Origin of the sequence: Paenibacillus sp. FSL K6-1318, assembly GCF_037976905.1 — a bacterium.
GTDB classification, from domain to species: Bacteria; Bacillota; Bacilli; order Paenibacillales; family Paenibacillaceae; genus Paenibacillus; species Paenibacillus amylolyticus_A.
The window spans coordinates 950,858-1,008,528 of sequence record NZ_CP150270.1; the positions used below are offsets into that span (position 1 = coordinate 950,858).

General features: G+C 47.1%; 44 protein-coding genes, 3 rRNA genes, 1 pseudogene and 2 riboswitches (1 of these 50 cut by a window edge). Of the genes and pseudogenes, 35 read left to right on the plus strand and 13 right to left on the minus strand.

From position 1 onward, the window contains the following. The 3 genes from NYE45_RS04210 to NYE45_RS04220 form a co-directional block, all read left to right on the plus strand. On the plus strand, positions 1-3,314 hold the 3' portion of the coding sequence (locus tag NYE45_RS04210; protein WP_340015736.1) for an amino acid adenylation domain-containing protein. It extends 703 nt beyond the left edge of the window; 3,314 of the gene's 4,017 nt are visible here — the last part of the coding sequence; its start codon lies beyond the left edge, outside the window; it ends in the stop codon at positions 3,312-3,314. Continuing rightward, positions 3,311-4,597, plus strand: coding sequence for a diaminobutyrate--2-oxoglutarate transaminase (gene ectB, locus NYE45_RS04215; protein WP_340015737.1), 1,287 nt, complete (start codon positions 3,311-3,313; stop codon positions 4,595-4,597). The genes NYE45_RS04210 and ectB overlap by 4 nt, the downstream gene beginning before the upstream one ends. Positions 4,598-4,721: 124 nt before the next feature. Next, positions 4,722-6,065, plus strand: a complete 1,344-nt coding sequence (locus tag NYE45_RS04220; RefSeq protein ID WP_340015738.1) for an MFS transporter — start codon at positions 4,722-4,724, stop codon at positions 6,063-6,065. Between the two features lie 198 nt (positions 6,066-6,263). Here NYE45_RS04220 and NYE45_RS04225 read toward each other — a convergent pair whose 3' ends face one another. Both NYE45_RS04225 and NYE45_RS04230 read right to left on the minus strand, forming a co-directional pair. Then, positions 6,264-8,504, minus strand: a complete 2,241-nt coding sequence (locus NYE45_RS04225; RefSeq protein WP_340015739.1) for an S-layer homology domain-containing protein — start codon at positions 8,502-8,504, stop codon at positions 6,264-6,266. A gap of 242 nt (positions 8,505-8,746) precedes the next feature. Beyond that, entirely contained in the window at positions 8,747-9,349 is a 603-nt protein-coding gene (locus NYE45_RS04230; RefSeq protein WP_340015740.1) for a hypothetical protein, read from the minus strand. A 305-nt stretch (positions 9,350-9,654) separates the two neighbouring features. On the opposite strand from NYE45_RS04230, the gene NYE45_RS04235 reads away from it, so the two are divergent. Genes NYE45_RS04235 through NYE45_RS04245 form a run of 3 tightly spaced genes read left to right on the plus strand, consistent with a single transcriptional unit; the run spans position 9,655 to position 11,043 of the window. After that, positions 9,655-10,125 carry a GyrI-like domain-containing protein gene (locus tag NYE45_RS04235; protein WP_340015741.1) on the plus strand — a complete coding sequence of 157 codons (471 nt, stop codon included), beginning with the start codon at positions 9,655-9,657 and terminating at the stop codon, positions 10,123-10,125. A 31-nt stretch (positions 10,126-10,156) separates the two neighbouring features. After that, a complete protein-coding gene (locus tag NYE45_RS04240) occupies positions 10,157-10,606 on the plus strand; it encodes a hypothetical protein (protein ID WP_340015742.1) in 450 nt (149 codons plus the stop codon). Further along, a complete protein-coding gene (locus NYE45_RS04245) occupies positions 10,603-11,043 on the plus strand; it encodes a hypothetical protein (RefSeq protein ID WP_340015743.1) in 441 nt (146 codons plus the stop codon). Before NYE45_RS04240 ends, NYE45_RS04245 begins: the two co-directional genes overlap by 4 nt. A 116-nt stretch (positions 11,044-11,159) precedes the next feature. Here NYE45_RS04245 and NYE45_RS04250 read toward each other — a convergent pair whose 3' ends face one another. Then, positions 11,160-11,564, minus strand: a complete 405-nt coding sequence (locus NYE45_RS04250; RefSeq protein ID WP_062836321.1) for a CBS domain-containing protein — start codon at positions 11,562-11,564, stop codon at positions 11,160-11,162. A gap of 177 nt (positions 11,565-11,741) precedes the next feature. Here NYE45_RS04250 and NYE45_RS04255 point away from each other — a divergent pair, with 177 nt between their 5' ends. Beyond that, positions 11,742-13,829: a penicillin-binding transpeptidase domain-containing protein gene (locus tag NYE45_RS04255; RefSeq protein WP_340015744.1), complete on the plus strand. Its 2,088-nt coding sequence runs from the start codon at positions 11,742-11,744 to the stop codon at positions 13,827-13,829. 112 nt (positions 13,830-13,941) lie between these two features. Here the strand turns inward: NYE45_RS04255 and NYE45_RS04260 are convergent, their stop codons facing one another. Further along, positions 13,942-14,697 (minus strand): class I SAM-dependent methyltransferase, encoded by a 756-nt coding sequence (locus NYE45_RS04260; protein WP_340015745.1) that lies wholly within the window; start codon positions 14,695-14,697, stop codon positions 13,942-13,944. A gap of 278 nt (positions 14,698-14,975) precedes the next feature. Between NYE45_RS04260 and NYE45_RS04265 the strand changes: the two genes are divergently transcribed. The 14 genes from NYE45_RS04265 (at position 14,976) to NYE45_RS04330 (ending at position 30,223) form a co-directional block, all read left to right on the plus strand. Then, entirely contained in the window at positions 14,976-15,392 is a 417-nt protein-coding gene (locus NYE45_RS04265) for a VOC family protein (RefSeq protein ID WP_340015746.1), read from the plus strand. Between the two features lie 288 nt (positions 15,393-15,680). Continuing rightward, entirely contained in the window at positions 15,681-16,796 is a 1,116-nt protein-coding gene (locus NYE45_RS04270) for a hypothetical protein (RefSeq protein ID WP_340015747.1), read from the plus strand. Between the two features lie 11 nt (positions 16,797-16,807). Continuing rightward, positions 16,808-17,956, plus strand: a complete 1,149-nt coding sequence (locus NYE45_RS04275) for a trypsin-like peptidase domain-containing protein (protein ID WP_340015748.1) — start codon at positions 16,808-16,810, stop codon at positions 17,954-17,956. Between the two features lie 119 nt (positions 17,957-18,075). Continuing rightward, positions 18,076-18,675 carry a TetR family transcriptional regulator C-terminal domain-containing protein gene (locus tag NYE45_RS04280; RefSeq protein ID WP_340017300.1) on the plus strand — a complete coding sequence of 200 codons (600 nt, stop codon included), beginning with the start codon at positions 18,076-18,078 and terminating at the stop codon, positions 18,673-18,675. A 32-nt stretch (positions 18,676-18,707) separates the two neighbouring features. Next, positions 18,708-19,928 carry an MFS transporter gene (locus NYE45_RS04285; RefSeq protein ID WP_062836327.1) on the plus strand — a complete coding sequence of 407 codons (1,221 nt, stop codon included), beginning with the start codon at positions 18,708-18,710 and terminating at the stop codon, positions 19,926-19,928. A gap of 137 nt (positions 19,929-20,065) precedes the next feature. Then, entirely contained in the window at positions 20,066-20,233 is a 168-nt protein-coding gene (locus NYE45_RS04290; protein WP_076333364.1) for a DUF3934 family protein, read from the plus strand. A gap of 163 nt (positions 20,234-20,396) precedes the next feature. Beyond that, a complete protein-coding gene (locus tag NYE45_RS04295) occupies positions 20,397-20,828 on the plus strand; it encodes a MarR family transcriptional regulator (RefSeq protein ID WP_062836328.1) in 432 nt (143 codons plus the stop codon). 80 nt (positions 20,829-20,908) lie between these two features. Next, a complete protein-coding gene (locus NYE45_RS04300) occupies positions 20,909-22,084 on the plus strand; it encodes an ABC transporter permease (protein ID WP_340015749.1) in 1,176 nt (391 codons plus the stop codon). 654 nt (positions 22,085-22,738) lie between these two features. After that, positions 22,739-24,291: ribosomal RNA gene (locus NYE45_RS04305) — 16S ribosomal RNA — on the plus strand. Positions 24,292-24,733: 442 nt separating this feature from the next. Next, positions 24,734-27,660: ribosomal RNA gene (locus NYE45_RS04310) — 23S ribosomal RNA — on the plus strand. A gap of 184 nt (positions 27,661-27,844) precedes the next feature. After that, a 5S ribosomal RNA gene (gene rrf / locus NYE45_RS04315) occupies positions 27,845-27,961 on the plus strand. Together the 16S, 23S and 5S rRNA genes form the textbook arrangement of a ribosomal RNA operon. 184 nt (positions 27,962-28,145) lie before the next feature. Beyond that, a complete protein-coding gene (locus tag NYE45_RS04320; protein WP_340015750.1) occupies positions 28,146-28,769 on the plus strand; it encodes a deoxynucleoside kinase in 624 nt (207 codons plus the stop codon). Then, positions 28,766-29,422, plus strand: a complete 657-nt coding sequence (locus NYE45_RS04325) for a deoxynucleoside kinase (protein ID WP_340015751.1) — start codon at positions 28,766-28,768, stop codon at positions 29,420-29,422. The genes NYE45_RS04320 and NYE45_RS04325 overlap by 4 nt, the downstream gene beginning before the upstream one ends. A 318-nt stretch (positions 29,423-29,740) precedes the next feature. Continuing rightward, positions 29,741-30,223: a hypothetical protein gene (locus tag NYE45_RS04330; RefSeq protein ID WP_340015752.1), complete on the plus strand. Its 483-nt coding sequence runs from the start codon at positions 29,741-29,743 to the stop codon at positions 30,221-30,223. A gap of 564 nt (positions 30,224-30,787) precedes the next feature. Here the strand turns inward: NYE45_RS04330 and NYE45_RS04335 are convergent. The 7 genes from NYE45_RS04335 to NYE45_RS04365 form a co-directional block, all read right to left on the minus strand. Beyond that, positions 30,788-31,531: a MerR family transcriptional regulator gene (locus NYE45_RS04335; protein WP_340015753.1), complete on the minus strand. Its 744-nt coding sequence runs from the start codon at positions 31,529-31,531 to the stop codon at positions 30,788-30,790. 347 nt (positions 31,532-31,878) lie between these two features. Next, positions 31,879-32,544: a thiamine phosphate synthase gene (thiE, locus tag NYE45_RS04340; RefSeq protein ID WP_340015754.1), complete on the minus strand. Its 666-nt coding sequence runs from the start codon at positions 32,542-32,544 to the stop codon at positions 31,879-31,881. After that, the gene (gene thiD, locus NYE45_RS04345) at positions 32,544-33,356 is read right to left on the minus strand and encodes a bifunctional hydroxymethylpyrimidine kinase/phosphomethylpyrimidine kinase (protein WP_249913847.1); all 813 of its coding nucleotides are present in this window, start codon (positions 33,354-33,356) and stop codon (positions 32,544-32,546) included. Before thiD ends, thiE begins: the two co-directional genes overlap by 1 nt. Next, on the minus strand, positions 33,353-34,165 hold the full coding sequence (gene thiM, locus NYE45_RS04350; protein WP_340015755.1) for a hydroxyethylthiazole kinase: 813 nt from the start codon (positions 34,163-34,165) through the stop codon (positions 33,353-33,355). Before thiM ends, thiD begins: the two co-directional genes overlap by 4 nt. 572 nt (positions 34,166-34,737) lie before the next feature. Next, entirely contained in the window at positions 34,738-35,811 is a 1,074-nt protein-coding gene (locus NYE45_RS04355) for an ABC transporter substrate-binding protein (protein ID WP_340015756.1), read from the minus strand. 42 nt (positions 35,812-35,853) lie between these two features. Next, a complete protein-coding gene (locus NYE45_RS04360; RefSeq protein ID WP_340015757.1) occupies positions 35,854-36,678 on the minus strand; it encodes an ABC transporter permease in 825 nt (274 codons plus the stop codon). Further along, positions 36,665-37,432 carry an ABC transporter ATP-binding protein gene (locus tag NYE45_RS04365; RefSeq protein ID WP_340015758.1) on the minus strand — a complete coding sequence of 256 codons (768 nt, stop codon included), beginning with the start codon at positions 37,430-37,432 and terminating at the stop codon, positions 36,665-36,667. The genes NYE45_RS04360 and NYE45_RS04365 overlap by 14 nt, the downstream gene beginning before the upstream one ends. A 158-nt stretch (positions 37,433-37,590) precedes the next feature. Then, a riboswitch (TPP riboswitch) is annotated at positions 37,591-37,693 on the minus strand. Positions 37,694-37,959: 266 nt separating this feature from the next. On the opposite strand from NYE45_RS04365, the pseudogene NYE45_RS04370 reads away from it, so the two are divergent. From NYE45_RS04370 to NYE45_RS04430, 13 genes and pseudogenes are all read left to right on the plus strand, one after another. Then, a pseudogene (locus NYE45_RS04370) lies at positions 37,960-38,178 on the plus strand (arabinose transporter permease); the annotation flags it as partial. 140 nt (positions 38,179-38,318) lie between these two features. Next, entirely contained in the window at positions 38,319-39,194 is an 876-nt protein-coding gene (locus tag NYE45_RS04375) for a radical SAM/SPASM domain-containing protein (protein ID WP_264935381.1), read from the plus strand. A 327-nt stretch (positions 39,195-39,521) separates the two neighbouring features. Next, positions 39,522-40,190: a pectate lyase gene (locus NYE45_RS04380; RefSeq protein WP_340015759.1), complete on the plus strand. Its 669-nt coding sequence runs from the start codon at positions 39,522-39,524 to the stop codon at positions 40,188-40,190. A gap of 44 nt (positions 40,191-40,234) precedes the next feature. Continuing rightward, positions 40,235-40,343: riboswitch (TPP riboswitch) on the plus strand. 231 nt (positions 40,344-40,574) lie between these two features. Next, positions 40,575-41,168, plus strand: a complete 594-nt coding sequence (locus tag NYE45_RS04385) for an ECF transporter S component (protein WP_340015760.1) — start codon at positions 40,575-40,577, stop codon at positions 41,166-41,168. After that, complete coding sequence (locus tag NYE45_RS04390; protein WP_340015761.1) at positions 41,169-42,740, plus strand: ABC transporter ATP-binding protein; 1,572 nt, start codon at positions 41,169-41,171, stop codon at positions 42,738-42,740. Further along, entirely contained in the window at positions 42,715-43,509 is a 795-nt protein-coding gene (locus tag NYE45_RS04395) for an energy-coupling factor transporter transmembrane component T (RefSeq protein ID WP_340015762.1), read from the plus strand. Before NYE45_RS04390 ends, NYE45_RS04395 begins: the two co-directional genes overlap by 26 nt. Before the next feature lie 148 nt (positions 43,510-43,657). Beyond that, positions 43,658-45,913, plus strand: a complete 2,256-nt coding sequence (locus tag NYE45_RS04400) for a PQQ-binding-like beta-propeller repeat protein (protein WP_340015763.1) — start codon at positions 43,658-43,660, stop codon at positions 45,911-45,913. A gap of 130 nt (positions 45,914-46,043) precedes the next feature. Then, complete coding sequence (locus tag NYE45_RS04405; protein WP_340015764.1) at positions 46,044-46,853, plus strand: ATP-binding cassette domain-containing protein; 810 nt, start codon at positions 46,044-46,046, stop codon at positions 46,851-46,853. Then, entirely contained in the window at positions 46,850-47,521 is a 672-nt protein-coding gene (locus NYE45_RS04410) for a methionine ABC transporter permease (RefSeq protein WP_340015765.1), read from the plus strand. Before NYE45_RS04405 ends, NYE45_RS04410 begins: the two co-directional genes overlap by 4 nt. A gap of 46 nt (positions 47,522-47,567) precedes the next feature. Further along, positions 47,568-48,425, plus strand: coding sequence for a MetQ/NlpA family ABC transporter substrate-binding protein (locus NYE45_RS04415; RefSeq protein ID WP_340015766.1), 858 nt, complete (start codon positions 47,568-47,570; stop codon positions 48,423-48,425). Between the two features lie 378 nt (positions 48,426-48,803). Then, positions 48,804-50,762 carry a methyl-accepting chemotaxis protein gene (locus NYE45_RS04420; protein WP_340017301.1) on the plus strand — a complete coding sequence of 653 codons (1,959 nt, stop codon included), beginning with the start codon at positions 48,804-48,806 and terminating at the stop codon, positions 50,760-50,762. Between the two features lie 77 nt (positions 50,763-50,839). Next, positions 50,840-51,145, plus strand: a complete 306-nt coding sequence (locus NYE45_RS04425) for a PAS domain-containing protein (RefSeq protein ID WP_062837529.1) — start codon at positions 50,840-50,842, stop codon at positions 51,143-51,145. Positions 51,146-51,338: 193 nt separating this feature from the next. Beyond that, a complete protein-coding gene (locus NYE45_RS04430; protein WP_340015767.1) occupies positions 51,339-54,563 on the plus strand; it encodes a response regulator in 3,225 nt (1,074 codons plus the stop codon). Positions 54,564-54,588: 25 nt separating this feature from the next. Here the strand turns inward: NYE45_RS04430 and NYE45_RS04435 are convergent, their stop codons facing one another. Then, entirely contained in the window at positions 54,589-55,263 is a 675-nt protein-coding gene (locus NYE45_RS04435; RefSeq protein ID WP_340015768.1) for a response regulator transcription factor, read from the minus strand. Positions 55,264-55,432: 169 nt separating this feature from the next. Next, positions 55,433-56,278, minus strand: a complete 846-nt coding sequence (locus NYE45_RS04440; protein ID WP_340017302.1) for a helix-turn-helix transcriptional regulator — start codon at positions 56,276-56,278, stop codon at positions 55,433-55,435. A 138-nt stretch (positions 56,279-56,416) separates the two neighbouring features. On the opposite strand from NYE45_RS04440, the gene fabF reads away from it, so the two are divergent. Further along, positions 56,417-57,655, plus strand: coding sequence for a beta-ketoacyl-ACP synthase II (fabF, locus tag NYE45_RS04445; protein ID WP_340015769.1), 1,239 nt, complete (start codon positions 56,417-56,419; stop codon positions 57,653-57,655). Positions 57,656-57,671: the final 16 nt, after the last annotated feature.

Consider the following 57,671-nt stretch of genomic DNA (forward strand, 5'->3'; position numbering starts at 1 on the left):
AACACTCCTATACGCTCAATTTGCCATATGACCATGAGCGTCCACAGAAACGGAGTGAAGAGGGGATATCCGTATACTTCACGATTCCGGCACCTCTTACCAGCAGATTAAGAGAAATTTCGGAGATGCATCATTCCACCCTATTTATGGTGATGTACACCTGTTTTGCGATTTTGTTACGTAAGTATTCAGGTGAAACGGATCTGATGATCGGTACGCCTGTCTCCAATCGGCCACAGTCCGATCTGGAGAAGATTGTTGGTTTCTTTGTCAATACACTCGTACTGCGAAGTCGTATTGATGATCAGCAATCATTTCTTGAACACCTTGATGCTTCCAAAAATACGATTCTTGATGCATTCGATCATCAGGATGTACCCATCGATCTATTGTTCGATGATCTGATTCAATCCAGAACCACAGGATATTCGCCGTTGTTTCAGGTTATGTTCAGTCTGGCGAAGGCAAATCAGATCGAACAGAATGATCAACAGGCCGTGTTCAAGGAAATCAAGCTGAAGCAGAACAACACATCCAAATTCGATATGTCCCTGGACTTGACGGAAGATATGGATGTGATTAAGGGGACGTTTGAATGTAGTCGGGATCTGTTCCACGTGAGTACGATTGAACGCTGGGCTAATAATTTTATAGCGCTGCTTGAGCATATTGTGGACCATCCAGGGAAGCCAATTGCAGGGGTTGGAGCCGTTAGTGATGAAGAACGACAGAAGGTTCTATATGAATGGAACGATACCGTAATGGATTACCCTGATCATATCTGTGTACAACATCTGTTTGAAGCATCTGTAACCCGAGCCCCGGATCAAGTGGCTGTGGTGTATGGGGGAGAACAATTATCTTATCGGGATCTGGACCGTCAAGCGAATCAATTGGCTCATCTTCTGATCGAAATGGGAATTGGGCCTGACAAGGCGGTAGCCATAGGCATAGAACGTTCGCTGCATTTGCCCATTGCCCTTCTTGCCGTGTTAAAAGCGGGAGGAGCTATCGTGCCTCTGGATCTGGATGCACCTGTGGAGCGAAATCGTCACATGTTAACAGATTCGGGAGCGTGCATCTGTCTCATCAATACAAATACGTTGCCGATCCCGGATGATGTTGCCGTTCTGATCGACGTATCTCAACCTGAAATGTATATGGACAAGCCAATAACAGTTCCCTCGACACCAGTGGGGCCTGATCATCTGGTAGCTATTTATTATACGTCAGGCACTACAGGTAAACCCAAAGGGGTATCTGTGAGACATCAGGGATGGGTGAACCGTATTTGCTGGATGCAGCACCAATTCAAGCTGGAATCCCATGAAACGGTACTTCAGAAAACAACTCTGACCTTTGATGATGTCGGTCTTGAATATTTCTGGACATGGATGGCAGGGGCAAGGGTTGCACTGCTGGAACCAGGATTTCATCGTGATCCGTATGCGATCATTCAAGCTTTGAAGCAATATGAAGTGGCCATCGTCTTTTTTGTTCCGAGCATGTTGAAGATGATTTTGGAGCGAATTGGTGTGGCGGATCTGGAGAAGTTAGCGTCATTACGGGATGTATTCTCCAGTGGAGAGGCATTGAAACCCGAGATGGTTGCAGCGTTCCACAACCATCTTCCCGAGCGTAATTTGCATAACAGTTACGGGGTAACCGAAGTTTCCATTGATTCGACCATTCATATGAATGTGCAGTTGGAAGTTCAGCGCGCTCGAAGAAATATATCCATTGGTCGGCCAATCGGGAACAATTTCATCTACGTTCTAGACCAAATGCAGAATCCGGTGCCCATCGGGGTTCATGGTCATTTGTATATTGGTGGGGTTGGTCTGGCGAGAGGCTACTATGGAGATCCCGTAAAGACCGAACAGGCTTTCTTTGAGAACCCGTTTACGGAAGGACGGATGTACAGGACGGGTGACATTGCTTATTATGACGCCACTGGCAAGTTATACATTGTCGGACGAATAGATAATCAATTGAAGATTAGAGGCATGCGTGTAGAATTGGGGGAAATCACCGATGTAATCTCCAGACACGCTGATATTAAGGAGTGTGCGATGCTGGCTGAGAGATGGGGAGATGATGAAGAACTGTCACTGAGTGCTTACATTCAACTGGCTCCATCCTCTGAGATTCTCAGTACGGATCTTCGCAACTTCTGCCGAACCCTGCTGCCGAGTCACATGATCCCCTCACGCTTCATTACGATTGAACGTGTTCCTCTAAACAGTAATGGCAAGTTGGACAAGGCAGCGCTGAAGGACCTGGACCGTGGTACATTGAACGATTATATCGCTACTCCACAGGATGAGCTGGAAGAAAAGGTCATGCAGATTTTCATGGATATCCTTGGCGTGGATACCATCCATCTTCATGAAAGCTTTTTCGATCAGGGTGGACATTCCATCAAAGCCGTCCGTCTAATGGATGTTCTGAACAGAACATTCCAGACCGAGCTATCCGTGATCACTTTGTTTGATTACTCCACCGTGACCGAGATTGCACATATCATTCGGGAGGGCAACCTGCCCCAAAATCAATCGTTTGTTGTGTTAAAAGAGGACGGTCGTACAGATGAAACTCCACTGTTCCTTATTCCGACGGGTGGTGGCAACCTGATCAATTATTATGAGTTGGTTAGTCAACTGGAAGGTTTGAATATATACGGATTTGTACCAAAAGGATATGAAAATGACGAAGAACCGCTCTATACCGTCCAGGAACTGGCCCAGTATTATTACGGCATTCTTACACAATTGAATCCGATAGGCCCGTACCGATTGCTGGGTTGGTCCTTTGGTGGCAATGTGGCCTTTGAGATGGCACGGATCATCGAAAATGCAGGACAGCAGCTGGAGTGGCTGATTATTCTGGATGCACCTGCCCGAAGCCATGAACGGGATGTTCGTCCCATAAACAAGATGGAGGTTCTTGCCGAATTAGCACACAACAATGGGTATGAGTTCAAGCATAATGCAGACTATGAGGACCAGTTAAAAGAAGCCATGAATCATTTCCCTGTTGAAAACACGACTAGACATTTCAAAGTGCGCCTGGCCAACGAAGTGGCCTTTGATAACTACTATTCAACAGAGCCGATTCAGTCCGACATCCATCTGTTGTACGCAACCGCTCAGGATGAACAAACTCCAGTTACGTTAACGGATGCACAGGTTTGGCACGCCAAGACGACAGGCACATGCACTTCAACGCCTATTCCAGGGCATCATGAGAATCTGATCAACTACAATCATGCTGTGAATGTTGCCCAATATGTGAATCGAATGGTGAAGGGATGAATCAGATGACTTTTGAAACGATGGAATCCAATGTGAGAAGTTATTGCAGACATTTCCCGGCCGTATTTGATAAAGCCAAAGATGATCAACTCTATACCGTGGATGGTCGTCCGTATATCGATTTTTTCGCAGGTGCTGGTGCGCTTAACTATGGACATAACAATGAGTATATCAAAAACGAAATCATGGCCTACATTGAATCGGACCGAATTATGCATGGGCTCGATATGTACACGCAGGCGAAGCTTGATTTTATTGAATATTTCTCTGAATCGGTGCTGAAGAAAAAAGGGATGGAATACAAGCTTCAATTCTGCGGCCCTACCGGAACCAATGCGGTAGAAGCTGCGTTGAAGCTGGCTCGCAAATATACGGGGCGTACGGGAGTATTTTCTTTCATGGGCGGTTATCATGGCATGTCCTTGGGAAGTCTGGCCGTGACCAGTAATCGGGACAGCCGACAGGGGGCAGGCAGAGCATTGGATGGTGTAACCTTTATTCCATATCCAAATGAGCATAATCATTTTTTTGATAGTGCTGCCTACATCGAATATATATTGGAAGATACCCACTCCGGTATTGAGAAGCCGGCTGCCATTATACTGGAGACTGTACAGGCAGAGGGTGGCATCTATGTTGCGGAGACTTCGTGGTTGAAGAAAATCAGGGTCATCTGTGATCGATACGATATTTTGTTAATATGCGATGATGTGCAGGTGGGATGCGGCAGAACGGGGCCGTTCTTCTCCTACGAGCGAGCAGAGATAATTCCCGATCTGGTCGTTCTCTCCAAATCCATTAGCGGGTATGGATTGCCGATGTCCTTGTTATTGATGAAGCCCCATCTCGATATCTGGAATCCGGGCGAACATAATGGAACCTTTCGTGGGAATCAGCTGGCCTTTATCGCCGCCAAGGCAGCATTGGAATACAGGGAACAGGTGTCTCTGGAGGAGCAGGTGTATGCGAAAGAAACGATGTTGAAGCAGGTATGGAATGAGGAAATATTGGAGCATTACCCTAACATTGATATTAGGGGGATTGGTCTGATCTGGGGGCTGGATTTCTCCAAATTCGAACCGGATATTGCGGCAAAAGTGCAGAAGGCTTGCTATGAGCGTGGACTTATTGTAGAGCGAGTAGGCAGGCATGATAGCGTGGTTAAGGTCATGCCTCCATTGAACATCTCCAATCACAATCTGCAAAAAGGAATCGACATCCTGAAGGAGAGCATTGCTTCGGTGTTGACGTTGAAAGAGGAGAAGGTTGTACAAAAGATCTAACTTTCTAATCCATAAATTGATTGAAACAAGCGGAGCAGGAATGACTTCGCTTGTCTTCATTCTTAATAGCCGGATGAAAATGATGTTGAATGAGATACAGGTTCGACGTAGGCGGAGGTGAGCCATGGAGATTTTCAAAAACAAGAACTTCAGTTTGATGTTTTTTGGCAGAATCTTGACCAATATTGGGGATAGCTTATATGCAGTATCCGCCATGTGGCTGGTCTACAATCTGGGAGGATCATCATTTTATACAGGACTCGCGGGTTTTTTGTCCATTTTGCCGAAAATTATTCAACTGCTATCTGGACCGATGATAGATCGGCTTCCGATTCGGGGGATTCTGGTATACAGTCAGTTAATTCAGGCCTTATTGTTATTAATTGTGCCGATTGCAGCGTACTATGATTTTCTGAGCGTAGGCTTGGTATTGGTGATCACCCCTATACTGAATATCTGTAATACTTGGGTGTATCCGGTTCAGATGTCAGCTCTGCCAAGAGTATTGGAGAAGCACCAACTCACGCAGGGCAATTCCCTGTTCTCCATTGCTTATCAGGGTATCGATGTGGCATGTAATGCCATATCCGGGATACTGATTGTTGCGCTGGGCGCGGTGTCTTTGTATTTTTGGAATGCCATCGGCTTCTTCATAGGTGCGTTATTATTCTCCCAATTGCGGATTGCTCCTTATCTCATGGAATCGAAAATGAAGAAGGAACAGGATACATACGATGAGACTATTGAACCGGTGAACGGGAGTACTCCGTCAGGGATACGTTTGTTTTTTAGAAATTACACGGATGATTTAGTGAGTGGAATCAGGCTGCTTACACGGACGGCATTGGCCAAATTGCTCTTTGGCATTATGGTGATCAATGCGGCGGGAGGAGCGACATTTAGTGTGCTTCCCATATACAGTGATGAGATCGGTGGAGCTGATATCTACGGGTTGATGCTGATGGCACAGGCGCTCGGAAGTGTCATTGGCGCAACATGTGCACCGTATCTCAGACTGGAAAATGTACGTTTGGGTATGTTGTATTCTGTGGCATACATCATATCAGGGATCGCCTGGATCGGTTGTATATTTACCCCATGGAGCTGGTTGAGCATTCTGGTATACGGACTGGCCTGGGTTCCTGGCGGAGCCGTTAACGTTATCATCAATACCGTTGTTCAGAAGGGGGTGCCACAGCAATATTTGGGTTTGGTGTTCTCCGCAACGATGGCGTTAAGTGGTATAGCCATGCCGATCGGCAGTCTGATCGGTGGTACGTTGGGAGTCTGGCTACACAGTTCTACAGTTATCACCTTATGTGGAATTACCGTTGTTCTGGTAGGTGTATACTGGATGCTTGATCGCGTATCCCGCAACCTGCCCAAGACGGAGCAACTGGATGAAGGATATTTCAATTTCACACCACGTGGCGGCAAGGCTCGCTCGAATACCGAAGTGGGGGCTTAACGCTGACATAGCATAATGAGACCGTCGTTCAACTCTAAATTTCATATGTGAAAAAATTAAAAAAGGCACCTCCAGAAGGGTATGAGGATAACGATTGGTTATCCCGTACCTGTTCCGTGAGGTGCCCTATTCAGGTTCATTCATGTTAAACCATGTTAAACGTTACCTGAGCATTGGCGCATTGCAGGTGAATTGTTGTTACTCCGTATAATCACTTATCGCTGTACGCCCCGCCTCCACACTGATCCAATAGGAATAATCTTCGCGCACGTCCACATAGAGGTTAAGTTCCTTCGCATCAAGGTTACTTACCGTGAGTTTAAAATTCCCATAGGCATCTGTTGTAACCTGCTGCGTCTGGATGTGCTCTACAGCAGGCGAAGGACCATGGATTTTGATCGGCATCGTCTGGTTAGCATACGCGGGGAACGTACCTTGAAGGACCAGCGTGTGATCGGCAGAATATACTGCTTTCATGGTCTGATCCGGAAGTCCGCCGTTCTTTTCGTTCTCGGTAGCTTCAGTAGCATTCCTCGGTCTGCCCCATAGTTCGAAGCCTTTTTCCTTCAGGTTCTGGAGAAAAACAACGGCCTCTGCCCGGGTCAAGGATTCTTGTCCCGCATAACCTTGCACCGTAGCTGCCGTTTTGCCGGAAGAGTAGCCCATGTTCAGCAGATACCGGATGGCATCTTCATCCCGAGTATAATTCTTACCGCCAAGACCAGCCACGATCACAGCTACTTCTGTCCGGTTCATGGCATGATTGCGAAGCTTCGGATTCTGCTTGCTGGCATCCAGATTCAGATTCAATGCGGAAGCATAGGTATAGTAACGATCACTCCAGATGTTTCCTTTGGTGGCTTGTCCCTCCACAGCATCGATGCTCTGAATGACATGGGAGTTCGCATACAGCTTGAATAACATCGAGAGGAATTCGGCCTCACTTACCCGATTGTTGGGTTTGAACGTTCCATCCTCGTATCCACTGACCATCTCCTGTTGAACGGCCCATTGAATGGCATCTTTCGCCCAATGTGTGCGGATATCACTTAATTGGGGGACTCCCGTTACCGTAACAGAGACAACTGCTTCTTTTCCTTCAAAACGAATCCGGATTTTGGCTTTACCAGCCTGAAGACCGAGTATTTTGCCATCCTTGATGGCAATGCGATCCGACGTCGTCGTGAAGGAAACATTAGACTGTGGAACATAGGATGTTCCGTTATCATTCACGGCAGTGATCGAAGGCAGATCAATCTGTTCTCCTGTTCGAACGTTCAGGTTTTGTTGTCCTGGCGTTATACGGGTAAGAGTGGCATCTTGAACACCGTCAACATGGAAGAAACGCGTGGAGTATGTGATTTCCGCTGCTGTACCGTTCTTCTTTTGCAGACCTGTAATTCGAATGTTGAACGTATCGCCGTTCTTTAACATTTGCACATCATCGGGACGGAAGATAATGGCGTAGCCATATCCATATCCACCTGTCTCTACATTGAAATAGGCTTGATTAAACCATTGTTTATCCGCAGGGTCCACGTTGTAATAACCAGTTGGAAAGCCACTGTTCTGATTGTTGGCATTAAAGGTCCACGTACGTTGATCGGAAGTTCGAGTCATCTCGACCTGTACCTCAGACAGTGATGGCTCCGCGAATACATTAGTATTCAATTGAACAGACCAGGCCTGTGTACTGCCAAAGGCTTCGATTGGAAAAGCGCCCTGATTTGGAAACAGACTGTAGTTAAAAGGGGCTGCCCCAGTTCTGCTCTTGTCGAATACCTGCATGGCACTATAGTACTGATCATATGTCTTGCCTGCTTCACTACGAGTGGCGAGCCCAAATCCGATTCGTTGCAGTTGTGGACTCAAAATCCAGCGCCGGTGACCCAATCGATCAATATTGGAGGCATCGGAATCGTTCATGTAGGCCTGGATACTTTTTGTCAGGACGTTACTCTTGGCACTGCTGGTAAGGTACAGATTGGAGCTGCTGGCAGACTTTGAACCTGTGTCAAAGAAATCCTTTGGCATATCTCCCGGCTGCTCTGGATAATGGGACAGGTATCCACCCGTGGAGACCACAACAGCCCCATGCTGGGCTTGACGATTCAATGTCGAATCAAGGACAAGATCTCCCTGAAGACCTGTGATAAAACGATAAAAGTTGGCTGCGTTCAGCCCCTGCTCCAGATAGGCGTCACTTACCACACCAGCAGAGTAGGGAGCACTTGTCGAAGGTATCTCTTTATACAAGGGAGATGCATCATTGCCATTCATCCACTGATTCCACTTCTGAACAATTTCCTGCTGACTTCGCTCTGGCAGCAAACTGTCGATCTGTTCTGCATGCGCCGCTTGAGCACCCCATAACAGAAACAGCAGGCCTGCCAAGGGCAGAGTGAACAGCGAATGCATTTTATTTTTTCGGTAAACCATCTTTCCAACCCCTCTCAATTCTGAACGTACGAAGAACATATGCCTGTACAACATCATGGTATATTCATCGACATTACAGCTGATTTTGCTTAGAGGCAGGTATGGGAGCTTAAGGTCGAACATGTGAAGGAGTGGGAGGGAGATGAGTAGAACTGGTGGTTTAATTGTAGAAAAAAAAGAACACAGGCTGCCCCCGCCGATTCGGGACAGCTTGTGCTCTTTCTACATATGTATCTACTCTGTTAGTCGAGATTCAGGTCGAAATCAGGCTCACACATATAATCTAATGGGTACAGATCATCTCGGGCCGAGATTAATGCACGGAAATGCAGATCTCTGATATCGTGCGCTGCCACATCTCCATCGGAGCGATTGGAGACAAGTTCAGCTACCACAAAAACATCTTCCGCACGATTACATTTAAAAAGAACATTATTCGGATGAATGACTTCCTCCAGGTAACTGTAAGTCATCACGTGAAATGCTTGTCCACGCCAGGTTGTCTTAATCACTTTATAGGACTGTGTGCGAACCAGATCCAGATAACGTTCCAGCTGGAACGTATGCTCGAATTGCGTAATATAACCTTTTTTGTCCACATCAATCGTAAACTCAACATCATAGCTCACATGCATTTCATCTTTATAAGTTCCGTTCATGACCTTCATGGCGTCAAAGTGTGATCCGAATTCCGGATCTTCCACATAGGGAATGGTAACAAGTTCAGGATCAACATGATCTGTAATTTGGCTGGTACTGGAAGGTGGGGTGTAATACTTTGATGGCTGAAGATCAATCGATCCAATCATGCTTCCTGGGAAACCGGGGCTGCAAGATATTCGCATAGTCATCTCCTTTAAATTTAATCAGTAGTTAGACGAACGACTAGGGAGAAAGTTGCTCCAGAATTAGGAAATGGAGGACAGGATGAACCTGTATACTCTATCTCCCAGTATCGAGCAAGAATAAGTGATAGGTAAGTTTTCTTTTCATATGAACATGAATACTGGGGCTATTTCCAATCTACCTACTCTTTTGATACAGTAACTGTAGGACATATCGGAGATACATATCAATTATGAGACAATGTTTTCATGAATGGGTAATGGAGAACCATGCCCCGTATCGCTCTCGGAAAGGAGTCTATCTAATGAATGTGAATGAACATGTGATCGAACAGCAGTCCCTTACCTTTGTGGGCATTAAACGAACGTTCTCTTGTGTGGATGGAGAGAATTTAAGAGAAATTCCAAAGATGTGGCAAGATGCATTGGCAGATGGAATTGAGGAACGTTTAAACGGGTTCAATAACGGAGCCATTCCTGGTTTGGTGGGAATCTGTGTAGATCAGCGAGAGCTGCAGGACAATCAAATGGAGTACTGGATTGCTACCTCTCACTCAGGTGAAGTGCCTGAAGGTTTGTTTTCGATCGAACTTCCCGCGTCCCATTGGGTTGTATTTGAAGCAGATGAACTAGAGCCGGAAGCGATACAACGGTTGTGGCACCATATTATGACAGAGTGGTTTCCTTCCACTTCATATCAGCATGCAGGCATTCCGGAACTTGAAGTATATAAAGGTCACGGCACACCTCCCCAAGTCTGGATACCTGTAAAATAACTGTGAGCAAAATTGAAATAGGAGGGCTACGATGTTATCCAATAAAGTTATTGAACACTGCCAGGAGCAAGGCTGGTGGCATGAAGATATTCCAGCAGCATACGAAGAGGCATTGCGAAAGCTGGAGATTGATTTTCAATCGGATTTTGCACAATTTTATTTGCATGCAGAGGATGGACCTACTTTTTACAGCAGGCATCAGGAGTTGTATCAGATCTGCTGGTTTATGGAGAACACCGTATATATGGAAGACATGAATGTAGCCCAGCTCACATTGGGACTACCCGAGGCGTATATTCCACTGGACAGTTTCGAAGGTGAAGGTGGTTTCTTCTACAACCGTCAGACGGGGGCAGTGGTGCTGGTGGAACTGGGCCAATCCATTGAACGGTTTCTTAATGGCGAGAGTGAGCCTCAGTGGGCAGACTTCAATGCTTTTTTGGAGTGGTATTTCGTCCTGGAGGAGGAGACGGTGCAATGAAAGATCTAACACCGGAGCATGCCGAACTGGAGCGACAAATTGTTGAAACGGTAGAAGCCGGTAATGTGCTGGATGAAACGCAGCAGCATGAACAAGCCCTGATCTATTATGATCAGGCATGGGGCATGTTGCCCGAGCCGAAGATGGATTGGGAGATTGCAAGCTGGATCGCATCCTGCCACGCGAATGCACATATGGATCTAAAGCAATATGAACTGGCGAAGCCGTGGGCTGAGATATCATTGCAAACGCGGAGTACGGATAGAAGTACAAGTCCATTGATCGATCTCGGCATGATCTGCATGAGGCTTGAACAGCATGACGAGGCATATTCGTATCTGCATCAGGCGTATGAGTTCGGCAAAGAGCGCGCATTTCATGGAAGCTCAAGGGACGTGTTGATGTATTACAAAGAGGAGCGTGCTAAGCGTAATTAGCGTGATACCCCGCCATATCGTAAATAGAGAAGGGTACCCCGGTTGGCCAATGATTGACCACAGGAGTACCCTTTCGAGTTGAATATTCATTTATTACCGGGATGTTCTGCTTAAATCTAATCCGAAATGTTACGCGTATAATATTCAATAATATCCTTACGACGGATAATACCGAGGAAGACACGATCGACATCTACCACGGGCACAAAATTTTGGTCTGCTGCAAGTGTCAGCATATCCTCCATTTCAGCCTCAATGTATACACATTCATTATATACCCGATTGTTAATCTCATGGACCTGAACCTGATCCATCGTATCAAAAGTCAATCCGGGTGTATTTCGCATTTTCCATAACAAATCGCCTTCGGACAGGGTAGCAACATATTTTCCATCCTGGTCAATCACGGGAATGGCGGTGTAGTGCTGCGATTCCAGTTGCTCAATAGCATCTTTCATGGAAGCGGTAGACTTGATATAGGCCACTTCGGCTTTGGGGAGTAAAAAATAGCTGATTTCCATCATCGGGCTCCTTTTCAGCCTTTTGCATAGCAAAAAAGCTTTAGTATGTAATCTCACTCTTCTTATTTAAACATATTATGTGAGCTTTCGGCTATTTTTAATGATAAATTCGTCAGATTTGTTTCATTGTTTAAATGGCTCTGGAAATCTATAGTGTATATTAGAGGTGATGTAACCATGAAATCCAAACGTAAATTAATGTACGGACTGCTGCCCATCTTATTTGCAGGTGGAATCGGAATGTATCTATACATGCAGAATAACAAAGAAGCAGAGGCCAAACCCCAGACTACCGTGAATCAGTACATAGAGCATCTGCAGAAAAAAGAGTTTGACCAGCTGTATACGTTGATGACGCCTGCTTCGTTGCAAGACTCGGACATGAACAAGGAACAGTTTGTCGAAAAATACAATGCGATCTATTCGGGTATGGAAGTATCCACCGTCAAGGCGGAGGTTAAGCCAGTGGATGTTGCCGAAACGGCGACTGATGACGGTAAGACAGCTGTAGAGAAACAAAACCCGGATACGTATGAAGTGGACTATGACCTGCAACTGACAACCTTTTTGGGAGAAGTTAGTGAGACGCATACACTGAATCTGGTCCGGCAGGAGCTTGAGGACGGGAGTAAAACCTGGCAAATTAACTGGCAGCCTTCGCTGATTCTGACTGACATGATTAAGGGCAGTAAGGTACGCGTGAGGACGCTGTTCCCGGATCGTGGAAACATTGTGGATCGCGATGGTTTGCCGCTGGCTACCAAGGGTACGATGAACGAATGGGGCATTGTACCTGAGAAACTTGGTGATAACCCGGACCAGATGATCGCCCGAATCGCGAGCCATTATCAGATTTCGAAAGATGCCATTCACAAGGCGCTTGCGCAGACATGGGTGAAGCCGGAATATTTTGTCCCGATTGCTTCCACGGAGGAGTTTGACGTACCTGCGTCTTTAAGCGGGGTTACGATGCAAAGCAAGGAAATCCGTTATTATCCACTCGGTGAGGCAGCCGCGCATCTGATTGGTTACGTGCGCAAAGCGACCAAGGAAGATCTGGATAAGGATACGGAAGGGTATTATCGCGCAGAGGATTGGATCGGCAAAGCAGGTTTGGAGCAGTCGATGGAGAAACAGCTGCGTGGTGCACGTGGCGGTCTGATTGAAATCACGGATGAATCCGGCAACTCCCGCTCTGAGCTTATTCGTAAGGATGCTGTAGATGGACAGGATGTGCAACTGACGATTAGCTCCAAACAACAAAAGCAACTGTATCAGACATTATCCAGCGGAGGAGATGCCGGAGCGATGGTACTGATGAACCCAACGGACGGCAACCTGCTGGCGTTGGTTAGTGCGCCGTCCTATAACCCGAACAAGATGGTTACAGGACTTACTCAGGCAGAGTGGGATGCGTACTCGGCGAATGAGAAGCTTCCTTTCATCAACAGAGTCACTACCCGATATGCACCGGGATCAACCTTCAAAGCGATTACAGCCGCAGCTGGACTGATGGAGAAGGTGACCACAGCGGACAAAACACATGATATTTCTGGCTTGCAATGGCGCAAAGACGATAGTTGGGGCGGTTATTATGTCAAGCGTGTGAAGAGCTTATCCCCGGTTAACATGGTCGATGCACTGGTGTACTCGGACAATATATACTTTGCCATGGAAGCGATTGAGATGGGCAGCGCCAAGTTTATTGATGGAATCCAGAAGTTTGGTTTTGGCGATAACTTTGGACTGGATGAATTGTATTTGAAGCCGAGCCAATTCGCCAACGAAGCGCATCTGGATCTGGCGTCTGAGGTGTTGCTCGCGGATACATCCTACGGGCAAGGGGAGATGTTGATGTCACCGATTCATCTGGCAACGTCATTTACACCTTTTATTAATGAAGGAAAACTGGTAAAACCGATTCTGATTGATGGAAAAGAAACTTCGGATCCAGAGGTAATTATTACTCCGGAAGCCGCAAATACGGTTAAGGATGCTTTGGGAGAAGTTGTTTCCCGGCAGGGAGGTACCGCCCATACCTTGAATTCAATTTCTGGAGGACTCGCGGGCAAGACGGGAACAGCAGAGCTGAAAGCGAAGAAGGGAGAGAAGGGGCAGGAAAACGGATTTTTCGTAGTGTTTGATACCGACACTCCTACCTTCCTGTTATCCGCTGTCATTGAAGAGGTGAACGGTCGGGGTGGCAGCCATTATGTCGTGGATAAATTAAAACCTTTTTTGGAAAAGTTGGAGATTACGCAGTAACTCCGAAGTAATGTATAGCCTCGCAAGCGTAATAAATAGCCCGGTCAGCATGTTATGCTTCTCACATGTGACCGGGCCTTTTTTTGTTTCATTTTATTCAATATGGAATCATTTATTTCCTTGCAGTAATCATGAAGCGTGCCGAGTTGGTACGAATGCCCTTCTCGTCGTGATTTTCTTTCACAAATTGCTGGAATCGCTCAAAGTCAGTTTCTACCTTTCCGAAATCAGGGATGATGGGTGCATGCGTTAGAAGAAACATCAAATCTTCCGGTGTAGCGTAATGCTCCACCACATTATATTCACGGGCCTGAATGTCTTGGAAACCTGCTTGCTGGAGTTCTTGGTTGTATCGTTCCATCAATGTGCCAGGTTGAATGCCAAGGCTCTGTCCACGTCCAAAAGCTTCAGAAATGTTGGATTTATCGTGTTCGCTGACCTGCTGGGTTAGAAATATCCCGCCCTCAGCAAGTACTCTGAATACTTCTGAAGCAGAGAAACCGGAGTGTCTGGAGGATACTACATTAAAGAAGTAATCTGGAAATACCAGTTTCTCCGCGTCCATATGCAGAAAGCGTACATTAGAATGACCGCCCGTAGCCAGAAGATTATGTTGTGCGGTTTCAATCATTCCTTGAGCGAGATCAATTCCCACAAGTAACAAGGCTTCTTTCGCAATGGACAGTACAGCTTCGCCACCACCCGTTCCGATATCCAGCAACAGATCGGACGATCGCGTATGGCGAACAACTTCCTCATAGAAGTTCCATCCGATTTTCTCCGAAACAACGTTCATGGAGCTGAAGTTCCAGCCATTCGTCCGGCCTACGCGTTCATAAAAGCCAGCGTAATCTATTTTGTTTTTCATTTTCATCTTCCTCCAATGTGAGTTTGATTGAACAGGACAAGAGAGTTGCGCGAAATCGTTCTAGTGTAAATGCTCGAATCGGATCAAATGGACAAACGTGTCCCTTGATGGCTGGTACGCGTTTTGACCCAGCCCGACGACTATTTACTTCGAACCATTCGGAGCAACATCCGTGTCACCTCACATGTTGGAATGTCTCCATTATATTCAATTGACAGCGTATACGCGAGGTGTTATTTTGAGGTGGAATCTATTCTATGAGTTCGAGGTGATCCATGGTGGGTATTCGTGCTAAGCAGATTTTTGTCAATTTACCTGTCCAAGATTTGAAGAAATCCGTTGAGTTTTTTACCAAGGTGGGATTTGAGTTTGACGCCAATTTTACGGATGAGTCCGCTACTTGTATGATCATCGGGGAAAACATTTATGCCATGCTTCTGGTGGAGGAACGTTTCCAATCCTTCATCTCGAAAAAAATCTCCAATGCTGCCGAAACAACCGAAGTCATCGTTGCTCTGTCTGTAGATAGCCGTGAGCAGGTAGATGTCATAGTACAAGCTGCCCTCGATGCAGGAGGCAAGCCATCCAACGAACCACAGGATCATGGATTCATGTATGGATGGAGTTTTCAGGATCTGGATGATCATCTGTGGGAAGTCTCCTATATAGATCTAAGCGCTTTTCCTTCAGAGTGACATAATGAAAATAACTAAGGCCTTCCTATAATACTAGGAAGGTTCTTTTGCATCCAGTATGACTCGTTCAAACGTGATATCTATAGAACATATGGTGTATTTTACCTTTTTGCTATATGATAAATGTCGATTCACGTTGGCGATTTGAATCGAAGCATGCAACATGCTGAAGTATCAGAGAGTAAAGGTTACAAATGTTTTTTAGATGGAGGGATCAGGGTGTATTGTCACGTATGTGGGACGAAAAACAGCCCGGGGGATAACACGTGCAGAAAGTGTAGTGCCAAATTGAAAGAAACAGCACCAGCCGAATCACTATCCCGGCAACAACAACCTGCACCAAGGCAAGAAAGTGCCAATCAAGGTCTTACATTTAGCTGGATCATTCCCCTGCTATTGGCAGCGGTAATGGGCGCTCTGTTGACGTACTATTATAATCAGGAGAGTGGTATAAACGCAGAGGTAAAAGCGCTGCATCTGCAAGCAGAACAAGCTGCACTGGACGGAAATTACAAAGAGGCTTTGCAACTCCTGGATACGGCTCTCGCGAAACGTCCGAATGTGGATGCACTTATACAGGATCGCCAAATCACGGCGAAAGCGTTCAATCTGATGAATCAGTTGAACGAGGCTTCTGCAAGTCTGAAAACAGGAAAATTGTCCGCAGGAGACAAGACAATTCAGGCTGTAATCAAAGCGTTGAAGGAGCGAGAGGAGCCGGTTTTTGCCAAAGTCCGTGCCGCATTAAGTAACAGAAAGGTCACGCTGGCTGTACTGAAGGTGAAAAAGGAGATTGATACTTTGACAACGGTTGAGGGTCTGGCAGAGAAGCTCAAAACAGTATCAAACTTGAATGGCAAGGAAGCCGAAGCAGTAGAGAAGCAGATTGTAGATAAACTGACCGGGATTAGCTATAAACAGGCTGAGCAGCAAGTGAAGAAAAAGAATTTTACAGCAGCACTGCAAACCGTTGATCAAGGGCTGTCTTATGCTCCGGAGGAATTTAAACTGACAACGTATCGAGAAGAGATATTGCGTGAGAAGAAGGCATTTGAGAAAGCGGAAGAAGAACGTATCCTGTTAGCGGAACAACAAGCAGCTGAGGAAGAATTGAGAAATCGCACAGGAGCAGTAAGTGTTGTAGAGCTGACAGCGGAACTGGACATTTATGGTGATCTACATATTAGTGGGATGGTAACTAACAAGGGTACGCGCCCGATCTGGTCAATTGCACTGATAATCAATATTAATAGCACGGATGGTGATTATATTGGTGAGACAGATGCATATGTGTATCCAGTCACACTGGGTACCGGGGAGCAGGGTTATTTTGAAACCTATTATTATGGTGTGTACGAAGCAGCAGACGTATCTGTTTCGAGTGCAACATGGTATCTGGAGTAGGGGGAGTTAGAATGTCCAAAAGAACCTGGAGTACAATCTTATCCAGTGCAATCATTATCGGGGCTGGGGCAGGAGGCGTGTTATGGATACATCAGCACTCGGCTGATGAATTGGAGGTTGGTCCCAGATTGGCTGTCGTCACTGCAAAGGAGGTTGTAACCCCTCAAGCGAAGTCTGCCTCCAAGACAATCGTGAAGAAAACGCGTAAACAGATCATTGAAGAGAGTCAGAAAAAAGTGGTTACGATTGAGAGTAGCAGTGGATTGGGTTCCGGTTTTCTATACAATGAACAGGGAGATGTTGTGACTAACGCGCATGTCGTGGAGGGATCAAAGGAAGTGACCATCCGTACGTTGAATCATGAGGAATATAAGGGCACGGTTATCGGGATTGGCGAAGAAACAGATGTTGCTGTGATCAGAGTACCTGATTTGAAAGAAGTACAGCCGTTACCCATTGCAAAGTCTAAAGCGGAAGTTGGAGATGAAATCCTGGCACTGGGTAGCCCGTTAGGCTTCGAAAACACGGTAACAACGGGAATCATTAGCGGCGTCGAACGTAGTTTTGAGATTGCACCATACATTTATACGAATATGTACCAAATCTCCGCGCCTATCACCAACGGTAATAGCGGTGGCCCACTGATCAATGCAGAGACGGGCGAGGTGCTTGGTATTAATTCAACTGGGGTAAAACAGGAAGCCGGACTGGGATTTAGCATCCCGATCACTAGTGTGTTGAAGCAGGTACAGGCATGGTCCAACAATTCGTCCATCACAAAAGCTGTCCAAATGGTAGGTGAAGGTACTTCGAGGTTATCTGCTTCTTCTATTGAAGCCGAGTCATTGGTTACTGACTTCTATAGCTATCTGAACCTGAGTGACTACGTCGAATCCTATGCATTACTCGGAAGTGACTGGCAAAACGGCACAACTTATGCCAAGTTCCGCGAAGGGTATCTCAACACCGGTTATGTGACTATCGGAGAGGTCTCGTCTTCGGACAAGGGGAATGATGAGATAGAAGTCAGCGCCGTCATTACAGCGGATGAACGCAGGGATGGCGAATATGTAACGGCGAAGTATAAGGTTACGTATCAGGTTGGTTACGAGAATGGTCAACTGAAAATATTACATGGTCAAGGTAAAAAAATGAAATAATTGTAGAGGGAGAGTTGGCATATGTGCCAATTCTCCTTTTTCATTGCTTATATTCAGTGCATCTGTTAAAATACAGAACGAATGTTCAGTATGCATGGGACGGAGTGAAACGAATGAATATGAATAAAAAACAACTTCAAACCGAGCAGACCAAGAAAAAACTTGCGGATGCTTCCAAGGCCCTTTTTGTACAAAAAGGCTATAAAGCAACGTCCATTGAGGATATTGTAGCTGCGACGGGCAGTAGTAAAGGCAATATATATTACCATTTTAAAAGCAAAGAAGGCCTGTTCCTTTACCTAATCGATGAGTGGGATCGGGAGTGGGAAGCGAGTTGGGCGGCTAAAGAACATCTCTACCGCACCTCCACGGAGAAGATTTACGGCTTGGCTGAACAATTGGTATTGGATGACATGAATCACCCTTTGACCAAAGCAGCCGATGAGTTCTTCACTGGGGAGAAGAAAGAAAATGATATCGAGGAACGAATCTCCTTGATGTTCGAACGGCACATCCAATTCAATAAACAATTGGTGGAACAAGGCATTGAGAGCGGTGAGTTCAAAGCAGACAATGTAGATAATCTCGCGCTCATATTGGAGAGTACTATTATTGGTCTTAGCCAGATGTCACGTGGAATGGAATCTGATCAGGCTCTCGCGTTATATCGTCAGGCCGCCAGTGTATTCTTGCACGGGATTGCAAAAGATAAAGATTAAGCAACATTTTGACAACTACGGAGGATGGAATCATGGCATTACTAACACGGAACAGGGGCGCACTGCTGCTGTTAATGTTTAATATTTTTCTCGTTTTTACGGGTATTGGTCTGGTTGTACCGATCATGCCTGCATATATGGATCTACTGCATATCACCGGTTTCACGGTTGGATTGCTGGTAGCGGCTTTCTCCTTCACCCAATTTCTTTTCTCCCCGCTTGCGGGTCGATGGTCGGATACGTGGGGACGTAAGAAAATTATCGTTGGCGGCATGCTGATCTTTGCCGTATCCGAGTTTATGTTCGGTGCGGTCAATGCACCAGTGCTGCTCTTCGCAGCCCGGATGCTGGGTGGTATTGGAGCGGCGATGATCTTCCCGGCAGTTATGGCCTACACCGCGGATATTACGACAGAGGAAGAACGCGGTAAAGGTATGGGTTTGATTAATGCAGCCATTACAACCGGGTTCATCATCGGTCCGGGAATTGGTGGATACATTGCGGACTTTGGCATTCGAATTCCGTTCTACGCTGCAGGGGTTGCCGGTTTGCTGGCAGCGATCATTACCTTGATTATTTTGCCGGAATCTGCACGAAGCACAGGGGAGCAGAGTAAACCTGTCCCTGGCTTAGTGAAGGTCAAAGCTCCGGGTATGGTATCCCAATTGCTGAATTCGTACCGTGAACCCTACTTTTTCAGCTTGATCATCGTGTTTGTTATGGCATTTGGTTTGGCGAACTATGAGACGGTATTTTCACTGTTTGTGGATCACAAGTTTGGTTTCACGACAAAAGACATTGCATTTATTATTACATTTGGTTCCATTGCGGGTGCGGTTGTGCAAGTATCCCTAATTGGTTGGTTGCTTAACCGGTTTGGTGAAAAGATGGTTATTTCTGTCTGTCTGTTATTTGTAGCAGTATTTGTATTGTTAACCTTGTTTGTGCATACGTACTGGCTCATTCTTGTGGTAACGTTTATCGTCTTTCTGGGTATGGACATTTTGCGTCCGGCAATCAGTACACAGATGTCCAAACTGGCCCAAGAACAGCAGGGCTTTGTGGCCGGACTGAACTCGGCGTATACCAGTTTGGGGAATATCGCAGGTCCGATCGTAGCTGGAGCACTGTTCGATGTGAATATTAACTATCCTTACGTTTCAGCAGCAGCTGTTTTGGCGATCTGTTTTCTGCTATCTCTGCGGGTACTCAGAGGGGTCAAAACGGTGAAACAACCGAAAGCTGAAATGTAATTGTGCGGAAAAGACGTAGGAGCATCGATTTTTGGTATAATAAGAATTGCTGGAAGTGAGTTAGATGGGCTGGGTTGCATAATAAGTTACCGAGGACGGTCATTTTTAAGCATATATAGGATTAATGGAGTGATAACATGAGCAAAGCAAAAGGAAAAGGCGGCACCGGCCGTGGTACTGGCAAAAAAGGCTGGAACCGTTGGCAAGCAGCTGCTAACCGGGCGAAAAGTACCCCGAAACCTTATAAAAGTAAAGGTACGAAGAAGAAGGACGATACCGAAACTTCAAGTGGCAAGCCCGAGTAAGTGTGGCTTGACGTTGCCAGAGGAGAGAGCTGCCTGACTATCGGGTGGGTCTCTTTTTGTTTGGAAAATAAAAATTAAATTGACAGTATTGTAGATATGGTAATAATATAGAGCTTACGCAAATTAGATGGTAGTGCTACTATTTAAAGAAAGGAGCATCAGCATGCCTGTTAACATGGATGAAAATCCACTTGGACTGATTTTGTCACGGACGTATCTGGCATACAAAAAAACAACAACCAGAAATCTGAGTGAACAGGATATTACTCCGGAACAATTTGCCGTTCTGAATGAATTGAGCAAGGCGGGAAGTCATATATCGCAGAAGAAGCTGGCTGAATTAACCGTTCGGGACCAGACAACGGTAGGCAAAATTATAGACAAGTTAATTCGCAAAGGTCTGGTGACGAGAGAAGAAGATCCACAGGACCGCAGAGCGGTATTGCTTTGTTTGACGGCGGAAGGACTGGAAATGAATAACGTTCTGACACCAAAGGCAAAACAGCAAGAGCAAGAGGCACTTGCCCAATGTTCCCCTGAAGAGCTTGAAGCATTCATGAATGTGATGAATCGCATCTATGAGAAGATGAAATAAATTTTTTTAGTCTAATATGTGCACATGCATATATATGTAGTGCAATTATTTGAATTTTAACTAATGGGAGTCGTGAACAAATGAAAAGCTTCAAGGATTTTCTAAAAGTACCACAGACAAAAATAGGGCTGGTTTTTGCATTGGTTGTTCCGTTGTTATTTGTTGTGATCTGGATGACGGGTTATCATCAGGCCACGGAGAGAGTAGATCAACTTCAAGTTGCTTTGGTGAACGAAGATGGGACACAGGGGGTAGAGGTGCAGAAGCAGATTGAAACGCTCGCGCCTTTCCATGTTAATGTGCTGGATTCTGCCAAGGAAGCCGAGCAACAGATGAATGCAGGTAACTATGCAATGGTTATTGTGATTCCGGAAGGGTTCGCTGACCAGATTGGCGGCGGTACAGACGCGAGCTTGTCCTTTTATATCAATCAGGGAAATGCCGATGTAGCCAAATCGATTGTGGAACATGCTGCGACCGGAATGACTGCACAAATGGGACAAGGGATTCTGGAATCCAAGGTTCAGGTGAAGCTCAATAACGACAGTATAAATAGCGAAGATTTAAGTGCAGCCATTGGACAAGCGATGGCGAAGATGAATGAAGGGCCTGTGAAGGCCGAAATTAATAAAACGAACAGTGTCAGTGATTTTGCAACATCGATGCTGCCCATGATTCTGGGTTTTATCACCTACATTGCTTCGATGACCATGAACATTCAGTTCAATATCACGTCGAATATCATGAAGCGTAACCACTCCAAATGGGAGATCTTCTGGGGACGGCAAATGCTGTTATTATGTATAGCAGTGATTGTTCCCCTAATTGTGGACATAGTAGCCCTTCAGTTCACCGATGTTGCGAGTTCCTTTGGCGCTTTGTATCTGTATCATGTGTTGGTGAGTCTGGCTTGTATCTGTTTTACACAGATGAGTTTTGCCCTGTTTGGCAATGCGGGTCCTCTATTTAATGTAGCGATGGTCCCTCTCCAGTTGATGACAGCAGGAAATATCATTCCAGCCGAGATGCTGGCGCCATTCTACCGTTATATTGGTAACTTTCTGCCCGCTTCCAATGGGGTACAGGGATTTATGCGTTTGATCTATAGTGGAGAAGCTGTGGGTGGATTCATGGTTCATCTTCTGTTGATCTCGATTATTACGTGGGGAATTACGTTGTTGAGAGTTGGCATGCAAAAAGCGGGTAACGGACAAATGACCATGACGCCTACAGCATCAGCACAGGCACAGCATTAAACATTTCTTTCTATATATATTGTAAAAACACATAAAAAAGTGATGTGCATATAGTTATATGCGTGCATCACTTTTTTGTTTATCTTCTATAATACACCTCTTTAACCTTGCATGACGTTGATATAAGGATAAGCTTAATTGAGCATATTGTTGTATGAATGGAAAGAATGTCATTCAGGCAATAATAAACTTTACAACTGATATAGAGAGAAGAGAAACACAGTAATGGTGATCAATTTGCAGTAAAAGAATTTTATTAAATTAAGTGTTGTAATTAATATCTATACGTGATATATTATTAATCCGGCCAAGAAAACACGAGAAACACGGTGCGGCAAGCGAATGAAATAAGCTTCGAAAGAACTTAAAAAAAAGAGCTTGCAAAGTTGGTTCGGACATGGTAATATATAAGAGTTGCTGAAGAGAACAACATTCGGTAACGAAACAAGTTTGATCTTTGAAAACTGAACAACGAGTGAGTAACGATCTTGCTTGCAAGATCGACGCTGAGAAATTGGTACAAGTCTTCGGACTGTATGATTTCGAAGCAAAAAAAGAGATTTTTAATCTCGTCAGATTCAAAATGAGCTTATCGCTCTTTTCAAATACTGAGATGATTTCCATCGCGTTTAACCGCGCTATTGAAATTCATCTTTATTGGAGAGTTTGATCCTGGCTCAGGACGAACGCTGGCGGCATGCCTAATACATGCAAGTCGAGCGGACTTGAAGAGAAGCTTGCTTCTCTGATGGTTAGCGGCGGACGGGTGAGTAACACGTAGGCAACCTGCCCTCAAGTTTGGGACAACTACCGGAAACGGTAGCTAATACCGAATAGTTGTTTTCTTCGCCTGAAGAGAACTGGAAAGACGGAGCAATCTGTCACTTGGGGATGGGCCTGCGGCGCATTAGCTAGTTGGTGAGGTAACGGCTCACCAAGGCGACGATGCGTAGCCGACCTGAGAGGGTGATCGGCCACACTGGGACTGAGACACGGCCCAGACTCCTACGGGAGGCAGCAGTAGGGAATCTTCCGCAATGGGCGAAAGCCTGACGGAGCAATGCCGCGTGAGTGATGAAGGTTTTCGGATCGTAAAGCTCTGTTGCCAGGGAAGAACGCTTGGGAGAGTAACTGCTCTCAAGGTGACGGTACCTGAGAAGAAAGCCCCGGCTAACTACGTGCCAGCAGCCGCGGTAATACGTAGGGGGCAAGCGTTGTCCGGAATTATTGGGCGTAAAGCGCGCGCAGGCGGTCATTTAAGTCTGGTGTTTAATCCCGGGGCTCAACCCCGGATCGCACTGGAAACTGGGTGACTTGAGTGCAGAAGAGGAGAGTGGAATTCCACGTGTAGCGGTGAAATGCGTAGATATGTGGAGGAACACCAGTGGCGAAGGCGACTCTCTGGGCTGTAACTGACGCTGAGGCGCGAAAGCGTGGGGAGCAAACAGGATTAGATACCCTGGTAGTCCACGCCGTAAACGATGAGTGCTAGGTGTTAGGGGTTTCGATACCCTTGGTGCCGAAGTTAACACATTAAGCACTCCGCCTGGGGAGTACGGTCGCAAGACTGAAACTCAAAGGAATTGACGGGGACCCGCACAAGCAGTGGAGTATGTGGTTTAATTCGAAGCAACGCGAAGAACCTTACCAGGTCTTGACATCCCTCTGATCGGTACAGAGATGTATCTTTCCTTCGGGACAGAGGAGACAGGTGGTGCATGGTTGTCGTCAGCTCGTGTCGTGAGATGTTGGGTTAAGTCCCGCAACGAGCGCAACCCTTATATTTAGTTGCCAGCATTTCGGATGGGCACTCTAGATAGACTGCCGGTGACAAACCGGAGGAAGGTGGGGATGACGTCAAATCATCATGCCCCTTATGACCTGGGCTACACACGTACTACAATGGCCGGTACAACGGGCTGCGAAATCGCGAGATGGAGCCAATCCCAACAAAGCCGGTCTCAGTTCGGATTGCAGGCTGCAACTCGCCTGCATGAAGTCGGAATTGCTAGTAATCGCGGATCAGCATGCCGCGGTGAATACGTTCCCGGGTCTTGTACACACCGCCCGTCACACCACGAGAGTTTATAACACCCGAAGTCGGTGGGGTAACCGCAAGGAGCCAGCCGCCGAAGGTGGGATAGATGATTGGGGTGAAGTCGTAACAAGGTAGCCGTATCGGAAGGTGCGGCTGGATCACCTCCTTTCTATGGAGAATCGTTTCCTGCAACGGAAACATTCAAATAAGCAGCTTCTTAGAACCTGCAATAGCGATTCATTTTGGTCCATCACTTCGGTGTGGATGAAATGAAGAGCACAACACTCACTCGTTGCTCAGTTTTGAGAGCTCAAACTCTCAAACTTCTCGTTAGTTCGATCGACACATCCGTGAACGGCCCGAACGAAACGATTTGTTCTTTGAAAACTAGATATCGAAACGAAACAAACGCGAATTAGAACATTCCTTTTAGGGATGAATGCTTGTTCGGTTCAAGTAACCGATCAACAATCATCCTAGCTGAACTTGTGTTAAACAAGTCAAGTGTATAAAGGTAGTTAAATTGCTTTTGCGATGGTATTGAATGGGAGCGACTTTTGGCTTTGCGCAAGCAAACCAAGGGAAGTGAGCAGTCAAAACCGGAGCAATATGGTTAAGCTACTAAGAGCACACGGAGGATGCCTAGGCGCTAGGAGCCGATGAAGGACGTGGCGAACAACGAAACTGCCTCGGGGAGCTGTAAGCAAGCTTTGATCCGGGGGTGTCCGAATGGGGAAACCCAGCTGGGGTAATTTCCAGTTACTCATAACTGAATACATAGGTTATGCAGAGGCATACCAGGGGAACTGAAACATCTAAGTACCCTGAGGAAGAGAAAACAATAGTGATTCCGTCAGTAGCGGCGAGCGAACGCGGAGAAGCCCAAACCAGAGAGCTTGCTCTTTGGGGTTGTGGGACGTCTCACATGGAGTTACAAAGGAACCGGTTAAGCGAAGAGGTCTGGAAAGGCCCGCCAAAGAAGGTAAAAGCCCTGTAGTTGAAAGTCTGTTCCCTCCGAGACGGATCCCGAGTAGTGCGGGGCACGTGAAACCCCGTATGAATCCGGCAGGACCATCTGCCAAGGCTAAATACTTCCTAGCGACCGATAGTGAAGCAGTACCGTGAGGGAAAGGTGAAAAGCACCCCGGAAGGGGAGTGAAATAGAACCTGAAACCGTGTGCTTACAAAAAGTCAGAGCCCGTTTTAGGGGTGATGGCGTGCCTTTTGTAGAATGAACCGGCGAGTTACGTTCCCGTGCAAGGTTAAGGTGAAGAGCCGGAGCCGCAGCGAAAGCGAGTCTGAATAGGGCGATATAGTACGTGGACGTAGACCCGAAACCGGGTGATCTACCCCTGTCCAGGGTGAAGGTGCGGTAACACGCACTGGAGGCCCGAACCCACGCATGTTGAAAAATGCGGGGATGAGGTGGGGGTAGCGGAGAAATTCCAATCGAACTCGGAGATAGCTGGTTCTCCCCGAAATAGCTTTAGGGCTAGCCTCGGAAAACAGAGTCGTGGAGGTAGAGCACTGATTGGGTGCGGGGCCCGCAAGGGTTACCAAGCTCAGTCAAACTCCGAATGCCATAGACTTACTTCCGGGAGTCAGACAGTGAGTGCTAAGATCCATTGTCAAAAGGGAAACAGCCCAGACCATCAGCTAAGGTCCCCAAGTGTGTGTTAAGTGGGAAAGGATGTGGAGTTGCACAGACAACCAGGATGTTGGCTTAGAAGCAGCCACCATTGAAAGAGTGCGTAATAGCTCACTGGTCGAGTGACTCTGCGCCGAAAATGTAACGGGGCTAAACACACCACCGAAGCTATGGCTTGATGCTTTGCATCAGGGGTAGGGGAGCGTTGTATAAGGGTTGAAGGTGTACCGTAAGGAGCGCTGGACATTATACAAGTGAGAATGCCGGTATGAGTAACGAAAAGATCAGTGAGAATCTGATCCGCCGAAAGCCTAAGGGTTCCTGAGGAAGGCTCGTCCGCTCAGGGTAAGTCGGGACCTAAGGCGAGGCCGAAAGGCGTAGTCGAAGGACAACAGGTCGAAATTCCTGTACCACCGTAAGCCGTTATGAGCAATGGGGGGACGCAGTAGGGTAGTGACGCAGACTGATGGATGTCTGTCCAAGCAGTAAGGCTGATGTGTAGGCAAATCCGCACATCATTAAGGCTGAGCTGTGATGGGGAGTGAAAATTACAGTAGCGAAGGTCATGATCTCACACTGCCAAGAAAAGCCTCTAGCCAGGTGATGGTGCCCGTACCGCAAACCGACACAGGTAGGCGAGAAGAGTATTCTAAGGCGCGCGGAAGAACTCTCGTTAAGGAACTCGGCAAAATGACCCCGTAACTTCGGGAGAAGGGGTGCCCCGGTAGTGTGAATAGCACGAGGGGGCCGCAGTGAAAAGGCCCAAGCGACTGTTTAGCAAAAACACAGGTCTGTGCGAAGCCGTAAGGCGAAGTATACGGGCTGACGCCTGCCCGGTGCTGGAAGGTTAAGGGGAGTGGTTAGGAGCAATCCGAAGCTGTGAACCGAAGCCCCAGTAAACGGCGGCCGTAACTATAACGGTCCTAAGGTAGCGAAATTCCTTGTCAGGTAAATTCTGACCCGCACGAATGGCGTAACGACTTGGGCGCTGTCTCAACGAGAGATCCGGTGAAATTTTAATACCTGTGAAGATGCAGGTTACCCGCGACAAGACGGAAAGACCCCATGGAGCTTTACTGCAGCTTGATATTGAATTTGGGTACGATCTGTACAGGATAGGTGGGAGCCTTTGAAGTGGGAGCGCAAGCTTCCATGGAGGCAACGTTGGGATACCACCCTGATCGTATCTAGGTTCTAACCTGGTACCGTAATCCGGTGCGGGGACAGTGTCAGGTGGGCAGTTTGACTGGGGCGGTCGCCTCCTAAAGAGTAACGGAGGCGCCCAAAGGTTCCCTCAGAATGGTTGGAAATCATTCGAAGAGTGCAAAGGCATAAGGGAGCTTGACTGCGAGACCTACAAGTCGAGCAGGGACGAAAGTCGGGCTTAGTGATCCGGTGGTACCGCATGGAAGGGCCATCGCTCAACGGATAAAAGCTACCCTGGGGATAACAGGCTTATCTCCCCCAAGAGTCCACATCGACGGGGAGGTTTGGCACCTCGATGTCGGCTCATCGCATCCTGGGGCTGAAGTAGGTCCCAAGGGTTGGGCTGTTCGCCCATTAAAGCGGTACGCGAGCTGGGTTCAGAACGTCGTGAGACAGTTCGGTCCCTATCTGTCGTGGGCGTAGGAAATTTGAGAGGAGCTGTCCTTAGTACGAGAGGACCGGGATGGACGTACCGCTGGTGTACCAGTTGTTCCGCCAGGAGCACCGCTGGGTAGCTATGTACGGACGGGATAAACGCTGAAAGCATCTAAGCGTGAAGCCCCCCTCAAGATGAGATTTCCCAGTATGTAAGACCCCTTGAAGACGACGAGGTAGATAGGCTGGGGGTGGAAGTGCAGCAATGCATGGAGCTGACCAGTACTAATCGGTCGAGGGCTTATCCAATTAGCAAGTTGTAACTCGCGTGTTTCGTTTCGAATCTAGTTTTCAGAGAACAACACTCTGAAATGAAAATCGGTACATCACAGAACGTGTGTATGATTTTCAGTTCCATATGCGCTGAACCATTCATCCACACAGTCGTGTCGGACCGAATGGAACGCGAACGCATTTGTTACACAAATGCTCGTTTGGTGGCGATGGCGGAGGGGTTCCACACGTACCCATCCCGAACACGACCGTTAAGCCCTCTAGCGCCGATGGTACTTGGACCGCAGGGTCCTGGGAGAGTAGGATGCCGCCAAGCAATAGGAAGACACACTTGATGATATCGAGTGTGTCTTTTTTATTTTATATATGTCATTCGTTCTGATTTGACTTGTTTTATACATAAAATACTGGCGTTCCAATCCTTGAAGCTGTGATACAATAGGTGAGGTCTATATAGAAAACGGAAACACGCAAAAGTACGAGGAGGAACAGTGAACACGATGAAATCAGCCCCGTTTATTGCCGTGGAAGGTCCGATCGGAGCGGGGAAAACAACGTTAGCAACGATGCTTTCCCATGAATTGAATCTTCCGTTAGTGAAAGAAATCGTAGAAGAGAATCCATTTCTGGCTTCCTTTTATCAGGATATCGACGAGTGGAGTTTCCAATTGGAAATGTTTTTTCTGTGTAATCGGTTTAAACAACTGGAAGACACGGGCGCTCATTATGTGGAGCAGAATACCCCAGTCATTTCAGACTATCATATCTATAAAAATATGATTTTTGCCGATCGTACCTTGAAGGGAACGAAGCGGGACAAATATCGTCAAATCTATCATCTGTTAACAGATGATCTGCCGAAGCCCAATCTGGTGCTCTATATAGAAGCTGAACTCGATACGTTGATGTACCGCATTAACAAGCGTGGGCGCTCATTTGAGCAGGATATGGACCCGGCATATATGGAACAACTAATTGTTGATTACAAAACAGGCATGGACTATCTGGAGAATAGCTCGAATCCACCAGTAATCATTAAGGTCAATGCGGAGCAACTCGATTTTGTGGAACATCCTGAGCACTTCAGGCAGATTGTTAATCAGGTAAAGGAGTATATCATATGAATAACTATGGCATTCCAGCGAATGCATTAATTACGGTAGCAGGTACGGTTGGGGTGGGCAAATCTACGTTAACGGCTGCACTTGCGCAGCGTTTGAATTTCAAGACCTCTCTGGAGCAAGTGGATCATAATCCTTATTTGGAGAAGTTCTATCATGACTTCGAGCGTTGGAGCTTCCATCTGCAGATTTATTTCCTGGCAGAGCGCTTCAAGGAACAGAAGAAGATTTTTGAACTGGGTGGAGGATTCGTACAGGATCGTTCCATTTATGAAGATACGGGCATTTTTGCACAGATGCATGCGGATCAAGGAACCATGTCTGCTACAGATTTCGAGACATACAGTAGTTTGTTTGAAGCAATGGTGATGACACCGTATTTCCCACATCCGGATGTATTGATCTATCTGGAAGGCAGTCTACCGTCGATTTTGAGCCGCATTACGGAACGCGGACGCGAGATGGAAATTCAAACGGATCGTTCGTACTGGGAGCACATGCACGAGCGCTATTCCGTGTGGATTGACCAGTTTACGGCTTGCCCTGTGCTGCGTCTGAACATTGATGAGTATGATGTGCATGATCCGGCATCGGTGGATGCCATTTTGGCACAGATTGCAGCTGTTATTCAGCCTTCCAAAGAAGTACAAATGTAAGATAGAGAGAGCTTTCCGATGGAGTTATCTGGGTTACATTGGTTATATCTATGATACAGATATGGACAACATCCCTTCTACGGCTATTATGCTGTTGGAGGGATGTTTTTTTATGTGCCAAGGGAATGATTTGAAGACAAAACTAAAATGATATATTCAAGCGAATAAGGAAATGGATGCTTAATATATCTTTTCTATTATATAAATATATGTTCACCAAAAGTAGAAAAATGTTGAATAATAGGTCTTTTTGTGGTTTCATAGGAAAGGTGAATTCTGGAAAAGAAGCATATGCATGACTCAGGAGGGAAAGACAACGTGGAAGAGAAACAAGGAATTAAAATCGGTATGCCGATCATTGGTGGCTTAATTGCAGCCATTCTGGGAGGCGTCGTATGGGCAGCTATTGCTGCAATGACCGAGTATGAGGTAGGACTAATTGCGATTTTGATTGGAGCGCTCACAGGCTACGCGGTCGTGTTGTTCTCGAACAAACAAATTGCGACGGTACATAAAGTCATTGCCGTACTTTTTGCGCTCGTCGGCATTTTGCTGGGGAAATATCTGACGGTGGTATACTTTACTTCCGAACTGTTTGGTGATGTAAGCGTGATGGAACTTGTGTTTGATAGCGAGATGATCAGTGCGTTTGTGGAAACCTTCCAGGACTATTTCAGTCAACCGATTGATTTGTTATTCATCGTGCTTGCGATTGTGTCTGCATGGCAGATTCCTGGTCGGATGGCGAGAACCAGTCTAGCTACGGATGCATCTTCATCGGATCACGCACCAAGAGCTTAATAGGGTAGACAGTGGACGCTGGCAATAAAATGAAGTACGTTTGACAGAAGAAACTTAATACTCATCATCTTAAGCATATGGTGAAACGGTTATATTGAAGGACTGGGAGCAGAAGAAAAACGTAGTAAAGAGCAATCTACTTTAAAAGATATTCATAAAGTACTCAGAGTGAGCAGCAGTTAGGCTTGTTCACATTGCGGCTGAGTTACTTCCATACACAAAAGGGACGTGACGCCTGAGAGGGCGGACGTCCTTTTTGTGTGTACACTGGGCAGGAGGCGGGATATCCGCTCATAATGGCGTAGTAACTCGGATCGATCCAATTTATTTACAACGTAACCCTAGTATATATTCAGCATTTCATAAGGTTAATTACAAGAAGGACGGTCACCACAGGAGGGAGGTTTAAATGTCCTGATATCATTTACAGCGAATAAATCTGATGACGAGAGATTACTTTTACCACTACGGACAGCTGTTTAATTTCCAAACTATTTTTTACAGCAAACATCTGACGGCAATGAGCGTTGAATAATACTGTATGTGGTTGAAGGCAGGTCTATATTATTTGTTGTGGTCAGCGAATACAGCCATAGCATCTCTCATAAATACTGCCAAACCATCACCAAACTGATCAATATTGCGTGTGAATCGTTCATCGTCCACGTACATCTGACCGAGTCCTCTGAAGGCTTCAGGCGAGTAGTTCCCCATCCGGTTCAGCAAGGTGTACCATTCTTGAATACCGGCCTGTGCCTCGGCAGATGCTGGCTCTGTGTGACGAAGTGCGGCCAGACGGTTGTAGATTTCGTTCATTTGTTCGGATAGAGCTTTTTGCTCTGTGTTTGATTTACTGTGCAGCTTCTGGTTTGCCTGATCGACAGCATGGTCTCCCCAGCGCTCCCTTGCTTCCTGTTCATATGGATTCTGGCTAAAATCAAATCCTTCGAATTGTTCTTTGGCTGTCATTTTAATTTCTCCTCTCACGTGTAAAACCGTTCTATCGATGGTCGCAATCATTTGGTCCAAGCGTTGTCGCTTCTCCAATAGAATAAGTCGATGCATGTTTAGCGCTTCTTCTGGATTGAAGGAGGGGTTGGTTATAATGTTTTTGATCTCCTTCAGAGAGAAGTCGAGTTCCTTGAAAAATAATATCTGCTGCAACCGTTCCAGGTTGGCATCTGAATATAATCGATACCCGGCTGAAGTCACTTCGTCCGGGGTTAATAGTCCGATCTCATCATAGTGATGTAGTGTGCGCACACTGATCGAGGCGAGTTCGGCAACTTCTTTTACCTTCATGGCCATGTGAGAAACCTCCTTACAACATCGATTGTACAGTGTCACGTTACGTGAGAGTCAACAGTTGAAAATGAAAAACAAGATGCGAGCATGGAAGCTGCATCTTGATTATAGATTGGTGATGAGTAGATGTGACTGGATGTGAATACTAAATGTGAATAGGTGTTACGAAATTATTGTATCATTTAGTCATTGTAGGGGAGCGGATGCGTTTCTATGTCGAAGACATGGGCTGCTGCCGCGCCGCGAGGGTGCTTTGAGGCTCCTCTGTTATGGAGAGGTGGGCGAATGGTTGTGAGCTGCACCATGTATGCGGCGCAGCCCACAGGGCTAGCAGTGCAGGGAGAGCAGGGCTACGCCTGCACCCCACGCACTGCCGCAGCGAACTGCGCAGCCGCTGCGCGCACGTCGGCCGCGCCCGCGATGGCGGAGATGACGGCTACGCCGTCGGCTCCAGCCGCCATCACGGCGGCCGTGGTATCGGGCGTAATGCCGCCGATACCCACAATCGGAACTGCGATGCCTGCGGCGCGCAGTTCCGCCACCCCTGCGGTGCCCAGCACAGCGTGGGCATCCGCTTTGGAGCGCGTCGGGTACATGGGCCCGACGCCAAGATAGTCAGCGCCCGCCTGCACGGCAAGGCGCGCCTCATCCACAGAGTGGGCGGATACGCCAAGCATCCGCCCATCTCCAATGCGGGCGCGTACTAGCGCCGCGTCCGCATCTTCCTGGCCGACATGCATGCCGTCGGCCTCCACCGCTACAGCCAGCTCCACATCATCGTTCACGATGAACGGTACCCCGTGCTGGCTGCACACCTCGCGAAGCTGCATCGCAAGCGTGATGCGAGCTTCGTGAGCCAGGGCGCCAGTTCCCTTTTCGCGGAACTGGAACAGCGTGATGCCGCCGGCAATGGCCTGGCGCAGCACTTCCACCGGGTCCTGCGTCGTATTGACGCTGCCCATCACCAAATACACCTGCATCGCGCGTCGTACCGCTTCTGCATCCCAAGGGCGCATCACTGCTCACCCCGCTGTCTGCGCTGATACGCAAAATGATTTGTCGGCCCATGTCCGGCCCCAATCCCCAGCTCATCTTCGATGGCTGCCTGAATGAATGCTCGCGCGGTCGTAACGGCAGCCAGAACAGGTGAACCCTTGGCTAACTCTGCGGTGATGGCAGCAGAGTATGTACACCCTGTTCCGTGTGTATGACGTGTTACCACACGAACATTCTCCAGATAATGAAAAGACTGCCCATCGTAGAGCACATCCACGATCATGCCACTTCCTTCATCATGACCACCTTTGACCAAAGCATACGTTGAGCCCATCTGTACAATGCGTCTTGCGGCTTCTTCCCGCTGACTCAGATTCGTGATAGACATCTCGGTAAGCAATTCCGCTTCCGGAATATTAGGTGTTGTGATCAGGGCATGGGGCAACAGCTCCGTAACCAACGCCTGTACAGCTTCCTGCTGGAGAAGGGGGGCGCCACCTTTGGCTACCATCACAGGGTCGATGACCAGATTTGACCAACGGTAATGCTGCCATTTCTCAGCCACTAGCCGAATAATCTCGGCACTATATAACATGCCGGTCTTCGTTGCGGTTGGTTGAAAGTCTTCGCCGGTCGAGTCCAATTGCTGGGCAATGCCATCGTAAGGGATGGGAAAAACGCCCTGCACACCTGTTGTATTTTGGGCAGCAATAGCGGTAATAACGGTCATGCCGTATACGCCAAGCTCCTGGAATGTTTTTAGATCGGCCTGAATGCCTGCGCCGCCCCCGTTATCAGAACCTGCAATGGTTAGCGCTTGAGCAATGCTCATATTGCACCTCCACGGATCTGACGGATCTGTGCGTGCTCCGCCAAGAGGTCAGGTGTCACTTGTGCCAGTTGATTCAACAACTCAATCTGGAAGCTACCCGGCCCCTGATGAGCTGTCCGCTCTGCCGCCAGTTCAGCTGCTATACCATAAAACGCAAGCGCTTCAACAACACTGCCTAGAAGATCGGCTTCTGACTCCGCTATGGCGGTAAATGCACCAATCACCGAACTGAGCAGACAGCCAGCACCCGTGACCTGAGTGAGCAGAGCATGACCATTACTCGTGAGGAATGTGGATCGTCCATCGGTAACGATATCTTCTTTCCCGGTAATGACCACGACACAGCCAAGTTGTTGTGCTGCCCGCTCCGCGATTCCGATCCGGTCACCTTCACCTGATCCTGCGTCTACACCTTTAATACTCCAGCTCTCACCGATGACATTGGCGACTTCCGCCACATTGCCGCGCAGTACCGTGAGACGAAGTTCACGAACGAGCATATGCACGGTTTCCGTACGATAAGCGGTTGCACCAGCTCCAACCGGATCAAGCACCACAGGCACGTGATGCGTATTAGCCGATTGGCCTGCCAGACGAATCGCCTGAACGACTTTGTCATCGAGTGTACCAATGTTGAGTACGACGGCACCTGACATCTTGGCGACATCAGCGACCTCTTCATGCGCGTAGGCCATAAAGGGGGACGCACCAAGTGCGAGCAGGCCATTGGCTGTAAAGGGAGCAACGACAAGGTTGGTGATATTGTGTACCAGCGGATTTTGCGTACGAACACGTTCCAAATAAGACATATAATTTCCTCCTTGTTTTGAAGTAACCCCATCGGCGGAAGGCCGATATCTGGAGTCACTCAGCAGAATAATAGGATATGAGTCTCCTTGTTGAGTAGGGGCGCAGAGTGTAACAACAGCCAGATACATTAATGCGGGATAAGCAGAAATCTAAAATCTAAATCAATTTCATAACTCACTAAAAATGGATTTTTGTAACTGGATATAGACAAATTGAATCATTTTGATCGATATCTCGCCTTGATTGAAATAGCTAAAAGGTGGATCAACATTAAATGTAAATTCGCAGATAGGCAACAGTACAAATACGAAACAGTAAAAAACGAAACGATACATAATCTAGAAAGTGAACTGAAGGTATTTCTCCAAACTCAGGCTAGAGATACGGTGATGGACGTTTAGCTCCCAAACTAGTGTCTTGAAGTCAAGGCTGTCGATACCCAACTGATCGGGGCGTGAAGGTCACACGATGTTTTAAAGAACACAGGACGTCTTATATGGTTGTCAGACCCTCCTTTTGAAATGTAAGGAACTTCAGTCACTTTGTCTTGATTGCCTTCGCACGCCTTTACTTACTCTCCTTGCAGATTAATAAAAGCATCCTCGGCTTTCACCGATTCAGGAATCAATTCAGTTGCCACGAGCCATGCACGTACATTCTCCCACGACGCCATTTCCTGCCGACCAAACGGTTGACCTTCTTCATTCATGAGTGGCAGTAGAATCGCCAGGCTTTTGGTTTCGATCTCCGGGTCAAGTGGAGACGTTTCATTCTCATGAGTGAGCAGAATATTCAAGGCTTCTTCTGGATGCTCCGTTACATAGTTCTGTCCTTCCTGGATTGCTTTGACGAATCGGGTAAGCTGGTCTTTTTTCGCTTCAATGCCAGCTTCACTTGCGGTCAGGACCAGTTCATAATAATCAGGCACGCCATAATCGACGGGGTTAATGGATTTCATGGCATGTCCTTCGTTCTCCAAAATCAATTGTTCATGGTTAATAAAACCTCCCATAATAGCATCCGCCTGTCCGGAAGCCAGCGAAGGAATCAGATCGAACCCAACGTCGACCAGATTTATGTTGTCGGGATTGCCGCCATCCTTGCTGATCATCGTGCGTACCATCGCCTCATACAGCGGAATCGAAGAATAACCGACAGTTTTTCCTTCAAGATCTTTGGGTGAACTTACGTTGCCATTCGCTTCGATCAACAGATGCACAAGCGGGTGGCGAACAACAGCAGCAATGGAACGTACAGGAATGTTCTCACCACGCGCGAGCAAGATTTGGGGCTGGTAGCTTAGAGCCAGATCAATTTTTCCGGCAGCAACAAGTTTGAGTGAATCATTGGTATCCGCAGGCATCTGAATTTCGACATCCAGACCTTGGTCTGCAAAGTATCCTTTTTCCTGAGCCACATAGATGAAGGAGTGTACTGCATTCGGGTACCAGTCGAGCATGATGGACAGTTTATCTTTGGCGTGTGATGTTGGTTCGGTTGCAGACGGATCTGTTTGCTGTGCATTAGTTGCAGAATCTGTTGTTGGCGTATTTTGGCTGGTATTCGTGGTGCTGCATCCGCTAACGATCAGCAAAAGGCTAATGAGCATGATGGGAAACAGGGAGTATATACCTTTGTTATTCATAAATGAAGGTCCTCATTTCATCGTTTTGTTTACCTCTAATTTTTATCCAACTTTTCTTTTACTTTCATGCCGCCGTATGCTAAACCGTTTCTCTAGCCAGGCAATCAATACAAACAAAACGATTCCCAGCAGGGATAACAGCAGAATAGCGGCAAACATCGCATCTGTGTTCATGTTGCTGGACATGCGGCGGCTGAAGTATCCGAGCCCTTTGCTGCCACCAAGCCATTCGCCGATCGTTGCACCAACCACGCAGTACACCACAGACATCTTTAGCCCGGAGAAAAAAGAAGGAAGTGCCAGTGGAACCTGGAGTTTGCGAAAAATATCCCATTTGTTGGCGCCCATGGTGAGCAGCAGTTCACGCTGTTCCGGATCGCCTTGGCGGAGTCCATCGTAGGTACTGACCACAATGGGGAAGAACGCGATCAGGAATACCACGGCGACTTTGCTCCACAGCGTGTAACCAAACCACAGGATGAACACGGGAGACAAGGCAATCAGCGGGATGGTCTGACTGATTACGATGAAGGGATATATGGCCTTCTCAATCGATCGGTTCATATGCATGCCTGTCGCCAGCATAATGCCGGTCACTATGGACAAGCCAAAACCAACAAGAACCTCCATAAAGGTAGCAGGCAGATGTATGCTCAGCAGCAGACGCCGATGCTCAATTAGTGAGCTTGCGATGGCCGTGGGTGCAGGAATGATGAAGGAGGGCACCCATCCCATACGCACAATCGTTTCCCAGATCGCCAGTAAAGAGAGCATGAGCAGAATAAACAAACCATATTGGGAAAACGACCTCGATATCCACTTCAAACACCACGTCCGGATGCTAACCTTACCTCTATCGCTTCGCATGTAATTGTTCCTCCAGTTGTCGTCTCATCCGCACGAGAGCAGGTTCGTAGATCATGTCCGAATGCCTTGGGCGTGGCAAAGGAACCGTCATATCCCGTAGCTGCTGACCTTGTCCCCCTGGAGTTAACAGAATGATACGGTCACTTAACAGCAGGGCTTCTTCAATGTCATGTGTAATGAACAGCACGGTTTGTCCAAAGTCCTCCCACAGCTCCAACAACCAGCGATGCATTTCTCGTTTGGTTAAGGCGTCGAGTGCACCGAAGGGTTCATCCAGCAACATGAGCTGCCCGCCTGTAAGCAAGGTACGCAGCAGTGCCACCCGCTGCCGCATGCCGCCGGATAACTCGTTCGGATAGGCCTGCTCATAACCGGACAACCCGAACTTTACCAATCCTGCGATGATATCGGCTCGTAGTTTGTCCTTGTCCTGACGGCCTGGTGCCAGCTCGGCAGGCAGCATGCAGTTCTCCATGACGGTACGCCAGGATAACAGCAGATCTTTCTGCGGCATATAGGCGACACGTCCCAGCCGTTGTCCGTGCGGTACATCAGCAATATCGATGGTGCCGACGGTTGGCTCATGCAAGCCTGCGAGCAGCTTGAAGAGTGTGCTTTTACCTGATCCGCTGGAGCCAATGAGCGAGACAAATTCTCCTTGTTGAACCTGAAGCGACACATTGGCGAGCACGGGGGAATCCTTTTTTTCGGGAAAAGCGAAGCTAACGTTCTCAATGGTTACATGGTTATTCATCTGATCCTCACCCCCTTGATGCCAGACTGCTGGACTAACAACGGTATCCTGTGCTCTGCAAAAGAAACAAAAAAGACCCACCCATTTCCGGAGAAATGAGTGGGTCTGTAAGTTAAATCCGCAATTTATCTTCACATACATGAAAAAATTCCGCTTACTAAAAGGCCGCTCCACTTCCCTCCGCTGGTATGATCCAGATCAGGTTCAAAGGGTCCGAATAGTCATATTCGTCTCAGCCGCAGGGCTCCCCTAGTGCAAAAGTTCAAGATATACAGTTGTGTGTTCAGCATATATCACTTGAACATGAACTGTAAAGAGGCAGCATGATGGATTTCTTGAGATGAGCGTGGAGGCACATCCGGGGAGTGAGGTTGTAATCATACAAATTTCAGTTGGAAATGATGATTTCATCGACCTGTAATTATTTGTAAAATGAGATATTGAATAGAACATGGAGAGGTTCCAAGCTCAAACCAATCACAATCTATGTGGTGACGTTTACTTTGTATGGCGGATATGCTGCGATGAACAGTTGGAATAACTTTCTCTGGCCACTCGTGGTGCTTCGGACAACGGAACAATTTACTTTGCCGATCGGACTCGCGTCTTTCGTATCGCCACTGGGCAATCATTACGAAGAACTAATCGCTGGAGCCGTGCTTGCCATTGTACCGATTCTGATTCTGTTCCTGTTCTTCCAGCGCTTTTTTATCTCAGGACTCACGGTTGGCGGGGTCAAAGGATAATGGCATAAATCTTTAAACCCGTAAACAGTTCAACAATTTACCTGGGCTCCCTAACCCGATATAATAGTGGTGGCGCATATTGGCCGGATCACAAATGCAGGTGGGATTGTTCTCCCTCCGAAGCAGAATGGGGACCCGAGTTGAAAACGTTCAAAAAAGTATATATTGAGATCACGAGTATCTGCAATCTGGCGTGCAGTTTTTGTCCGCAGACACAGCGTGCCAAAGGATTCATCGACCCTGAAGTCTTCAACAATATACTGGATCAAGTTAAACCACATACCAACCATATTTATCTACATGTCAAAGGTGAACCCTTGTTGCATCCCAAAATAGATCTGCTGCTCGATTCCGCACATGCGAAGGGACTCAAGGTGAACATTACCACGAATGGTACACTGCTGCCCAAGACTCAGCATAAATTGCTTGGCAAACCGGCGCTGCGGCAGATGAATTTCTCCCTGCACAGCTTCGATGGGCATGAAGGTTCAACTGACCGTGACGGGTACCTGAGCAATATTCTGTCTTTTGTACACGAGGCCGTTAAGCACAATGTCATCATTTCATTCCGGCTGTGGAATCTGACGCAGGATAACTTCACGAATGCTCAGATGAATCGAAATCGGGAGACTCTTGAAGTACTGGAACGTGAATTCAATCTGGACTTCCGTATTGAGGAAAAAGTAGTTCCAGGCAGCGGGGTCAAAATTGCCCCGAATGTATACCTGAATCAGGACCATGAGTTCCAGTGGCCAAGTCTGGATGCACCCGAAGATGACGGCAAAGGCTTTTGCCATGCGCTTCGCGGTCAGGCAGCTGTACTTGTAGACGGAACGGTGGTTCCATGCTGTCTCGATGGCGAGGGTGTCATTAATCTCGGTAACGTGCACGAGAAGTCATTCTCGGAGATTATTGAGGGTGAGCGAGCGAACAATCTGGTATATGGTTTCTCCAAGCGCGAAGCTGTGGAAGAGTTGTGTCGAAAGTGCGGGTATCGTCAGCGGTTTGGAGCCTAGAATATATTAGTGAGTATACTTAACTCTCTATAAGATCACGTTGTCTGTAACAGATGATGTGGTCTTTGTTGTGTTATTGAGGTTGTAAATAGAGCATATCCGAAGTTGATATCAGTACATCACAAGTAGACACGATACCGCAAAACATGCTGAAACATCAGGTTCTATGCTGGAAAATGATTACGTGACCTAATGATTATTCTCGTAACATTCCTTTATTTGGTAGGATCAGGGTAGGTTCTGAAAACAGAGATTTCTCTCTTAGTTTATATGAAGACAAGTCTCTGCTTGAACCCATTCAATCCAAATAAGGGAGGATGTTTATTCATGAAAAAGATGTTGACGGTATTGTTGTCGGTTGGTCTGCTTGCTTCTGCATTTGGTGCAATTCCGGTGTCTGCAGCTCCCGAGATCGTGAAGACAACGATTATTGTTCCTAAAGGAACGACGTATGATGGGAAAGGCAAAAGTGTTGCTGCAGATCCCAAAACATTAGGAGATGGCAGCCAGGCCGAGAACCAGAAGCCTATTTTCCGATTAGAAGCAGGAGCTACGTTAAAAAATGTTGTGATTGAAGCACCAGCTGCGGATGGCGTGCACTGTTATGGCAACTGCAATATTGAGAATGTAACCTGGAAGGATGTCGGTGAGGATGCGCTCACGCTGAAATCCGCAGGGACTGTAAATATCACGGGTGGTGCAGCGTACAAGGCCTATGACAAAGTGTTCCAGATGAATGCATCTGGTACGATTAATATTAAAAATTTCAGAGCGGATGATATCGGCAAGCTGGTGCGTCAAAATGGCGGAACGTCCTATACGGTCACGATGAATGTGTCCAACTCGGACATTTCCAATGTGAAGGATTCCATCCTGCGGACAGATAGCAGCTCTACTGTAGGTAAAATCACAAATACACGTTATTCCAAAGTGCCAACGCTGTTCAAGGGCTTTGCTTCAGGGAAAACGAGCCAGTCCGGAAACACGCAATATTAAAGGATTGCCACAAATACCCATCTGATGTACATTAGAAGCAATGAAATAAGTGAACCGGGAGCTCAATGAAGTTGGGCTGAGAGAGTGGCCTTGTGCCGCTGACCGTACATCTGATCTGGGTAATGCCAGCGTAGAGAACATGGATTTACAATGTGTAAGGGTGAAATGTGCAAATTAATGAGGAAAACAACATGACTTCTTTCAGCTGCGGTGGTTGGTCTGCTGCAACGGAGAGGGAATGATTGATAATCCGTCTTTTCGACATCCATCCAATACATCGTTGTGAGGATTGTATCCTGTGCGTAAGGCCTGCCCGGAACCGGGGAGGCTTTTTTTGTTTACTTTTATAACCCCCACAGGGAGCAGAGGAAGGAAGTAGAGAACATGGGAGCAACAGCAGGCAACAAACGATTGAAACTAACGGATATTCTGGTAACCATCGTGATCGCAGTGGTGTTTGGGGTGATCTACAAGATATGGGGACCTACGTATGACCTGATGAAACCATTCGGCGTTCATGCGGAGCAGATGATCTACGGCATGTGGTTTATGGCGGGCACGTTTGCTTTTGTTATCATTCGTAAACCAGGTGTGGCGATTCTTGCTGAGGTTGCGGCTTCAACGGTGAGTGCTTTTCTAGGCAGTGAATGGGGCATGTCCACACTGGTGTATGGTCTGTTGCAAGGACTGGGAGCCGAGATATTCTTCGCCGCATTTCTGTATCGTAAAACCAATCTGTTTGTCACGTGTCTTGCAGCCATAGGAGCCGCCGCGGCTTCGCTCTTGCTGGATTACCAGTACGGGTATATTGATTCACTCTCGGTGTGGAACTATACGTTATTTATTGGGTTCCGCTTTATTGGAAGTATCCTGATTGCCGGAGTGTTCGCTTATTATCTCGCCAAAGCATTGGAACTGACAGGTGTAACGCGTTCGCTCAGACCGGTATCCAAACAAGATTATGAGGCTCTGGATTAGATGAACGGGGAAGGGAATTCGCAAGCGGTAAGTGTGACGAATCTAAGATGCAAGTTCCCGGGAGAGAAGGCCTTGGTATTCCAAGGCTTGTCTCTCTCTGTGCGTCAAGGGGAGAAAGTGTTGTTGCTTGGACCGAGCGGCTCCGGGAAATCGACGTTATTACAAATATTGAGCGGTCTGATACCACGTTCAGTTGAGATCCCGATGAAATGTGATGATATCCAGGTTCCGACAAAGGCCGGAGTGGTCTTTCAAGACCCGGATACCCAGTTCTGTATGTCCTATACGGATGAGGAGATCGCATTTGTGCTGGAAAACCGGAATATTCCGCGTGAAGAGATGGCGGGGCTGATTGAATATTATCTGGATCAGGTGGGGTTATCCTTTGAACAAAATCGGACATTGATTCAATCGATGTCTCAGGGGATGAAGCAGCGTCTTGCGATCGCTTCGATGCTTGCCATGGACCCGGAGGTGTTGTTTCTGGATGAACCCACTGCACTGCTGGATGATGCGGGGACTTTCCAAGTGTGGGATACCGTCAAACGGATTGCCAGTGACAAAACGTTAATTATCGTTGAACATAAAATCAATGAGATTGTCGATATGGTCGACCGCATCGTTGTGATATCACCTGAAGGAAAGATCGTGGCAGATGGGCCAGCACAGCAGGTATTCACGGATGAACGTGACAAGCTGAAGGCTTATGGAATCTGGTATCCGGGCGTGTGGGAGGAGCGCGAGCAGGCAACCAAGGAAGAACAGGAAAGTATCTCTGGAGAGCTACAAATGTGTGTGGATCAGAGCTTTCCGAGCTTGGAAGCACAGCAATCGTCTGGTTTATCCGAAAGAATGGGGATATTCCCCCTATCTAATGTATCATCCTTATCGCATGTAGCGCCGCTCTATCAGCCTGCACTGGATTTGCAGCAGTTTACCGGATGGCGTGGGAAAACATCCTCCATTCAGGTGGAACAGGCCAAGGTATGGCATGGAGACTGGATCGGTGTTGTGGGAGCCAATGGTGCAGGCAAGAGTTCATTGTTATTATCCCTGATGAATATTTTGAAGACGACAGGTCACTATGAGGTGGATGGTCATCCCTCTGGCAAAACGGAGCAACTCGCAGATCGAATTGCGTTTGTATTTCAGAATCCGGAATTTCAATTTGTGACCAACACCGTCGCGGAAGAAGTGGAATTCTCTTTGCTTGGGGGCAGGCTTACTACAAAAGAAAGACATGACAGGACTGAGCATATGCTGAAGCAATTTGGGCTAATCGATCTGTCCGAGCGTCATCCTTACCAATTATCGATGGGGCAGAAACGACGCTTGAGTGTTGCCTCCGCACTGGTGAGAGAGCAGCGTATTTTGCTGTTGGATGAACCTACATTTGGACAGGATGCCCGTAATACGTTTGCCATGCTGGCACAACTGGAGCAATTGCGGCGTGAAGGAACAGCCATCGTTATGGTTACCCATGACCGTGAGATTGTAAAAAGATATTGCACCCGAATCTGGACGGTGGATGACGGGAGGTTATCTGATGCAACTGTCGTTTCCTCACCGTGAAACCTGGCTTCATGCCGTCAATCCCGGCTTGAAGATGATTATACTGACATTGATGTTTGTCTTTGTTATCCTTATTCACAATCTGAATGTAATGGCCAACGTCGCGGTAGCTATGTTGCTGTTACTGTGCTGGACAGGCCACCCGTGGTACAGATTGCTCCTGTATGCATCACCATTCATTCTGGTATTTATCTCTACGTCTACAGGTATGATGATGTTTGGTAAGGGAGAGACCACGTGGTATAAGTGGGGGCTGATTCATATTACAGAAGAGAGCTTCTATCGCGGACTACACTTAGGATTTCGCTCGCTGAGCATGGCAGCGGCTGGCTTGCTGTTCGGACTGACAACCAAGCCTGTAAGACTATTTTATTCTCTGATGCAGCAGTGGAAGCTTCCCGCAAAATATGCCTATAGCTTTCTGGCGGCGATGCGCATGATCCCGATTTTACTGGATGAATTCCAGACGCTCCGTTATGCGATTCGCATTCGTGGATCAAGGCAACGGGGCTCCCGCTGGAATGTGTACGGTACACTCAAGCGTTATGCTATTCCGTTACTGGCACAGAGTATTCGTCGTGCACAGCGAATGGCGGTAGCGATGGAAGCAAAGGGATTCACGGATGGCGCGAGCCGAACGTATTACATTCAGATTGGCTATTCTCGCGCTGATCTGTGGTTTGTATTTTATTATATGCTCACCTTAACCGCTGCTTATTACATCGGAGTTACCTTTCCTTATCATGCTACGATGGTGGATGTAAGGTAATACGGGAAAATGAAGAGAAATATATTGAGGTAAACGGTAACTTTTTCCTGATCACAGCGTCTATATGGAAATAACTTCTAATGGATGGGGATGAACGAAAGTGAAGACGGGGCCTGACTGGCAGAGAACGGGGTACAAATGGATTACCATGACTGGATTATCAGCTGTGCTGTTGACGGGATGGATGCTGCTGGATTCCGAAATGGTCGTGCTTGGGGGACAAGCTTCGGCTACAACGCCACAAGCCTTGGGGGCAAGTCCCCAAGCCTCATCAACACAGTTGGCCTACAAACAAGGAGAACCCGTTACGCTCATGACCGACATCCCTCTGTTCAAAAACAGGAGGGACAGCAGTGTGGCTGCTGACCAGATGAAAGTTGAATATTATACAACAAAAAGCGAAAAGTATACCCTGGCATCGGTTCGTGGTGAGTGGATACAGCTCAAATCATCCGAGCAAGGAGACTTTTGGCTGCCAAGTTGGTATGCGCTAAAGGGGAGCAGAAGCATGACGAAAACGGCTCCCCAAAGTTTCACGCTTCAATCGGGCAGTAAGCTGTATTTGGCCCCGGGTAGTGCTTCAACCTGGTCTTTTGAGAAAAGGCTAACAGATAAAGCGGTTATTGTTGCGGCGTGGGATGGATGGTATGGCGTCTCCCTTGCCCCTCAAATCTGGAATAAGGAATCGTCCACTTATCGTCCTGTACTGCTCTGGATCAAAGAAAAGGATATAGATCAACGAATGAATGTGGCTGATGGCTGGTTCAATCAGGAGGCATCGCTGCCGACTTCGGTAATACGCCATCTGACAGATATTAAGCTGAACAAGGCAACCACCTCCAAACAAGTGGCTGAGTGGTTAGGCGAGCCGGATTGGAAAGAGAGTTCAAGCAATCTAAATTATACGGGTTATTCAATGAGTATTGGGCAGACCTGGAGATATGAGCGGGAAGATGGGCAATATCTGGTCACATTCAACAAGAATGGCAAGGTGGTCAGGACAAGCTGGAATCTACCACAGGATAAACGAAATGTTGTGGTTTCCGATGGGAACATCAGTCGGGCGGATGAATATGGGTTCACAACAAAAATCTATGGCACAACGCTGCCGACGACAATCCCTTGGAAACCGCTTTGGACGAACCAGGGGGATATTAACTACACTTTTTTACAATCAGCCACGGATGACGTGCTCCTGATGAAAGGGGATGACGGTGGATTTAGCGGGGATTACTACGAAGGCTCCATATATGCTCTTGACCGACATTCGGGCCAGAAATTATGGGGGGTTAATGGGGGTTTTGGAAGATTGCAGGCAGAGTTGGATGCAGGACGCCAATACGTTACAATCTACAGCGAGTATGACCCTGACAAGAAAAAATACGTGGATCGTATTCGTCATCTGAACTTGAAGAACGGAAAGGTCACATGGACGTACACTCCTAAGCACAATTTGAGCCTGAATGGCATTACTGCGGCAAAAAACGTCGTGGTTGTGAATAGTCCGATAATTGAAGGCTCAAGCAATAGCAGGTTGACGGTTCTGGACAGTGCGAACGGAAAAACATTGTGGACGCGCAAACTGACTACAGGATATGAACTATTGAACAAGAGTGCAGATGACCCTTATGTGTTGTACTGGGAAAAGAATAAACTGGTTGCAGCCGATCCGCAATCGGGCCGAACCGTATGGAGCTTGAAGGCCAGACGATCCACCATAGAACAACTTGGGAATGATCCATATTTTGATGGGATCGAGCGTCTGGATCCCTTTGCAACCACGAATGCTGAAAGATGGATATCGCTGGATAATCAATGGCTACTGCTTGATCTGAACACGGGCAAGAAACTTGCGCAATTTCCTGCTCGGGTTGGACAGAGATTTGAGGTGCTGAACGATGGCATGCTGTTGATCCGTGAGAACAAAAACGGCGATCATTACGGAAAATATGAAGATTTTACAACCACCCTGCACGATGCCAAGACAGGCAAAACACGTTGGACGCTCAAGGGCAAGATTGAACGAGGCTTAGTGGAAGATGATCAGTTGTATGTGATTAAGAACGGCTATCCAGCGGCTTTGGATTATAAAACGGGGGAGACGCGCTGGAATGCCAAAGATACGATTGCAACGCTAAGGCATCCGACGAATCAGGGAAGTTATCTGGTCATTGATGATCAGTTGCTGTTGCCCATGGACGAGAATTTCCTCGTATTGAACAAAAGGAATGGAGCATTGCTAGGTCGTGTACATGACGTTGTGATGGGAAGCCCGGAGCACCGAGACCGGGATGCGAAGAATGGAACGATTAACCGAATCGGAAATGAAGTATATGTGGGTTCGTCCAACGGACGTTTTCGTGTATATGAAGCCAGCCGCCTTCAAGAGGCAATCTCACCTTAAAAGCTTGTCTCGTAAGGGATGTTGATTTATTATAAATGAACAGGCTTGCTCGCGCTCCGGTTATCGGCTGTGCGGGCTTTCTTCATGTGTTCTTAAGAACCATGCATGATCATTCACGGGAGGACTCTCCATGATCTCATTATATGGTGTAAGCAAACGTTATAACGAGCGCGGTTCCCGTGCAGATCAGGGATTCGAAGCATTAAGCTCGGTGTCCCTCGAAGTGGGACAAGGAGAAATACATGGCATCATCGGATCGAGTGGAGCAGGCAAATCCACACTACTGCGGATGCTTAACGGATTGGAAAAGCCGGATGATGGTGAGGTTGTTGTGAATGGGCAGCACCTGACTCAGATGAATGAACAGAGTCTGCGTCAGGCACGAAGATCCATTGGCATGATCTTTCAACACTTCAATCTTGTCAGTAACCGAACGGTGAGTGGCAATGTCTGCATGCCATTGGAGCTTGCGGGTATATCTCGTGCGCAGCGAGTCGAACGTGGACTTGAGGTACTGCGGTTTGTTGGACTGGAAGACAAGGCAGATCAATATCCTGCTCAGCTTAGCGGAGGACAGAAGCAGCGTGTGGCGATTGCACGAGCACTTGCCAGTCGTCCGGATGTGCTGCTCTGTGACGAACCGACCTCTTCGCTTGATCCACAGACCACGAATGGTATCCTGGATGTGCTTCGTCATATCAATGAAACGCTGGGCGTGACGATTGTCGTAGTGACGCATGAGATGGAAGTGGCTCGTAGACTATGTCACAGGATATCGGTCATGAAGGATGGGAGACTCGTTCGAACGTTGTCTAAAGCGGAAGTGAGCAGTATCCCTGCTCCACAGCCTGATCTGCTGACCTCCTTGCTTGCGGGTGACGAATACGGGATGACAGGTTCGTCTCTGTTCCGTCATGCAGAACAGGAGGACAAGTCATGAGGTTACCTGAATCTGTGCTCAAGTATCAGCATGAGATATGGCAGGCGATCGGAGAGACTTTTGTCATGGTGGGCATCTCCATTGCGGCAGCTGTTCTGATTGGGTTACCTCTGGGTACACTCCTGTACTTATTCCGGAGAGGACAGCGGTATCAGAATCAAACGTTGTCCTTTGTACTCGGCAGTGTCGTCAACATCATTCGTTCGTTTCCGTTCTTACTGCTGGTTGTATTCATGATTCCATTCACACGGATCGTCGTGGGAACGTCCATCGGTACACTGGCGGCAACCGTGCCACTCTCGGTCATTGCAATTGCCCTTTACGCGAGACTGGTGGAACAAGCGTTGCTCGATGTACCGAGGGGAGTGGTTGAAGCTGCTGCTTCCATGGGGGCATCGACGATGCAGCTGGTGGTGAAATTCCTTTACGTGGAGGCACGATCTGGCCTTGTACTGGGAATCACGACAGCTACGATTAGCTTCATCTCCTACTCGACGGTGATGGGCATTGTAGGAGGTGGCGGGGTTGGCGATTTCGCCATTCGCTACGGTTATCAGCGCTTCGAAACGGAGATTATGGTATTTACGATCATCATTATGATTATCCTGGTACAGATGATCCAATTCACAGGTAGCAGACTGTCCCACTGGCTGGATCGCAGATCCTGAACGGTTGGACCGTGTATTATTAAGAATAACCAATACAGATTATACGATGAGGGGTAGACATGAAATGAAAGCAAAAATGATGCTTATGTTGCTTGCAGTAATGCTGGTCGTAGCTGCTTGTGGCAAAAAAGAAGAAACACCTGCGGCTGAAGGAACAAAAGAAGATACACAAGCTGCACAAGAAGTTACGCTGAAAGTAGCCACGTTGATTCCGCCGATGACAGATGTACTGGATATTGTTAAACCGCTATTGAAGGAAGATGGAGTCAATCTGGAAGTTGTTGTGCTGTCAGATAACGTACAGCCGAATACGGCACTCGCGAATAAGGAAGTGGATGCAAACTTCTTCCAACACGTACCTTACATGACCCAGTATAATGAAGCGAACAATGCCAATCTGGTGGCAGTACAACCTATCTATAACGCAATCTATGGAGGTTACTCCAAAAAGTATAAATCCATTGAGGAATTACCAGAAGGTGCAACGATCGCGATTGCAAACGATCCGTCCAATATTGGTCGCTCTCTTGTAATGCTGGAGCAAAACGGACTGATTAAGCTGAAAGAGGGCGTAGGTTTTAACGCCACGCAGGCAGACATCACCGAGAATACGAAGAAATTCAAGTTCGAGGAAGTGGACTTGTTGATGCTGGCTCGTATGATGGATGATGCTGATCTGGTAGCCATGACTCCGGCATATGCCAGCCCGCTCGGTCTTACACCGAAAAAGGATGCACTGTTAACCGAGAAGGATGATTCCCATTTTGCTATCACTATGGTTGCTCGTGAGGACAACAAAGACTCCGAAGCCATTCAGAAGCTGGCTAAGCGCATGGCGGGTCCAGAGGTCAAAGCCTTCTTCGAAGAGAAGTATGCAGATATCGCTATCCCGGCATTTGAATAGAGAATATGTAGCTTAATGTGAATAGCCTTTTAGATCTGAGCGATAACGCTTGGGTCTTTTTTTTATGGAATCCGCTAGGCTATTAACAAGTGTTTAGAAACTTAACAATTTGGTCATACCGCTGGCTTACTTTATTTAATAGTTTTTTCGTATAATTTGTTTGAAAGTAGTTCTTTAGGATTATAAATCAAGAGGTTTAAGTAATTTAATGGGTGCGAAAAATGTCTTTTGCGAGAGGTAGGACCTAGTTTTAATATCTTCAGGAATGTTAGTTGCTCTTCACTTTATGAGAGCTAGATCAAGCAGAACTAAAAATTAATCTGGAAGAGGTAGAGAAATTTGTCCCGAAAAAATAGCAAATCGACCTGGTTCAACAAGATGCATAAGAACTTTAAAACGAAGCTGGTGGTGTCCTTTATTGCTTTCTTGGCCATTCCTTCGTTAAGTATTGGCGTTTTATCGTATAGCAGTGCGAAAGATGAAGTGGAGAAACAAATCCTACATAGTGCGATGGAAAACGTGAACCTTGCCAGTGCGACCATTGATCTGTCGATCAATGCCAAGCGCAATCACATTGAATACTATGCGAGTACACTTGCAGAGGAATTGCGTCAAGAAGATGCCGAGGTTCGGGTCGTGAATGAATTGAAGGGGTACGCTGCGCAGAACACCGATATCATCACCATAGGTGTGGGAACGGAAGCGGGTGTGTATCTGATGTCCTCCGATGCGGAGATGCCTGAAGATTACGATCCCCGAGTAAGACCGTGGTATACGGAAGCGATGGGAAGTCCGGAACAGGTGATTGTTACAGATCCTTATATTTCTGCCGAGACGAATGAGATCACCATCACAATTGCCAAGGCACTGAATGATCAATCGGGCGTGGTCCAACTGGATCTCGATCTGTCAAATATCAGTACCTTGGTGAGCGGCATTAAAGTAGGGGAACAGGGTTATCTAATTCTGCTGGATGCCAGCGAAAAGTATATCTATCATCCGACGGTACAACCCGGTACAGATGCAACAGAAGATTTTTGGACACAGGTGTATACGAATGAATCTGGAAATTTCAACTATACCTTTGATCAGGCTGATAAAGTCATGTATTATGCTACGAATGCATCCACGGGATGGAAGGTCGCTGGCACCATGTTCTCTTCTGAAGTAGAGGATGCGGCTGCGCCCATCCTGAATCGAATGATCGTCGTCATTGTGTCCTGCCTCGTCGTGGGTATTTTGATTATCTGGCTGGTGATGCGATCTATCATTAAACCGATCCGTCAGTTAAAGGACCAGGCGATTCAGGTGAGCGAAGGGGATCTAACCCAAACGATTACTTCCACAAGCCATGATGAAATTGGTGAACTGAGTGATGCGTTTGGCAAAATGCAGCATAATCTGCGTGTGCTGATACAGAATGTGGAGAACAGCGCCAGTCAGGTGGTCATCTCATCGGATGAAATGACTCAGAGTGCGGAATCAACCAGTGCAGCCAGTGAACAGGTAGCACGAGCCATTCAGGAAATTGCGAGTGGTGCGGAGAAGCAGACCCAAGGTATTGACCATAACCATCAGGCTATGAATGAAATTACGATCGGAATTACACGAATTGCCGAACGTTCCATACAAGTTGCTGATTTGGCGAAACATACAACCGTACAAGCAGAAGAAGGCGGCAACACCGTCAAGCAGACGGTGGGTCAGATGCACTCGATTCAAGAAACGGTAGCACAGACGAATCAGATAATTCAGGCTTTATATGAACGATCACACCAAATTTCAGCGATCACGGAGTTAATCGGAAGTATAGCCAAACAGACCAACCTGCTCGCGCTGAATGCCTCCATCGAAGCTGCTCGTGCAGGTACGCATGGGAATGGATTCGCTGTTGTGGCGGCAGAGGTCCGGAACCTAGCAGAGCAATCTGGGCAGTCCGTCAATGAAATTACCGTGCTGACTACGGCAGTACAGGAAGACATGGCCGCTTCCGTTCGCATGATGGAGAAAGTGACCACAGAGGTTGGAGAGGGCATGGACATCTCTACAGAGGCGATTCGGAAGTTTGAACGCATTCTGGATAGTATGCGGGAAACGACACCTCAGATTGAAGAGATTGCAGCTACTTCTCAAGAGATCACAGCAGGTGTTCAGGAAGTATCTGCTGTATCCAATGAGCTGGCAGGCATTGCTTCAGGCAACGCCGCGGCCTCCGAAGAAGTGGCCGCTTCCTCCGAGGAGCAGCTTGCAGCAATGGAGCAGATTTCTGCCTCGGCTCGGGGCCTTTCTTCCATGGCTGAAGAGCTGCAGCGTCTCATTAGACAGTTTAAATATTAAACGGGCATGTAGCAGTATCAGAGAGTATCACACAGGGACGGCATCACATCATGTTTCATCAGAGGGAGTGGATAACCATGCAACTAGAACTCAGAGCCTTCTTACTGCTAACGGATGCGGTTATGATTACAGATGAGGATGGTGTGATCCTTGATGTGAATTCCGTCTATGTCACCAAAACGGGATTCTCACGGGAGCATACGGTAGGTCAGCCTGCCCGATTGTTAATGGATACCCACTGGAGAGGCAACCAGACCTGGTCTGGCGTAGCCAAACTGATGAAGGCTAATCAGGAAGTGTGGGATGCCCAAGTCACGATTACATCGGTACATTTGGATGACTCTCTCTTTTATATCAGTATATTTAATGATGAAATCTCATAAAAAAAATCGTTGTTTTGCGGTAAGTGTATGTTAGCTGAAAGGGTCTGTTATTTTTTAAAAAAAGGTCAATATCGTCAATTGAATAAGGGAGCCTGGCATACTATGATCTGTATACTGGGGAACTGCGACCGTGAATCTGGCAACATTCATTGAATGCATGAATTCCTGAATTCGTATTGTGGACGGTGACCATTTGCTACGCGATCTTGTATTAAATTTCACGCTGATTTTGATCTTTGTTTTCCTGATTCATCACTATCTGAACCAAACAAATGCAACGCGCACATCTTCCATCACGACTCGAGTGATTATTGGCATTGCACTGAGCATGTTGGGTACAGCGTTATATTATTTCTCCATTGTACTAAGTGATGGTACCATGTTGAATTTCCGGGCCAGTGTGTATCTGCTCGCCGCTTATTTTGGTGGGAGTGCCTCCGCATTCGTTACTTTTGCATTCATGTGGATTTTTCGAATTAATATGGGGCGTAATCCCTTGTTGGAGAACTGGCAGTATGCGTTGTTAGAGTTGTTCTTTGTTGTAGCCATATGCCTGATCTTCAAGTATGTCAGGGGATTTATGCAGAAGTGGTTGTTCGGATCGTTACTGCTGATTACTGTGTATGAGTTAATTGTACTAAAGACATATTCTCCTTCTCTACTAGTGATGGGGAAGATTCTCCTTTTTCAATGTATCTGCTTTTTGGCGATTGTACTATTCCTGTATTATCTGAACCAAAATCATCGATACAGGCGATTGGTCATTCAAAGGGATCAGGAAATGCTGGAAATGCTCCGTATGCAGCCCGGGTTTACGTTTAAAGTCCATAAACAGAACGGGAAATTCGAATATCTTCTGCTTGAAGGAGAAATGCTCTCCCAGCTGGGCTTGGATATGAGTAGTCTGAAGCACAATTACAAAATGGGCACGTTGAACATTTTACCTCAGGAGAAGGTAGAGTTTCTGCGAAAGCAGTTTAATCGAGCATGGGAAGGTGAATCTTTTTTTTACGAGATTGAGCATGAAGGTTATTATTCACTGGTGAAAGTTCGCCCTCTGCGAGAAGATGGTGTAGTGAAGTATGTCGTGGGATATGGACTTGATATTACGGAGCACAGAGCAGTTAAACGAAGAATTCAAGAGAGTGAAGAGCGATATCGAACACTTGAGCGAGTGTCGGCAGACTGGTTTGTCGGTATGGATAGCAACAGGTGTATTGTGTCGGTTAATCAGAAATTTCTGGATGTTCTCGGTCTCGACAGACAGCAAGTGATCGGACGTCAGCTTGAAGAATTGCTGTTCATTGAGCAGTCGGAGAACTGGTTGTTCATTTTCCAAAAAGCTTTACACCACAATATAGCCCAGGAGACGGAATTGAGTCTTATTGTTGGAGAAGGTCATGAGCAGCATGTTCGGGTTCACCTATACCCGGATAAAGCGCTTAACTCAAGTGAGAAAATCAAGGCAGTTATTCATGATATTTCGGATCAATATAAACGTGTTAAAGCCGACAAAGCGAGCCAGGCGAAAAGTGAGTTTCTTGCCTTTATGAGTCACGAGATTCGTACCCCACTGAGCGGTATCATCAGCTTTTCGTTGTTGCTTCAACGGACAGATCTGTCCCCACAGCAATTGGATTATTTAAGTAAAATCAACGCGTCCTCCCAAACCTTGCTTACCCTCGTGAATGATATTCTTGATTTTTCGAAAATTGAGGCAGGCAAGCTGACTTTGGAGAAGGTTTCTTTTTCACCAGAGGATGTATTCAAGCGTGTGGCAGATCAGATCGGTGTGGCCATCGGGCACAAAGACATCGAAGTGATCTTTACGACCGATTCCGATCTGCCGTTAACGGTGATTGGTGATCCGTTCCGACTCGAACAGGTGTTATTGAATCTGCTGAGTAATGCGATTAAATTCACGGAGCATGGATATGTCACATTGCGGGCAGAGGTGCTTTCATTGGAAGCGGAGCAAGTTCAGGTCCGTTTTGAGGTAGAGGATACGGGGATTGGAATCTCACCTGAACAACTGGAACGGCTTTTTGTCCCGTTTACTCAAGCGGAACCTTCGACGTATCGAACATATGGTGGTTCTGGACTTGGGCTGGTGATCTGTTATCTTCTGGTGACCTCCTTGGGAGGAAACTTGCGCGTGGATAGTGTGCTGGGAGAGTACAGTCTGTTTTCGTTTGACTTGATATTTGAACTTGCAGATACGGAAGAAGAGAGTTCCTTTCTGCAAACATTCCCTTTGCTATATTGTGTGAATGATGTGGTTATCATTGAAGAGGATGAACGGATGGGCGAAAGTCTGAAGCAGATGCTCTACTCATTCGGGATGAAGCCAACGCTGTATCCTTCCTTGAACCATATGATGGAGAGCGATTGGTGTGTACCTCATGCAGATGGGGCAAGTTCCCTGTTAATAATGATGGATATGGATGCAAAGGACACCATTAACGGGTCGTCATGGGACAATTTCATGAAGCGATTGAATCGAACCCAATTTCAAATGGTGGGTTATACCCATGCTTTTAGTGAAAATGCCCTGTGGAGTGAGGAGAGATCCTTTCGCCCGGATATCATGATGATCAAACCGATTACACGTCTGGGCTTGTTCGAAGTTTTACTTGCACTTCAAGGTGAAGGGCCACTGGAGAACCATCGGAGGGTAGAAGGCGATGAACCTTATTTGCTTAAATCCAAAGGTCACATTCTGATCGCTGAGGACCAAGAAATCAATCAACTGGTTATTCGAGCGATGCTGGAACATATGGGATTCGAGGTGACGCTGGCAGACAGTGGCACAGAGGTTTTGAAGAAATTGGGCGAACAAACATGGGAATTGATTCTAATGGATATGTACATGCCCGAAATGAATGGAATTGATGCAACGCGACATATTCGCAAGATGAGGCAATATGATCGTACGCCCATTATCGCGCTAACTGCGAATAGTCTGCAAATAGATCATGAGACTTGCTTTGAGGTTGGCATGAATGCCATACTGACCAAACCGATTCATGAACAACAGATGACAGATACATTGGAAACATGGATTGATGTGAAAGGCATGCGAGAGATCAGTGGAATTGATGCAGATAAGGCGATTAGGCAGATGGACGGCAAGCCGCATATTCTGCAATATGCGCTCACGAAATTCAGAATGGAGTATGGCTCGTTTCAGAAAAAACTGACGATTAAGCTTCAGCAGCAACAGATTGCTGCTGTGATCCGCAGCGTTCATTCACTCCGAGGCGTTGCTGCCAATCTGCATGCAGTGGACCTGTTACGTCCGGTTCTTCAACTGGAATCGCTCTTGTCCCGTCCGTTATTCGAAGAAGAGGAACTGAGTTCGATATTGGAGAAGGTACAACAGGAGATTGATAGAATTACCGAGTCTCTGCCATGGTGACCGAGCTGAATGAAGCTGTGTGTTTCTATGGTGTGAACTTATATCCGACCCCCCAGATGGTTTGAATATATTGGGGGTTTTTCGGGTTGTCCTCAATTTTTTTACGAAGCTTGGTAATGTGCACATCTATGGTGCGATCATTAATGTACGCATCAATACCACGAATGGCTTCAATCAGGGCATAACGACTGTAGACCTTGCCGGGATTGAGGACAAACAGCTTCATGATTTCAAATTCGGAAAACGTCATTTCCACTCGCTGGTTATTCAACAGTACGGTTCTGCGGGCCAGGTCGAGGGATATTCCGGTCTCCTGTTCAGTGACAACAGAGTTGTTCAATATGGAGTAGCGACGTAATACAGCCTCAATACGAGCCTTCAGTTCCTGCATGCTGAAAGGTTTGCATACATAGTCATCAGCCCCGTCTGTTAATGATCGAATCCGCTCCGCAACTTCGGTTAACGAAGAGATGACGATGATGGGGATTGCCGTATGTTGGCGCATGAGAGAGCAAGGATTTTTATCTCCCGAATCAGGGAGCATCAAGTCAAGAAGCAGGATATCAGGCCGCGCTTGAAGCTGTAGAAGACCATCTCTTGCGTTATCGACACGGATAACATCATACCCTTCACCTTGCAAATACAGGGATAATGTATCACCTAACATATTGTCGTCCTCTATGATAAGCACTTTGGTCATGATATTCCTTTCTGAATCCACTTCGTGTAGAAGGACTTAGATCCATGGGTTAGCTTAATATACCTGATAATGTATACCCTGATAATTAAATCACGCAACATGAGGATGTCAAGATTCCAACATGACTCAGCAAGAAGGGAGAGGCTCTGACTCAAAACTTGCCAAGATATCAGTTAACTTCACGCTCAATCAGGCGCATCAGTTTGCGCTCGGTAGCGGTCTCTGGTGCCGGCGTGTATACACTGCATCGCAGATCGGAGCTGCCCTGAACCTGCAACGACGTCAGATCAAACAACATTTTGCCTGCTTTGGAATGTCTGAACTCGATTAATACATCCGGGGCACTACTGACACTGCTTTGTTTCCAGAGGGTATGAAAATCGGGATGTCTGTTCATCATGTCATCCAGAAATAAATTATACCATTCATCATCGACATACTGACCATAATAAGCACGAAAAATCGCCAGAAATCCACTAACAAAATCCTCCCAGTTCACCGCGAGCCTGCGAAATTCCTTTCGATCAAATAACAGACTGATCATATTCCGCTGTTCAGGAGGAATCTGTTCAAAATCCATAAAAACATGCCGGGCTGCATCATTCCAGCCGACAATGTAACAGCGCCGATCCGAGATCACGGTAGGGCAGTGGTGAAGTTCTTGCAAGATTTTCTGCAAGGAAGGGTGAAGCTGAATAGGTTCTTCTTCCAGCGTGGGCAGCTCCGAGTGATGTTCCATAGCGAGCGAAAACAGATATTTTCGTTCATCTGCAGTAAGCTTTAGTGCTGAAGCAATGTTGTCCAATACGGAATGGGATACCTGAATATCCCGACCTTGCTCCAGCCAGGTATACCACGTTGTACTTACGCCTGCCAGTTGGGAGACTTCTTCTCTCCTCAGCCCAGGCGTTCTGCGCCGACTTCCAGTAGGTAAACCGACCGATTCGGGAGAAATTTTAGAACGCTGTGTTTTCAGAAAAGTGGACAGGGCCTGTAGCCTGACATCGTAGTTCAATCCATCACCTTCGATCCTCATTATCATGGTAGTCATTATACTATTATAATTGACAACTTGTAATAGGATATTCGAAAGTGCACTATTAGTGGCAGAGCGTAAGAGTAAGGTAGATAACAGCGCTGAAGGAGGATGGATATGGAACGAGTCGTGATTACAGGAATGGGAGTCATCTCTCCTTTGGGAAATGATGTAGATACATTCTGGAATGGATTAATTGAGGGCAGATCAGGGATATCGCCCATAGCGCATTTTGATACAGCTTCGTACAAAACCAGAATCGCTGGAGTGGTCCGTGATTTTGATGGTGAAGCGCGTTTTGGACGCAAGGAAGCAAGACGCATGGACCGATTCGTTCAATTTGCTGTTGCTGCTGCGGATCAGGCTGTATCGCAATCCGGTCTCGTGATGGATGAACTGGACCGTGAACGGGTAGGTGTATATATTGGTTCAGGCATAGGTGGCATCCAGACATTAATGGAACAAGGCAAGGTTCTGTCAGATCGGGGACCTGCGCGGGTTAGCCCAACACTGGTACCGATGATGATATCCAATATGGCTGCGGCTATGGTCAGTATGAGGTTTGGTTGCTGGGGGCCGACATTGTCGCCAGTAACGGCTTGTTCCATTGGCAATACAGCCATTGGAGAGGCTTTCCGGTTAATTCGTTATGGCGGAGCCGATGTTATTATTGCTGGAGGAACAGAAGCGGCTGTAACCGAAGTGTCCCTGGCAAGCTTCGGTAATGCGACAGCGTTGTCTACACAAAATGAAACGTTCCAAGCAGCCAGCCGTCCATTTGATGCGGGGAGAGACGGCTTTGTCATGGCGGAGGGCGCCGGAATCCTGGTTGTTGAATCACTGTCTCATGCTCTGGCAAGAGGGGCGAATATTCTTGCCGAAGTGATTGGATATGGTGCCAGTTCAGATGCGTATCATATGGTAGCTACCCATCCGGAAGGGCGGGGTGCATATCTGGCGATGAAAGCATCACTGAAAGAGGCTCAGATTGGACCTGAAGACATTGATGTGATTAACGCTCATGCCACCAGTACGGAGGCGGGGGATCTGTCCGAGACGAGAGCCATTAAACAACTTTTCGGAACTGCAGCCTATGACATTCCGGTCACGGCGAATAAGTCCATGACGGGACATATGCTTGGTGCGGCAGGTGGTGCGGAGGCGATCTCGCTTATTCAAAGTCTGCGGCACGGCATCGTTCCTCCTACGATCAATCAGGAGCAGAGAGACCCCGAATGTGATCTGGATTATGTACCGAACGAGGCAAGAAGAGCAGATTTGCGGATTGGGATGTCTAATTCCTTTGGTTTTGGCGGTCATAATGCCGTTATTGTTCTTCAAAAATATTCATCTTAAGCAAAAAAAGCAGTCT

Coding starts and splice junctions, on each gene's coding strand:
- NYE45_RS04390 (WP_340015761.1), top strand. CDS start 41,169: ATGAACGGGGAAGGGAATTCGCAAGCGGTAAGTGTGACGAATCTAAGA.
- thiE (WP_340015754.1), bottom strand. CDS start 32,544: ATGCGCCCTTGGGATGCAGAAGCGGTACGACGCGCGATGCAGGTGTAT.
- NYE45_RS04230 (WP_340015740.1), bottom strand. CDS start 9,349: ATGCGAATATCTTGCAGCCCCGGTTTCCCAGGAAGCATGATTGGATCG.
- NYE45_RS04285 (WP_062836327.1), top strand. CDS start 18,708: ATGGCATTACTAACACGGAACAGGGGCGCACTGCTGCTGTTAATGTTT.
- NYE45_RS04425 (WP_062837529.1), top strand. CDS start 50,840: ATGCAACTAGAACTCAGAGCCTTCTTACTGCTAACGGATGCGGTTATG.
- NYE45_RS04360 (WP_340015757.1), bottom strand. CDS start 36,678: ATGCGAAGCGATAGAGGTAAGGTTAGCATCCGGACGTGGTGTTTGAAG.
- NYE45_RS04320 (WP_340015750.1), top strand. CDS start 28,146: ATGAAATCAGCCCCGTTTATTGCCGTGGAAGGTCCGATCGGAGCGGGG.
- NYE45_RS04420 (WP_340017301.1), top strand. CDS start 48,804: ATGCATAAGAACTTTAAAACGAAGCTGGTGGTGTCCTTTATTGCTTTC.
- NYE45_RS04395 (WP_340015762.1), top strand. CDS start 42,715: ATGCAACTGTCGTTTCCTCACCGTGAAACCTGGCTTCATGCCGTCAAT.
- NYE45_RS04280 (WP_340017300.1), top strand. CDS start 18,076: ATGAATAAAAAACAACTTCAAACCGAGCAGACCAAGAAAAAACTTGCG.
- thiD (WP_249913847.1), bottom strand. CDS start 33,356: ATGAGCATTGCTCAAGCGCTAACCATTGCAGGTTCTGATAACGGGGGC.
- NYE45_RS04260 (WP_340015745.1), bottom strand. CDS start 14,697: ATGAAAAACAAAATAGATTACGCTGGCTTTTATGAACGCGTAGGCCGG.
- NYE45_RS04410 (WP_340015765.1), top strand. CDS start 46,850: ATGAGGTTACCTGAATCTGTGCTCAAGTATCAGCATGAGATATGGCAG.
- NYE45_RS04295 (WP_062836328.1), top strand. CDS start 20,397: ATGCCTGTTAACATGGATGAAAATCCACTTGGACTGATTTTGTCACGG.
- NYE45_RS04255 (WP_340015744.1), top strand. CDS start 11,742: ATGAAATCCAAACGTAAATTAATGTACGGACTGCTGCCCATCTTATTT.
- NYE45_RS04250 (WP_062836321.1), bottom strand. CDS start 11,564: ATGGAAATCAGCTATTTTTTACTCCCCAAAGCCGAAGTGGCCTATATC.
- NYE45_RS04365 (WP_340015758.1), bottom strand. CDS start 37,432: ATGAATAACCATGTAACCATTGAGAACGTTAGCTTCGCTTTTCCCGAA.
- thiM (WP_340015755.1), bottom strand. CDS start 34,165: ATGTCTTATTTGGAACGTGTTCGTACGCAAAATCCGCTGGTACACAAT.
- NYE45_RS04225 (WP_340015739.1), bottom strand. CDS start 8,504: ATGGTTTACCGAAAAAATAAAATGCATTCGCTGTTCACTCTGCCCTTG.
- NYE45_RS04245 (WP_340015743.1), top strand. CDS start 10,603: ATGAAAGATCTAACACCGGAGCATGCCGAACTGGAGCGACAAATTGTT.
- NYE45_RS04240 (WP_340015742.1), top strand. CDS start 10,157: ATGTTATCCAATAAAGTTATTGAACACTGCCAGGAGCAAGGCTGGTGG.
- NYE45_RS04415 (WP_340015766.1), top strand. CDS start 47,568: ATGAGGGGTAGACATGAAATGAAAGCAAAAATGATGCTTATGTTGCTT.
- NYE45_RS04400 (WP_340015763.1), top strand. CDS start 43,658: ATGACTGGATTATCAGCTGTGCTGTTGACGGGATGGATGCTGCTGGAT.
- NYE45_RS04300 (WP_340015749.1), top strand. CDS start 20,909: ATGAAAAGCTTCAAGGATTTTCTAAAAGTACCACAGACAAAAATAGGG.
- NYE45_RS04435 (WP_340015768.1), bottom strand. CDS start 55,263: ATGACCAAAGTGCTTATCATAGAGGACGACAATATGTTAGGTGATACA.
- NYE45_RS04235 (WP_340015741.1), top strand. CDS start 9,655: ATGAATGTGAATGAACATGTGATCGAACAGCAGTCCCTTACCTTTGTG.
- NYE45_RS04275 (WP_340015748.1), top strand. CDS start 16,808: ATGTCCAAAAGAACCTGGAGTACAATCTTATCCAGTGCAATCATTATC.
- fabF (WP_340015769.1), top strand. CDS start 56,417: ATGGAACGAGTCGTGATTACAGGAATGGGAGTCATCTCTCCTTTGGGA.
- NYE45_RS04325 (WP_340015751.1), top strand. CDS start 28,766: ATGAATAACTATGGCATTCCAGCGAATGCATTAATTACGGTAGCAGGT.
- NYE45_RS04385 (WP_340015760.1), top strand. CDS start 40,575: ATGGGAGCAACAGCAGGCAACAAACGATTGAAACTAACGGATATTCTG.
- NYE45_RS04355 (WP_340015756.1), bottom strand. CDS start 35,811: ATGAATAACAAAGGTATATACTCCCTGTTTCCCATCATGCTCATTAGC.
- NYE45_RS04220 (WP_340015738.1), top strand. CDS start 4,722: ATGGAGATTTTCAAAAACAAGAACTTCAGTTTGATGTTTTTTGGCAGA.
- NYE45_RS04335 (WP_340015753.1), bottom strand. CDS start 31,531: ATGGCCATGAAGGTAAAAGAAGTTGCCGAACTCGCCTCGATCAGTGTG.
- ectB (WP_340015737.1), top strand. CDS start 3,311: ATGAATCAGATGACTTTTGAAACGATGGAATCCAATGTGAGAAGTTAT.
- NYE45_RS04405 (WP_340015764.1), top strand. CDS start 46,044: ATGATCTCATTATATGGTGTAAGCAAACGTTATAACGAGCGCGGTTCC.
- NYE45_RS04290 (WP_076333364.1), top strand. CDS start 20,066: ATGAGCAAAGCAAAAGGAAAAGGCGGCACCGGCCGTGGTACTGGCAAA.
- NYE45_RS04380 (WP_340015759.1), top strand. CDS start 39,522: ATGAAAAAGATGTTGACGGTATTGTTGTCGGTTGGTCTGCTTGCTTCT.